At 73.4% G+C, this 56,431-nt stretch carries 48 protein-coding genes and 3 pseudogenes (2 of these 51 running past the window's edge); 23 read left to right on the top strand and 28 right to left on the bottom strand.

Translation table 11 applies throughout. The features are described 5' to 3' along the window. From ACIQWA_RS16190 to ACIQWA_RS16225, 8 genes are all read right to left on the bottom strand, one after another. Window positions 1–1,088, bottom strand: the 5' portion of a protein-coding gene (locus ACIQWA_RS16190) for an aliphatic sulfonate ABC transporter substrate-binding protein (RefSeq protein WP_402482783.1). The gene continues 82 nt to the left of window position 1, outside the view; the window shows 1,088 of its 1,170 coding nt (coding positions 1–1,088); it begins with the start codon at window positions 1,086–1,088; the stop codon falls past the left edge of the window. Window positions 1,089–1,331: 243 nt separating this feature from the next. Further along, window positions 1,332–2,660 carry a sulfate adenylyltransferase subunit 1 gene (locus ACIQWA_RS16195; RefSeq protein ID WP_402482784.1) on the bottom strand — a complete coding sequence of 443 codons (1,329 nt, stop codon included), beginning with the start codon at window positions 2,658–2,660 and terminating at the stop codon, window positions 1,332–1,334. Then, window positions 2,660–3,601, bottom strand: coding sequence for a sulfate adenylyltransferase subunit CysD (cysD, locus tag ACIQWA_RS16200; RefSeq protein WP_402482787.1), 942 nt, complete (start codon window positions 3,599–3,601; stop codon window positions 2,660–2,662). The genes ACIQWA_RS16195 and cysD overlap by 1 nt, the downstream gene beginning before the upstream one ends. Then, entirely contained in the window at window positions 3,598–4,194 is a 597-nt protein-coding gene (cysC, locus tag ACIQWA_RS16205) for an adenylyl-sulfate kinase (RefSeq protein WP_402482790.1), read from the bottom strand. The genes cysD and cysC overlap by 4 nt, the downstream gene beginning before the upstream one ends. An 88-nt stretch (window positions 4,195–4,282) precedes the next feature. Beyond that, complete coding sequence (locus ACIQWA_RS16210) at window positions 4,283–4,987, bottom strand: phosphoadenylyl-sulfate reductase (protein WP_402482791.1); 705 nt, start codon at window positions 4,985–4,987, stop codon at window positions 4,283–4,285. Further along, window positions 4,965–5,147: a hypothetical protein gene (locus ACIQWA_RS16215; protein WP_402482794.1), complete on the bottom strand. Its 183-nt coding sequence runs from the start codon at window positions 5,145–5,147 to the stop codon at window positions 4,965–4,967. Before ACIQWA_RS16215 ends, ACIQWA_RS16210 begins: the two co-directional genes overlap by 23 nt. Window positions 5,148–5,187: 40 nt before the next feature. Next, the gene (locus ACIQWA_RS16220; protein WP_402482797.1) at window positions 5,188–6,912 is read right to left on the bottom strand and encodes a nitrite/sulfite reductase; all 1,725 of its coding nucleotides are present in this window, start codon (window positions 6,910–6,912) and stop codon (window positions 5,188–5,190) included. A gap of 199 nt (window positions 6,913–7,111) precedes the next feature. After that, entirely contained in the window at window positions 7,112–7,195 is an 84-nt protein-coding gene (locus tag ACIQWA_RS16225) for a putative leader peptide (RefSeq protein ID WP_310593185.1), read from the bottom strand. A gap of 293 nt (window positions 7,196–7,488) precedes the next feature. Between ACIQWA_RS16225 and ACIQWA_RS16230 the strand changes: the two genes are divergently transcribed. After that, on the top strand, window positions 7,489–8,832 hold the full coding sequence (locus ACIQWA_RS16230) for a YihY/virulence factor BrkB family protein (protein ID WP_402482800.1): 1,344 nt from the start codon (window positions 7,489–7,491) through the stop codon (window positions 8,830–8,832). Between the two features lie 241 nt (window positions 8,833–9,073). On the opposite strand, the gene ACIQWA_RS16235 is transcribed toward ACIQWA_RS16230, so the two are convergent. Continuing rightward, on the bottom strand, window positions 9,074–10,846 hold the full coding sequence (locus ACIQWA_RS16235) for an FtsW/RodA/SpoVE family cell cycle protein (protein ID WP_402482802.1): 1,773 nt from the start codon (window positions 10,844–10,846) through the stop codon (window positions 9,074–9,076). Between the two features lie 366 nt (window positions 10,847–11,212). Here ACIQWA_RS16235 and ACIQWA_RS16240 point away from each other — a divergent pair, with 366 nt between their 5' ends. The 4 genes from ACIQWA_RS16240 to ACIQWA_RS16255 all read left to right on the top strand — a co-directional run bounded on the left by ACIQWA_RS16240 (window position 11,213) and on the right by ACIQWA_RS16255 (window position 16,276). Continuing rightward, a complete protein-coding gene (locus ACIQWA_RS16240; RefSeq protein WP_402482805.1) occupies window positions 11,213–12,232 on the top strand; it encodes a cytochrome c oxidase assembly protein in 1,020 nt (339 codons plus the stop codon). 333 nt (window positions 12,233–12,565) lie between these two features. Then, window positions 12,566–13,687, top strand: a complete 1,122-nt coding sequence (gene rsgA, locus ACIQWA_RS16245; RefSeq protein ID WP_402482808.1) for a ribosome small subunit-dependent GTPase A — start codon at window positions 12,566–12,568, stop codon at window positions 13,685–13,687. Between the two features lie 463 nt (window positions 13,688–14,150). Then, entirely contained in the window at window positions 14,151–15,770 is a 1,620-nt protein-coding gene (locus tag ACIQWA_RS16250) for a DNA-3-methyladenine glycosylase 2 family protein (RefSeq protein WP_402482810.1), read from the top strand. Next, the gene (locus ACIQWA_RS16255; RefSeq protein ID WP_402482812.1) at window positions 15,767–16,276 is read left to right on the top strand and encodes a methylated-DNA--[protein]-cysteine S-methyltransferase; all 510 of its coding nucleotides are present in this window, start codon (window positions 15,767–15,769) and stop codon (window positions 16,274–16,276) included. The genes ACIQWA_RS16250 and ACIQWA_RS16255 overlap by 4 nt, the downstream gene beginning before the upstream one ends. A gap of 94 nt (window positions 16,277–16,370) precedes the next feature. Here ACIQWA_RS16255 and ACIQWA_RS16260 read toward each other — a convergent pair whose 3' ends face one another. Both ACIQWA_RS16260 and ACIQWA_RS16265 read right to left on the bottom strand, forming a co-directional pair. Next, a complete protein-coding gene (locus ACIQWA_RS16260; RefSeq protein ID WP_402482814.1) occupies window positions 16,371–16,880 on the bottom strand; it encodes a GNAT family N-acetyltransferase in 510 nt (169 codons plus the stop codon). Between the two features lie 43 nt (window positions 16,881–16,923). Next, window positions 16,924–17,439, bottom strand: a complete 516-nt coding sequence (locus ACIQWA_RS16265; RefSeq protein WP_360234787.1) for a MarR family winged helix-turn-helix transcriptional regulator — start codon at window positions 17,437–17,439, stop codon at window positions 16,924–16,926. A 144-nt stretch (window positions 17,440–17,583) separates the two neighbouring features. Between ACIQWA_RS16265 and ACIQWA_RS16270 the strand changes: the two genes are divergently transcribed. Next, the gene (locus ACIQWA_RS16270) at window positions 17,584–19,209 is read left to right on the top strand and encodes an MFS transporter (protein ID WP_402482817.1); all 1,626 of its coding nucleotides are present in this window, start codon (window positions 17,584–17,586) and stop codon (window positions 19,207–19,209) included. Here the strand turns inward: ACIQWA_RS16270 and pth are convergent. The 4 genes from pth to ACIQWA_RS16290 form a co-directional block, all read right to left on the bottom strand. Continuing rightward, a complete protein-coding gene (gene pth / locus ACIQWA_RS16275; RefSeq protein WP_402482821.1) occupies window positions 19,196–19,780 on the bottom strand; it encodes an aminoacyl-tRNA hydrolase in 585 nt (194 codons plus the stop codon). The two genes, ACIQWA_RS16270 and pth, sit on opposite strands and share 14 nt — an antisense overlap. Before the next feature lie 164 nt (window positions 19,781–19,944). Next, a complete protein-coding gene (locus ACIQWA_RS16280; protein ID WP_402483319.1) occupies window positions 19,945–20,571 on the bottom strand; it encodes a DUF305 domain-containing protein in 627 nt (208 codons plus the stop codon). A 152-nt stretch (window positions 20,572–20,723) separates the two neighbouring features. Then, window positions 20,724–21,386, bottom strand: a complete 663-nt coding sequence (locus tag ACIQWA_RS16285) for a DUF3105 domain-containing protein (RefSeq protein ID WP_402482823.1) — start codon at window positions 21,384–21,386, stop codon at window positions 20,724–20,726. Between the two features lie 100 nt (window positions 21,387–21,486). Then, complete coding sequence (locus tag ACIQWA_RS16290) at window positions 21,487–21,918, bottom strand: hypothetical protein (protein ID WP_360234799.1); 432 nt, start codon at window positions 21,916–21,918, stop codon at window positions 21,487–21,489. Between the two features lie 399 nt (window positions 21,919–22,317). Here ACIQWA_RS16290 and ACIQWA_RS16295 point away from each other — a divergent pair, with 399 nt between their 5' ends. Both ACIQWA_RS16295 and ACIQWA_RS16300 read left to right on the top strand, forming a co-directional pair. Continuing rightward, entirely contained in the window at window positions 22,318–23,865 is a 1,548-nt protein-coding gene (locus ACIQWA_RS16295) for a hypothetical protein (RefSeq protein ID WP_402482826.1), read from the top strand. A 232-nt stretch (window positions 23,866–24,097) separates the two neighbouring features. After that, window positions 24,098–24,553: pseudogene (locus tag ACIQWA_RS16300) on the top strand (IS5 family transposase); the annotation flags it as partial. Between the two features lie 24 nt (window positions 24,554–24,577). Here the strand turns inward: ACIQWA_RS16300 and ACIQWA_RS16305 are convergent. The 5 genes from ACIQWA_RS16305 to ureA all read right to left on the bottom strand — a co-directional run bounded on the left by ACIQWA_RS16305 (window position 24,578) and on the right by ureA (window position 30,346). Further along, complete coding sequence (locus ACIQWA_RS16305) at window positions 24,578–25,228, bottom strand: dienelactone hydrolase family protein (RefSeq protein WP_402482828.1); 651 nt, start codon at window positions 25,226–25,228, stop codon at window positions 24,578–24,580. An 861-nt stretch (window positions 25,229–26,089) separates the two neighbouring features. Beyond that, on the bottom strand, window positions 26,090–26,689 hold the full coding sequence (locus ACIQWA_RS16310) for a TetR/AcrR family transcriptional regulator (protein ID WP_402482831.1): 600 nt from the start codon (window positions 26,687–26,689) through the stop codon (window positions 26,090–26,092). A 122-nt stretch (window positions 26,690–26,811) separates the two neighbouring features. Then, window positions 26,812–27,858 carry an agmatine deiminase family protein gene (locus ACIQWA_RS16315; protein WP_360234814.1) on the bottom strand — a complete coding sequence of 349 codons (1,047 nt, stop codon included), beginning with the start codon at window positions 27,856–27,858 and terminating at the stop codon, window positions 26,812–26,814. Window positions 27,859–27,917: 59 nt separating this feature from the next. Next, complete coding sequence (locus ACIQWA_RS16320; protein ID WP_402482834.1) at window positions 27,918–29,639, bottom strand: urease subunit alpha; 1,722 nt, start codon at window positions 29,637–29,639, stop codon at window positions 27,918–27,920. Continuing rightward, a complete protein-coding gene (gene ureA, locus ACIQWA_RS16325; RefSeq protein ID WP_402482837.1) occupies window positions 29,636–30,346 on the bottom strand; it encodes an urease subunit gamma in 711 nt (236 codons plus the stop codon). Before ureA ends, ACIQWA_RS16320 begins: the two co-directional genes overlap by 4 nt. A 501-nt stretch (window positions 30,347–30,847) precedes the next feature. Here ureA and ACIQWA_RS16330 point away from each other — a divergent pair. Then, window positions 30,848–31,363 carry an ATP-binding protein gene (locus tag ACIQWA_RS16330; RefSeq protein WP_402482839.1) on the top strand — a complete coding sequence of 172 codons (516 nt, stop codon included), beginning with the start codon at window positions 30,848–30,850 and terminating at the stop codon, window positions 31,361–31,363. 430 nt (window positions 31,364–31,793) lie between these two features. Beyond that, the gene (locus tag ACIQWA_RS16335; protein WP_402482842.1) at window positions 31,794–34,085 is read left to right on the top strand and encodes a SpoIIE family protein phosphatase; all 2,292 of its coding nucleotides are present in this window, start codon (window positions 31,794–31,796) and stop codon (window positions 34,083–34,085) included. Between the two features lie 16 nt (window positions 34,086–34,101). On the opposite strand, the gene ACIQWA_RS16340 is transcribed toward ACIQWA_RS16335, so the two are convergent. The 5 genes from ACIQWA_RS16340 to ACIQWA_RS16360 all read right to left on the bottom strand — a co-directional run bounded on the left by ACIQWA_RS16340 (window position 34,102) and on the right by ACIQWA_RS16360 (window position 39,501). Continuing rightward, window positions 34,102–35,238 carry a DUF2637 domain-containing protein gene (locus tag ACIQWA_RS16340; protein WP_402482845.1) on the bottom strand — a complete coding sequence of 379 codons (1,137 nt, stop codon included), beginning with the start codon at window positions 35,236–35,238 and terminating at the stop codon, window positions 34,102–34,104. 229 nt (window positions 35,239–35,467) lie between these two features. Further along, window positions 35,468–36,526, bottom strand: coding sequence for a (2Fe-2S)-binding protein (locus ACIQWA_RS16345; protein WP_402482847.1), 1,059 nt, complete (start codon window positions 36,524–36,526; stop codon window positions 35,468–35,470). A 169-nt stretch (window positions 36,527–36,695) separates the two neighbouring features. After that, the gene (locus tag ACIQWA_RS16350) at window positions 36,696–37,532 is read right to left on the bottom strand and encodes a hypothetical protein (RefSeq protein WP_402482850.1); all 837 of its coding nucleotides are present in this window, start codon (window positions 37,530–37,532) and stop codon (window positions 36,696–36,698) included. Between the two features lie 307 nt (window positions 37,533–37,839). Next, window positions 37,840–38,700 carry a hypothetical protein gene (locus tag ACIQWA_RS16355; protein WP_402482852.1) on the bottom strand — a complete coding sequence of 287 codons (861 nt, stop codon included), beginning with the start codon at window positions 38,698–38,700 and terminating at the stop codon, window positions 37,840–37,842. Window positions 38,701–38,811: 111 nt separating this feature from the next. Then, entirely contained in the window at window positions 38,812–39,501 is a 690-nt protein-coding gene (locus tag ACIQWA_RS16360; protein WP_402482853.1) for an NTP transferase domain-containing protein, read from the bottom strand. 141 nt (window positions 39,502–39,642) lie between these two features. Between ACIQWA_RS16360 and moaA the strand changes: the two genes are divergently transcribed. The 3 genes from moaA (at window position 39,643) to ACIQWA_RS16375 (ending at window position 43,288) form a co-directional block, all read left to right on the top strand. Further along, entirely contained in the window at window positions 39,643–40,638 is a 996-nt protein-coding gene (gene moaA / locus ACIQWA_RS16365; RefSeq protein ID WP_360234838.1) for a GTP 3',8-cyclase MoaA, read from the top strand. A 210-nt stretch (window positions 40,639–40,848) separates the two neighbouring features. Next, the gene (locus tag ACIQWA_RS16370) at window positions 40,849–41,565 is read left to right on the top strand and encodes an HNH endonuclease family protein (protein WP_402483321.1); all 717 of its coding nucleotides are present in this window, start codon (window positions 40,849–40,851) and stop codon (window positions 41,563–41,565) included. 139 nt (window positions 41,566–41,704) lie between these two features. Further along, the gene (locus tag ACIQWA_RS16375; RefSeq protein WP_402482858.1) at window positions 41,705–43,288 is read left to right on the top strand and encodes an alpha/beta hydrolase; all 1,584 of its coding nucleotides are present in this window, start codon (window positions 41,705–41,707) and stop codon (window positions 43,286–43,288) included. Window positions 43,289–43,416: 128 nt separating this feature from the next. Here the strand turns inward: ACIQWA_RS16375 and ACIQWA_RS16380 are convergent, their stop codons facing one another. Beyond that, a complete protein-coding gene (locus ACIQWA_RS16380; RefSeq protein WP_402482861.1) occupies window positions 43,417–45,918 on the bottom strand; it encodes a glycosyltransferase family 39 protein in 2,502 nt (833 codons plus the stop codon). A 128-nt stretch (window positions 45,919–46,046) separates the two neighbouring features. Then, on the bottom strand, window positions 46,047–47,168 hold the full coding sequence (locus ACIQWA_RS16385) for an alpha/beta hydrolase (RefSeq protein WP_402482864.1): 1,122 nt from the start codon (window positions 47,166–47,168) through the stop codon (window positions 46,047–46,049). Between the two features lie 151 nt (window positions 47,169–47,319). Between ACIQWA_RS16385 and ACIQWA_RS16390 the strand changes: the two genes are divergently transcribed. From ACIQWA_RS16390 to ACIQWA_RS16420, 7 genes and pseudogenes are all read left to right on the top strand, one after another. Next, on the top strand, window positions 47,320–48,222 hold the full coding sequence (locus ACIQWA_RS16390) for a hypothetical protein (protein WP_402482865.1): 903 nt from the start codon (window positions 47,320–47,322) through the stop codon (window positions 48,220–48,222). A gap of 366 nt (window positions 48,223–48,588) precedes the next feature. Next, window positions 48,589–49,026, top strand: a pseudogene (locus ACIQWA_RS16395) (trypsin-like peptidase domain-containing protein); the annotation flags it as partial. A 201-nt stretch (window positions 49,027–49,227) separates the two neighbouring features. After that, window positions 49,228–49,956: pseudogene (locus ACIQWA_RS16400) on the top strand (putative Ig domain-containing protein); the annotation flags it as partial. 170 nt (window positions 49,957–50,126) lie between these two features. Next, entirely contained in the window at window positions 50,127–50,582 is a 456-nt protein-coding gene (locus tag ACIQWA_RS16405) for a WXG100 family type VII secretion target (protein ID WP_402482868.1), read from the top strand. 10 nt (window positions 50,583–50,592) lie between these two features. Further along, complete coding sequence (locus tag ACIQWA_RS16410; protein WP_402482870.1) at window positions 50,593–52,821, top strand: hypothetical protein; 2,229 nt, start codon at window positions 50,593–50,595, stop codon at window positions 52,819–52,821. Then, window positions 52,814–53,464, top strand: a complete 651-nt coding sequence (locus ACIQWA_RS16415; RefSeq protein WP_402482873.1) for a hypothetical protein — start codon at window positions 52,814–52,816, stop codon at window positions 53,462–53,464. Before ACIQWA_RS16410 ends, ACIQWA_RS16415 begins: the two co-directional genes overlap by 8 nt. Before the next feature lie 29 nt (window positions 53,465–53,493). Beyond that, window positions 53,494–54,168: an HAD family hydrolase gene (locus tag ACIQWA_RS16420; protein ID WP_402482875.1), complete on the top strand. Its 675-nt coding sequence runs from the start codon at window positions 53,494–53,496 to the stop codon at window positions 54,166–54,168. On the opposite strand, the gene ACIQWA_RS16425 is transcribed toward ACIQWA_RS16420, so the two are convergent. Next, complete coding sequence (locus ACIQWA_RS16425) at window positions 54,156–54,890, bottom strand: SDR family NAD(P)-dependent oxidoreductase (protein WP_402482878.1); 735 nt, start codon at window positions 54,888–54,890, stop codon at window positions 54,156–54,158. The two genes, ACIQWA_RS16420 and ACIQWA_RS16425, sit on opposite strands and share 13 nt — an antisense overlap. 102 nt (window positions 54,891–54,992) lie before the next feature. Between ACIQWA_RS16425 and ACIQWA_RS16430 the strand changes: the two genes are divergently transcribed. The 3 genes from ACIQWA_RS16430 to ACIQWA_RS16440 all read left to right on the top strand — a co-directional run. Next, the gene (locus ACIQWA_RS16430; RefSeq protein ID WP_402482881.1) at window positions 54,993–55,847 is read left to right on the top strand and encodes a helix-turn-helix transcriptional regulator; all 855 of its coding nucleotides are present in this window, start codon (window positions 54,993–54,995) and stop codon (window positions 55,845–55,847) included. A gap of 68 nt (window positions 55,848–55,915) precedes the next feature. Further along, the gene (locus ACIQWA_RS16435; RefSeq protein WP_402482884.1) at window positions 55,916–56,137 is read left to right on the top strand and encodes a hypothetical protein; all 222 of its coding nucleotides are present in this window, start codon (window positions 55,916–55,918) and stop codon (window positions 56,135–56,137) included. Between the two features lie 205 nt (window positions 56,138–56,342). Beyond that, window positions 56,343–56,431, top strand: the 5' portion of a protein-coding gene (locus tag ACIQWA_RS16440; RefSeq protein ID WP_402482886.1) for an aminoglycoside phosphotransferase family protein. It continues 811 nt past the right edge of the window; 89 of the gene's 900 nt are visible here — the first part of the coding sequence; its start codon is at window positions 56,343–56,345; its stop codon lies off the right edge, out of view.

Here is a 56,431-nt window from a genome sequence, read left to right on the forward strand (position 1 = left end):
ATGCCGTTCAGGTTGGGCTTCTTGAGGAGCCCGGCGGTGACGGCGTGGTCGGCCTCGGCCTGCAGGGTGTTCGCCAGCGGGTCGTCCAGGAAGTCGATGTCGGACCAGGCCGGGTCGAGGACGGCCGACTCCAGGGAGTTGCCGGCCTCCTTCTTGATCGCCTCGTTGGCGTCGGCCTTGGCCTTGTCGGGGTTGGCCTTGATGAAGGCGTTGGTGTTCACCGAGCCGCGCAGCACGGCCTCCACCACGTCCGGGTGCTCCTTGAGGAACTTCTGCGAGACGATGATGTTGGTGATCACGAACTTCTTGTCCGGCCAGACGTCCTTCTCGTTGAGCAGGACCTTCGCGCCGAGGGTGACCAGCTTGGAGGCGGTGGGCTCGGGCACCCAGGCGCCGTCGATGGAGCCCTGCTTGTAGGCGTCGGGGGTGACCTTGTTGTCGGTGCGCACCACCGAGACGTCGCCCGCGCCGGACGCCGCGTCGACCTTGTAGCCCTTGCCGGCCAGGTAGTTGAGCAGCGCCACGTCCTGGGTGTTGCCCAGCTGCGGGGTGGCGATCTTCTTGCCCTTGAGGTCGTCCAGCGAGCCGACCTTGTCCGGGTTGACCACCAGCTTGACCCCGCCGGAGGCCGAACCGCCGATGATCTTCAAGGACTTGCCGTCGGACTTGGTGTAGCCGTTGATCGCCGGGGAGGGGCCGATCCAGCCGATGTCGATCGATCCGGCGTTGAGCGCCTCGATCTCCGCCGGGCCCGCGTTGAAGACCTGGGTCTTCACCTGGGTGGCGCCCAACTCCTTCTGGAATATGCCTTCCTGGAGTCCGACCAGCGGGGTGCCGTGGGTCAGGTTGGCGAAGTAGCCGATCTTCACCGTGTCCGCGGTGAGCTTGGGGCCGGACGCCGAACTCCCCACGGTGGCCGCGGTGTCGGCCTTGTTGTCGGCCTTGGAGCCGTAGCTGCAGGCCGACAGCAGGGCGACGGCGGTCAGGCCGGCGGCGGCGGCAGCCGCCGCGCGTCTGATCCGGCCGGCGTTCGGGCGGGTGGGCCGATGGGAGGGGGTGCGGTGCGAGGGTGCCTGGTGCGGTGCCATGGTGGTGGGTCCTGTTCGCGGACGGACCGTCAGGAGGCGGTCCCGGGCGGACGGTTGGAAGGTGGCGCTTGCGGCAGTGGGTGTGCCGGGCAAGCCGGGCGGCCGTGGGGAGCGGCCCGGTGACGGGGCGTTCTCAGCCCCGTCGGCCCGCACATCGGGTCAAGCCGCCCTGGCCGCTGCCGAGGACGCCGCTGCCGATGCGGCCGCCTTCCTTGTCCATGCCCGAGAACGCCTCGCTGGGCATCAGACCCAGTCCTCCTCTTCGGGCGCGCCGGGCGCGCCGTCGGTGCGTACGGTGGCGAAGGCCTCGCCCGCCATGCCGGCGGTGAGGGTGGTGCCGTCGGCCGGGTCGATCAGCAGGAACGAGCCGGTCCGGCGGTTGTCGGTGTAGTCGTCGAGGGCCAGCGGCTCGGCGGTGCGCAGCTTCACGTGGCCGATGTCGTTGACGTTCAACCCCTCGGCGCCGGAGCGCTGTTCGAGGCTGTCGATGTCGATCCGGTAGGAGATCTCCTTGACGAGGGCGCGGACGGTGCGGGTGGTGTGCTTGAGCAGCACCTTGTCCCCGGCGCGCAGCGGCCGCTCGTTGAGGTGGCTGACGGTGGCCTCGACGTCCTTGGTGGGGGCGGGGGAGCCCCCGGCGGCGATGAGGTCGCCGCGGGAGATGTCGAGGTCGTCGGCGAGCCGGACGGTGACCGACTGCGGGGCCCAGGCCAGGTCGGCCGGGCGGCCGAGCGCGTCGATGGCGGCGACGGTGGTGGTCAGGCCGGAGGGCAGCACGGTGACGGGGTCGCCGACCCGCAGCACGCCGGAGGCCAGCTGGCCCGCGTAGCCGCGGTAGTCGGGGTGTTCCTCGGTCTGCGGGCGGATCACGTACTGGACCGGGAAGCGGGCGGGCTCCGCGTCGGGGTCGCTGCCGACCGGGACGGTCTCCAGGTGCTCCAGCAGGGTCGGGCCGCCGTACCAGTCCATGTGCGCGGACGGTTCGACGACGTTGTCCCCGGCGAGGGCGGAGATCGGGACGGCGAGGACGTCGCCCACGCCGAGGGAGGCGGCGTAGGCGGTGAACTCGGCGGCGATCGCGGCGAAGACCGGCTCGGCGTAGTCGACCAGGTCCATCTTGTTGACGGCCAGGACGACGTGCGGCACCCGCAGCAGGGCGGCGACGGCGGCGTGCCGGCGGGTCTGCTCGACCACGCCGTTGCGGGCGTCGACCAGGACGACGGCGAGCTCCGCGGTGGAGGCGCCGGTCACCATGTTGCGGGTGTACTGCACGTGCCCCGGCGTGTCGGCGAGGATGAACCGCCGCCGGGGGGTGGCGAAGTAGCGGTAGGCGACGTCGATGGTGATGCCCTGCTCGCGCTCGGCCCGCAGGCCGTCGGTGAGCAGGGCGAGGTCGGGCGCCTCCTGGCCGCGGCCCAGGGAGACGCGTTCGACGGCCTCCAGCTGGTCGGCGAGCACCGACTTGGAGTCGTGCAGCAGCCGGCCGACCAGGGTGGACTTGCCGTCGTCGACGGAGCCGGCGGTGGCGAAGCGCAGCAGCGAGGTGGCGCTGGTCTCGACGGTCGTGCTCATTAGAAGTACCCCTCGCGCTTGCGGTCTTCCATCGCGGCCTCGGACAGCTTGTCGTCGGCACGGGTGGCGCCGCGCTCGGTGAGGCGGCTGGCGGCGATCTCGGCGATCACGGCCTCGATGGTGGTGGCGTCGGAGTCGACGGCGCCGGTGCAGGACATGTCGCCGACGGTGCGGTAGCGCACCAGCCGCCGCTCGACGGGCTCGCTGTCCTTGGGGCCGCCCCACTCGCCGGCGGTCAGCCACATGCCGCCCCGGGAGAAGACGTCCCGCTCGTGCGCGTAGTAGATCTCGGGGAGGTCGATGCCCTCGCGCTCGATGTACTGCCAGACGTCCAGCTCGGTCCAGTTGGACAGCGGGAAGACCCGCACGTGCTCGCCGACCGCGTGCCGTCCGTTGTAGAGCGACCACAGCTCGGGGCGCTGGCGGCGCGGGTCCCAGGCGCCGAACTCGTCGCGCAGGGAGAAGACGCGCTCCTTGGCGCGGGCCTTCTCCTCGTCCCGGCGCCCGCCGCCGAACACCGCGTCGAAACGGTTCTTCTCGATGGCGTCGAGCAGCGGGACGGTCTGCAGCGGGTTGCGGGTGCCGTCCGGGCGCTCGCGCAGCCGGCCGTCGTCGATGAAGTCCTGGACGTGGGCGACGTGCAGGCGCAAGGAGTGCTCGGCGACGACGCGGTCGCGGTAGGCCAGCACCTCGGGGAAGTTGTGGCCGGTGTCGACGTGCAGCAGGGAGAAGGGGACGGCGGCCGGCGCGAAGGCCTTGAGCGCCAGGTGCAGCATCAGGATGGAGTCCTTGCCGCCGGAGAACAGGATCACCGGGCGCTCGAACTCCCCCGCGACCTCGCGGAAGATGTGCACCGACTCGGCCTCCAGCGCGTCCAGGTGGGACAGCGCGAAGGGGGAGTCGTCGTGGGCACGGACCGGGCTGTCGGTCGCGGTGGTCATGCGAGACCCCTCTCGGTCAGGAAGGCGTGCAGCTCGGCGGCGGACTCGGCGACCGCACGGCCCTGCGTCTGCAGGCGCAGCTCGGGCTTCTCGGGGGCCTCGTACGGGTCGTCCACACCGGTCAGGCCGGAGATCTCACCGGCCGCCTGCTTCGCGTACAGGCCCTTGACGTCCCGTTCGGCGCACAGCTCGACCGGGGTGGCGACGTGGATCTCCAGGAACTCGGTGCCGGCCGCGGCGTGCCGCTCGCGCACCGCGGTGCGGGAGTCGGCGAAGGGGGCGATCACCGGGGCGAGCACCTTGACGCCGTTGGCGGCGAGCTTCTCGGCGACGAAGCCGATCCGGGTGACGTTGGTGTGCCGGTCCTCGCGGGAGAAGCCGAGGCCCTTGGAGAGGAACTCGCGGATCTCGTCGCCGTCCAGCACCTCGACCTTGTGGCCCTCGGCGCGCAGCCGCTCGGCCAGCGCGAAGGCCAGGGTGGTCTTGCCCGCGCTCGGCAGCCCGGTCAGCCACACGGTGGCGCCGCGCTCGCAGGGGGCGGCCGCGGGGGCCGCCTCTGCGGCTCCGTCGGCGGCCGGGGTGTGAGCTGTCACGGTTCTTTCCTTACGCGGTGGTTGACGAACGGTCGGGGGAGCGGGGGGCTCGGGAGCGGGGGTCCCAGGAGCGGGGCGGGGCGGGGGCTCAGAGGTGGATGCCGCACTCGGTCTTGCCGGAGCCGGACCAGCGGCCGGCCCGGGCGTCCTCGCCCTCGGCCGGCTTGCGGGTGCAGGACAGCGGCGAGCAGCCGATGGACGTGTAGCCCTCCCACAGCAGCGGGTTGAGCAGCACGCCGTTCGCGGCGACGTAGGCGTCCACGTCCTCCTGCGTCCAGCGGGCGATCGGGGCGATCTTGACCTTGCGGCGCTTCGGGTCCCAGGAGACCACCGGCGTGTTCGCCCGGGTCGGGGACTCGTCGCGGCGCAGCCCGGTGGCCCACGCGTCGTAGCCGGCGAGGCCGCGGTTGAGCGGCTCCACCTTGCGCAGCGCGCAGCACAGGTCCGGGTCGCGGTCGTGCAGCCGCGGCCCGTGCTCGGCGTCCTGCTCGGCCACCGTCCTCAGCGGGGTGAGCGTGATGACGTTGACCGGCATGGTCGCGGCGACCGCGTCCCTGGTCCCGATGGTCTCCGGGAAGTGGTAGCCGGTGTCCAGGAACACCACGTCCACCCCGGGGAACACCGAGGACGCGAGGTGGGCGACCACCGCGTCCTCCATCGAGGAGGTGACGCAGAACCGACTGCCGAAGGTGTCGGCGGCCCAGCGCAGCACCTCCTGCGGCGTGGCCTCCTCCAGCTCGCGGCCGGCCCGGGCGGCGAGCTCCGCGTGGTCAGGCGTGGTGCGGTTGGTCATGTGACGCACCCCCGTTGGTCGGTGACAGCAGGCCGAGGAACTTCAACTGGAAGGCGCGGCGGCAGCCGTGGCACTCCCAGGCGCCGTGGCCGGCCTCGGACGGGCGCAGGTCCTCGTCCCCGCAGTACGGGCAGAAGAACGGTGCGGCTCGCTCACTCATCGCCCACCTCGCTGCGCATCGCCCGTCTTGCTGTGCTCGCTCACGACAGCTGCTCCTCGGTGGCGCGGGCCGTCCACTGGGCGAAGCGCTCGCCCTCGGCGCGGTCGGCCTGGTAGCGGGTCAGCACGCGCTCGACGTAGTCGGGCAGGCCGGCGCTGGTGACCTTGAGGCCGCGGACCTTGCGGCCGAAGCCGGCCTCCAGGCCGAGCGCGCCGCCCAGGTGGACCTGGTAGCCCTCGACCTGGTTGCCGTGCTCGTCGGTGACCAGCTGGCCCTTGAGGCCGATGTCGGCGACCTGGATCCGGGCGCAGGCGTTCGGGCAGCCGTTGATGTTGATGGTCAGCGGCTCGGCGAACTCCGGCAGGCGCCGCTCCAGTTCGTCGATCAGGGTGCGGCCGCGCTCCTTGGTCTCGACGATGGCGAGCTTGCAGTACTCGATGCCGGTGCAGGCCATGGTGCCGCGGCGGAACGGCGAGGGGGTGACCCGCAGGTCGAGCTCCTCCAGGCCGGCCACCACCGCGTCGATGTGCTCCTCGGCGATGTCGAGGACCAGCATCTTCTGTTCGGCCGTGGTGCGCAGCCGGTCGCTGCCGTGGGCGGCGGCGAGGTCGGCGATCCGGCCGAGCAGCTTGCCGTCGACCCGGCCCACGCGCGGGGCGAAGCCGATGTAGTAGCGGCCGTCCTTCTGCCGGTGCACGCCGACGTGGTCGCGCCAGCGGGCGGCGGGCTCGGCGGGCGCGGGCCCGTCGACCAGCCGGTACTCGAGGTACTCCTCCTCCAGGACCTTGCGGAACTTCTCCACGCCCCAGTCGGCGACCAGGAACTTGAGCCGGGCGCGGTTGCGCAGGCGCCGGTAGCCGTAGTCGCGGAAGATGCCGATCACGCCGCCGTACACGTCGGCGACCTCGTCCAGCGGGACCCAGGCGCCCAGGCGCACGCCGAGCTTGGGGTTGGTGGACAGGCCGCCGCCGACCCACAGGTCGAAGCCGGGCCCGTGCTCGGGGTGGACCACGCCGACGAAGGCGACGTCGTTGATCTCGTGGGCGACGTCCAGCTGCGGGGAGCCGGAGACCGCGCTCTTGAACTTGCGCGGCAGGTTGGAGAAGTCCTTGTTGCCGATGAAGCGGCGCTGGATCTCCTCGATGGCCGGGGTGCCGTCGATGATCTCGTCCTCGGCGATGCCGGCCACCGGCGAGCCGAGGATGACGCGCGGGGTGTCGCCGCAGGCCTCGGTGGTGGACAGGCCGACGGCCTCCAGCTTCTGCCAGATCGCCGGGACGTCCTCGATCCGGATCCAGTGGTACTGGATGTTCTGCCGGTCGGTCAGGTCGGCGGTGCCCCGCGCGTACTGCTCGGAGACCTCGGCGATCGCGCGCAGCTGGGCGACGGTCAGCCGGCCGCCGTCGATGCGCACCCGGAGCATGAAGTACTCGGCGTCCAGCTCGTGCGGGTCCAGGATCGCGGTCTTGCCGCCGTCGATGCCCTCCTTGCGCTGGGTGTAGAGCCCCCACCAGCGCATCCGGCCGCGCAGGTCGGCGGGGTCGATCGAGTCGAAGCCCCGGTGCGCGTAGATCGTCTCAATACGTGTCCGCACATTGAGACCGTCGTCGTCCTTCTTGAACTGCTCGTTGGCGTTCAGCGGGGTGAAGTGCCCCATGCCCCACTGGCCCTCGCCGCGGTGGCGGGTCACCTTGCGAGCCGCGGCGGGGCGGGGCGCGACCGGGCGGTCGGCCGTGGGCTCGGCAGTCTCGGGAGAGGTGGCCATGGTGAAGTCCTTCTGGGCAGGTGGCGCTGGCGCCGGGTGGGTCGCGGGGCGTGCTCGGCCGTGCGATCGCTGCTGTGACCTGCGGGTTTCTCAGGGCCGGGAGAGCAGCTGACCGGGCCGGGCGGGCGCCTGCGCATCCGCTCGTGCGGGGATGGCGGGGTGGACGGCGCCGGGTGCGGTGGTGCGGCGGGGTGGGAGCTCAGGTCACCGGACAGATGGCGCTGGACACGCGAAGGAGATCGACGTGGAGTCGACCTACTAGGGTGGTTCCGGCGCTAGGCATGGCAAGAGATTCGCACGGCGCGGGACTCGCGGTCCACTAACATCCGAATGCTGGACGCTGGGGTTTCGACATCTGGGACGGCCGGGTGTTCCGGCCGCTCCGGGGCGGGCCGTCCGACGGGCTCCTGACGGGCGGTCGGGGCGCGGTCGGGGCGCGGGGCAGCAGGGGGCCCCGCGCGGCGGTCGGCGGGGCGGTCCGCACGCGCCCGTACGGCGACCCGCGCGGCCGGTCCGCACGCGCCCGTACCCCGGGGGAGATCAACCGGAGCGACCTGGCCCGATACCGTTAGCCCTGTGCAAGCAGCAGGCGATACGAGCAGACCGAACCCCGAACGGCCCTCCCGGCGCCGGGGCAAGGGCTCCCGGCGCGCGGCCAAGGAGGCCACCTGGCGCCGCACGGCGTGGGACTTGGTCAAGGACACCACCAACACCTGCGTCGAGTACCGGGTCACCGGCCTCGCCGCGGAGGCGGCCTTCTTCACCCTGCTGTCGATCCCGCCGCTGCTGCTCGGCCTGGCCGCCACCCTCGGCTACCTCGACGAGTTCCTCGGCGCGGGCACCATCGACCGGCTCAAGCACGACATCGTCTCGGCCTCCGGGACGGTGCTGTCGGACTCCTCCGTCAACGCGGTCGTCAAACCGCTGCTCAGCCAGGTCTTCGACCACACCCGGCCCGACCTCATCTCGATCGGCTTCCTGCTGTCGCTGTGGTCCGGATCCCGGGCGCTCTACATCTTCATCGACACCATCACCGTCATGTACGGGCTGGACGGCAAGCGCGGCATCGTCAAGACCCGGCTGATGTCACTCGGCCTCTACCTGGGTGCCCTGGTGATCAGCTCGCTGGTGCTGCCGCTGCTGATGGCCGGGCCCGGACTGGTCGAGAACGCCGTGCACGGCATCGCGGGGCTCGTCGGCGCCGCCTACTGGCCGGTCGCGATCCTGCTGCTGATCGTCTCCCTGACCACCCTCTACCACCTGGCCGTACCGGTCTCCACGCCCTGGCGCGAGGACATCCCCGGCGCGCTGGTCGCCCTGGTGGTGCTCGTCTTCTGCAGTGTCGGCCTGCGGCTCTACCTGGTCAGCTCGGTCGAGGGCCCCTCGGTGTACGGCTCGCTGGCCGCGCCGGTGGCCGTACTGCTGTGGATCTTCGTGGTGGCCCTCGCGGTGCTCATCGGCGCCGCCATGAACGCCGCCATAGACCGCCGCTGGCCCACCCTGGAGACCGCCGACGCCCGGGCCGAGAACGAGCGCGCCCACGAGGAGGCGGCCGCCGCGGTGGTCCGCGAGGTCGCCGCCCGCCGGGCCGTCGAACGGGCCCGGCGCGCCCGCGAACTGGGCCTGGCCGAGGGCGTCGAGGAGGAGTGGGGCGAGGAGGACGCCGACGACGTCGACGTGCCCGCCGAGTACCCCGAGCGGTGGGCCGACGTGCTGGCCGCCGACAACGTTCGCGCGCGGCTCACCGCCCGGCCGGGGCCGCACCACCGGCCGTCCCCGCCGCCGCCGGACAGCGACCGGCCGGCCGGGCCGCCGCCGGAGGCAAGGCCGGGGGCCGGGCCGGGGCCGGGGGCCGGGCCGGGGCAGCAGATGCCGGGGTACCCGCCCAGGCCGCCGCGGCCGCCGTGGGAGCAGCGGTAGCGGTGCGGTGGTGGCCGCGGTGGCGGCGGTGGTGACTTCGTACGGACAGGGCCTCCCTCGCGGGTGCGGGGGAGGCCCTCTGCGTTGTCGGGGTCCGGCCGGGTGGTGTTCGACTCGTGTGCGGTTCGTGTCGGGCCCCGGCCCGGGGTGGTCGCGGTCGGTTGACGGCCGGTCGGCGGCGGGTCGGTGGCCGGTTGACGGCGGTCGGTTGACGGCCGGTCGGCGGGGTGCGCCGGTGGGGTCAGCCGATCGTCGGGTCCTGCGGGTACCGGGACTGCTGCGGGGGGCCGTAGCCGTGGGCGGACTGGTCGTTGACGGGCGGGTAGCCGTACGACGCCTGCGGGCCACTGTGCTGCGGACCGGCGTGCTGGGGGCCGCCGGGCAGCGGTCCGTCGGGCAGCGGTCCGTCGGGCCGGGGCGTGCCGGGGGCGTGGCCGAAGGAGGGGCGCAGCTCGGTGGGGGCGCCCGGGTCCGTGTGGACGGGGCCGGACGACGCTGCTGACGGGCCCGCCGGCTCGGGCCCGGCGCCCGGCAGCGGGTCCAGGCCCGCGGCCAGCGGCTCGCCCGCCCCCAGGGTCCGGCCAGGGCCGGGGGAGGCCGGGCCGGCCTGCGCCGGGAGCGGCTCCGGGCTGGTCGGGGCCGGGTCCAGGGCGGTGCGCCCCGAGGAGTCGCTCAGCTTGATCAGCAGGGCGACCATCAGCCAGTTCGCCAGCAGGGAGGAACCACCGGCCGCCAGGAAGGGCAGCGCCTTGCCGGTCAGCGGGACCAGCCCGCTCACGCCGCCGACCACCACGAACACCTGCAGCGCGAGCGCCGCCGACAGGCCGGTGGCCAGCAGCTTGCCGAACGGGTCGGTCAGTCCGACCGCGGTGCGCAGCCCGCGCTGGATCAGCAGCACGTACACCAGCAGGATCGCGGTCACCCCGGCCAGGCCCAGTTCCTCGCCGATGGTGGTGAAGATGAAGTCGCTGCGCCCGGCGAAGCCGATCAGCCACGGCCGGCCGGAGCCCAGGCCGGTCCCGGTCATGTGTCCGGTGCCGAGGCTGAACAGGGCCTCGGCGGGCTGTGCGGAGATCGCCTGGTTGTTGACCGGAGGGAAGTAGTCGAGCGGGTGCAGCCAGGCCTCGACGCGCCCGTGCACGTGCGGCTCCACGGTGCCGACCACGGCCGCGCCGCCGACCGCCATCAGCAGGCCGAGCACCACCCAGCTGGTGCGCTCGGTCGCCACGTACAGCATCACGACGAAGACGCCGAAGAAGATCAGCGAGGTGCCCAGGTCGCGCTCGAAGATCAGCACCATCAGGCTGACCGCCCAGATCGCCAGCACCGGTCCGGCGTGCCGCCCGCGCGGGAGGGTCATCCCCCAGACCTTTCGCCCGGCCAGGGCCAGGGCGTCCCGGGAGGCCATCAGGTAGCCCGCGAAGAAGATCGTGATCGCGACCTTCACGAACTCGTCCGGCTCGAAGGAGGGCAGTCCGGGGAGCTTGATCCAGCGCTTGGCGCCGAAGCTGTCGGTCGGCGAGAAGATCGGCGCGGTCAGCAGGATCAGCGCGCCCGCCATCAGCACGTAGACGTAGCGCTGGAAGAACCGGTGGTGCTTGACGAAGACGATCAGCGCGAGCGCCGCCGCCACCGCGATGAACGTCCACATCAGCTGGCCCGGCGCGGCCGGGAGCTTCTGGTAGTCGCCCTTGGCGGCGTGCGCGGCCTTGTAGCTGAAGTCCAGCCGGTCCAGCAGCATCAGCCCGAAGCCGGTCAGGAACACGCCCAGCGGCAGGATCAGCGGGTCCGCGTACGGCGCGAACCGGCGCACTGCCAGGTGCGCCACCGCGACCAGCGCCCCGAGGGACAGGCCGTGGACGAGGAGCCCGGGCGGCAGCTTGTCGGTCATCGCCAGCGAGGCGTCGATGTGTCCGGCCAGGCAGACGGCCACCGCGAGCGCCAGCAGGCCCAGCTCGATGTTGCGGTGGCGCGCGGCCAGCCGTCGGCCTTCGCCGCGTGCAGTGCTTTGCACCTCTTGTCGTCCCCTTGCTGTCACCCACGTGGCCGGTATCGCCGACGGTGCATCCTGCCAGACGACAGCGGCCTCGCGCCGGTTGCGCCTCCGGGGGCGGCGAGGGCAGAACTTTGCCTGGGCAAAGCTTTGTTCGGCTTTGGTAAAGCTTTGTTCAGGCCCGGGTATAGAGGTGGGCCCCGGCTGGGGCGGCCCGCGTCGGGAGGGCCATCATGGCCGGGCGCCGCGGCCCCTGCGCCCGGCGGGCACAAGTGGGTACGGCGGGCACACGGCCGGTACGCCGACGCGGCCGGTACGTCGGCACAACCGGCACAACCGGTACGGCAGTACGGCCGGTACAGCGGTACGGATGAGGTGGGCGGACGGATGAGCGGCGTGGTGGACGGCGCGTTGGACGGCGCGGCCCGGGTGCTCGCGTACGGCGGACCGCCCGCGTGGCAGTGGTCCGACCTGGCCACCTCCTGGACCTTCGAACCGGTGGTGCTCGCCCTGTCGCTGCTGCTCGGCGGCTGGTACCTGACCGCGGTGCGCACCGTGAACCGCGGCGACGGCGCCCGCTGGCAGCCCACCCGCACCGCGGCCTTTCTCGGGGGGCTGCTGCTGTGGATCTGGTGCACCTGCTCCGGCCTCGGGGTGTACGAGCGCGTCCTGTTCACCGACCGGGCCGTACAGGTCGTGCTGCTGCTCATGGTCGTCCCGCTGCTGCTCGCGCTCGGCGCCCCCGTCTCGCTGCTGGTCCGGTCCTCTCCGGAGCACCGGCGGGAGCGGATCCTGCGGGCGCTGCGCAGCCGGCCCTCCAAGGTGCTGATGTTCCCCGCGGTCTCCACCGTGCTGCTGATGGCGCCGCCGTGGCTCCTCTACTTCACGCCCTGGTACGAGTGGTCGGTCTCCAGCGGTGTCGGCAACCTGGTGCTGCACTTGGCGCTGGTGCTGCTGGGCCTCGCCTACTTCTGGCCGCGGCTGCAGCTTGACCCGGTCGGGCACGAGTACCCGCACCTGGTCGGGCTGTTCATCACCTTCGCCGAGGTGATCTTCGACGCGGGGCTCGGGATCGTGCTGATCTACGGCGGGCACCTCGTCGCGGAGCACTACTACCTGGCGCTCGGGCGGCCCTGGGGGCCGAGCCTGGCGCAGGACCAGACCTGGGGCGGCAACGCCTTCTGGGTGCTGGGCGACCTCGTCGGCCTGCCGTTCCTGGCCGCGCTGGTGCGGCGGATGGTGGTGCAGGGGCGCGAGGAGATCAAGGCCGTGGACGCCGAGCTGGACGCCCGCTTCGAGGCGCAGGCCGCGGAGGCCAGGGCGGCGGGGCAGCCGGAGGAGGACGAGGGCGGGATGCGGCCGTGGTGGCTGGACGACCCGAACCTCAAGCACCGCTACGGGGGGTAGCGGCGGTTCCGTCCCCTGGCGCGGCGCGGTGAGGCGCGGCACCGCTCGGTGGGGCGGGCCAATGTTGGCCCGCCGCGCCCCCTCCCCACCGCATTTCCGCAGGTCAAAAATAGGTTGGCCCCAACCGCCCGCCCCGCTAGCGTGTGACACATCGGTTCGGGGGCCATTGGGCCGCCCGAGGAGTAGAGAGCAGGAGGTGAACCCCGTGGTCGTTGTCGCCCCGATAGCTGCCCTGGGCAGCATGCGCGTTCACCTCCTCTTCCCGGCCGCCGGCTGAGCCTTCCGCGCCAGCCGTAGCCCGCCGGGACCATCTCCTCCCGAAGGGCCACTGCGTTGTTCAACGCTGCCTCCACTTCGCTGTTCTCCTCCTCCCTCCCCACCGAGAGTTCCCCGCTGGCCCGCTACGGCTGGACGCCTGAGCTCGACGAGCTCTTCGTCCCGCTGGCCGAGGCCGGCCTGCTCCCCGCCCGTATCACCCGGGTCGACCGCGGCCAGTGCGACGCCGTCCTGGCCGACCCGGAGACGGGCGAGCTGCGCACCGTCCGGCTCGACACCCGGCCGGTGGGCGACGCCGACATGATCAACTGCCCCTGCACGGGCGACTGGGCCGCCGTTGACCTGCACGCCCAGCCCATGGCCGCCGTCTCCGCGCTGCTGCCGCGCTCCACCGCGATCATCCGCAAGGTGGCCGGCAAGCGCTCCGACGGCCAGGTGCTGGCGGCCAACGTCGACACCGTGCTGATCACCGCCTCGCTCGCGGCCGATCCCGACCTCGGGCGGATCGAGCGCTTCCTGGCCCTGGCCTGGGAGTCCGGCGCCGAACCGCTGGTCGTCCTCACCAAGGCCGACCTGGTCGACGACGCCGAGTTCATCCGGGCCGATGTCGAATCCGTCGCACCGGGCGTCACCGTGCTGGTGGTCAGCGCGGAGACGGGCGAGGGCATCGACGTGCTCCGCGCCTGCGCCCCCGGCACCACGGTGCTGATCGGCCAGTCCGGCGTGGGCAAGTCCACGCTCACCAACGCGCTGGTCGGCGCCGACGTGATGACCGTCCAGGAAGCCCGCGAGGTCGACCAGAAGGGGCGCCACACCACGACCACCCGCGAGCTGATACCGCTGCCCGGCGGGGGCGTGCTCATCGACACCCCCGGGCTGCGCGAGGTCGGCCTCTACGGTGGCGAGGGGGTGGACCTGGCCTTCGCCGACATAGCCGAGCTGGCCGAGGGTTGCCGCTTCCACGACTGCAACCACCACACCGAGCCCGGCTGCGCGGTCCGCGCGGCGCTGGAGGACGGCACCCTGCCGCAGCGCCGGATGGACAGCTATCTCAAGCTCCAGCGCGAGAACGAGTGGATCGCCTCGCGCACCGACGCCCGGGTCGCCAAGGCCCGGCTGAACAAGTGGAAGGCGATCACCAAGTCGATGCGCGCGGCAGGCGGTCCGGTGAAGCGCTGACCGGATCCGTCCTCGGCGCAAGTGGTTCAGCAACTCGATGGCCCAGTGTCTGCCCGGGGAGCCCGGGCGTGACGACCCGCACTGACCGGTCGGCCGGCGGCCGGCCAGTGCGGGGGCGGGCCGAGGCGGAGCCGGGCGGGGCCCGGTACGGAGGGAGGACATTGCGGTTCGCGGCAGGGCGGTGACGCTGGCGGCACAGGCCGAGCGAGCTCTGCACAGGCGCGGTGCGCGCGAGGCGCCCGGTGGCTGCGGTACGTGCAACAGGCGCGGTAGGTGCAGCGGGCACGGCGGGCGCAGCAGGTGCGGCGGGTGGGTGGGCGCGGCGGGTGGGTGGGCGCAGAAGGCCGCCAGGTGGGTGGGCAGGTGGTGGGTGGGTGGGTGGGCCGCGCGCGGCGGTGGGTGGGTGGTGGAGGCGGGAGGGCGGGGGGGAGGGGGAGGGGGAGGGGGAAGCCCCCCGACGGCAATGTCCGATTCCCGCCAGTCACCCCTCGTCCCATCCCGCAAACTGGACAACGTGATCGACGACGACATCCGGTACCGAGCCGTGGACAGCCGCGACGCCCGCTTCGACGGCGTCTTCTTCACGGCGGTCACCTCCACCGGCATCTACTGCCGACCGAGCTGCCCCGCCGTGACCCCCAAACGTGCCAACTGCCGCTTCTACCCCAGCGCCGCGGCCGCCCAGGGCGCCGGCTTCCGCGCCTGCCGCCGCTGCCGCCCGGACTCGGTTCCGGGCTCCCCGGAGTGGAACCACCGCGCCGACCTGGTCGGCCGCGCGATGCGCCTGATCGGCGACGGCGTGGTGGACCGCGAGGGCGTCGCGGGCCTGGCCGACCGCCTCGGCTACAGCGCCCGGCAGCTCCAGCGCCAGCTCACCGCCGAGCTCGGCGCCGGCCCGATCGCGCTGGCCCGCGCCCGCCGCGCCCAGACCGCCCGGCTGCTCCTGCAGACCACCGAACTCCCCGTCACCGACATCGCGTTCGCGGCCGGCTTCGCCTCCGTCCGCCAGTTCAACGACACCGTGCGCGAGGTCTACGACCGCACCCCCAGCGGCCTGCGCGCCGAGGTGGTGTCCGGCCGCCGCACGGCGACCCCGGCCGGCGGGCTCACCCTGCGCCTGGCCTACCGCGGCGCGCTGGACAGCGACCACCTGATCGACTTCCTGGAGCTGCGCGCCGTCCCCGGCGTGGAGGAGGTGGTGCCCGGCGCGCGCCCCGGTGTGCGCACCTACCGGCGCACCCTCGCGCTCCCGTACGGGCACGGCATCGCCGAGGTCGACGGCCTGGCGCCGCAGGACCCGCGCACCCGCGGCTGGCTCGACTGCCGCCTGCTGCTCGCCGACCTGCGCGACCTGCCGACCGCCGTCCAGCGGCTGCGCGTCCTCTTCGACCTGGACGCCGACCCGGACACCGTGGACGAGCAGCTCGGCGCCGACCCGGTGCTCGGCCCGATGGTCCGTGAGCGCCCCGGCCTGCGCTCGCCCGGCCACGTGGAGCCGCACGAGCTCGCCGTCCGCGCCGTGCTCGGCCAGCAGATCACCGTCGGCGCCGCCCGTACGCTGGCGGGCCGGCTCGCGGAGAAGTACGGAGTCCCGCTGCCCGAGCCGAGCGGCGGACTGCGGCTGCTGTTCCCCTCGGCGGCGGTGCTGGCCACCGCCGACCCGGAGGACTTCGCGATGCCCGCGGCCCGCCGCCGGGCGCTCACCGGCCTGTGCGCCGCGCTGGCGGAGGGCGTGGTGCGCCTGGACGGCGGGGTCGACCGGGAGGAGGCCGCCGCCCGGCTGCTGGCGCTGCCCGGCATCGGTCCCTGGACGGTCGGTTACCTGCGGATGCGCGCCCTCGCCGACCCTGACGTCTTCCTCCCGACCGACATCGGCGTCAAGCACGGCCTCCTCCGGCTCGGCGCCCCTGGTGACGCCAAGGCCGCCGCCCGTGCCGCCGAGGCCTGGGCCCCGTGGCGCTCCTACGCCGTCCACCGCCTCTGGGCGGGCCCCGCGAGCACCGACACCGGCGGTACCGGCAGCGCCGGCAGCACCACCCCCAGCACCAGCACGAACACCGGAACGGAGAACGACCCGGCATGAGCACCACCGTCTACACCACCATGGAGAGCCCGTTCGGCCCGCTGCTGCTCAGCGGCGTGCTGCCCGAGGACGGCGGCCCCGCGGCCCTGGCCACGGTCACCGCGCCCGGGCAGAAGTACGCGCTGGCCGAGCCCGCCGACGACTGGGAGTACGACCCCGAGGCCCTGGCCGAGCCGGTCGCCCAGTTGACCGCCTACTTCAAGGGTGACCGCACCACCTTCGACTTCCCGCTCGCTCCCGAGGGCACCGAGTTCCGCCGCCGGATCTGGGCCGCGCTGGACGAGATCCCGTACGGCACGACCGTGACCTACGGCCAACTCGCCGAACTGGCCGGGCAGTCGCCGCGGATGGTACGGGCGGTCGGCGGCGCGGTGGGCGCCAACCCGCTGCTGGTCGTGCGCCCCTGCCACCGGGTGCTCGGCGCCAACGGCGCGCTCACCGGCTTCGCCGCGGGTGTGGACCGCAAGCGCTGGCTGCTGGAGCTGGAGAGCGGCACCCTCTTCTGAGGCGCCCGTGCCCGAGGAGGCACCCCGTTCCCGAGGCGCCCGTGCCCTAGGAGGCGCCCGTGCCCGAGGCACTCGTGCCCGAAGGTCTCGGCCCTCAACTACGCAGGTCCACCCGCCAGTTGTTGCTGCGCATGAACCGCCCGGGCGGGAACTCGAACTCCGTCTCACCGAGCAGCGTGAACCCGGCCTTCGCGCAGACCGTGTTGGAGGCGGGGTTGTCCACCGAGGGGAAGGCGTGCAGGAAGCGGTGCGCCCCCTCGCGCCGGGCAGCGGCGACGGCGGCCCGGGCGGCGGCCACGGCGATGCCGCGCCCCTGGTGCTCGGGCAGCACGTTCCACCCCATCTCGTGCACCGTCCCGCCGGCCCAGTCGCGGGTGCCGTAGCCGACCGTGCCGACGGCCTCGCCCTCGGGCAGCAGCACGATCCGGTACATGCAGCCCACCCCGGACGGGACGAAGTCCAGGTACCGCCCGTGCCGGACGAGCAGCTGCTCCTCCGTCTCCGGCCCGCCGACGTGCTTCTTCATCTCCGGGGTGTTCACCCGGCGCAGCAGCGCGAGGTCGGCGTCCGTCCAGGGTTCGAGCTGTACCTCCGCGATGGTCATGCCGGGACGCTAGTGCCCGCGACACCCCGTGCTCCAGGGGTTTTCAGCCGACGGCGGGCCCTTCGGGTCCGGCTCCCGGCTGGGCGAGGGCGCGGGCGAGCCGCTCCAGCGCGGGCAGGGCGTGGACGACGGTCGCGCGGTCGGCCGGGTCGAGGGTGCCGAGGGCGGTGGCGATGCGGCGTTCGTGGGCGTGCTGCCAGTCGTCGAGCTGGCGGCGTCCGGCGGGGGTGAGGGCGATGCGGGCGGTGCGCCGGTCGCCGGGGTCGGCCTGGCGGTCGACGAAGCCGGCTTCCAGGAGCTTGCCGACCAGCCCGCTGACGGTGTTGGGGGCGAGCCGCTGGCGGGCGGCGAGTTCGCCGACCCGGAGTGGGGCGGCGGCGAGCGTCTGGAGGAGTTCGACCTGCGCCATCGGCAGGGACTCCCAGGGGTAGTCGGTGCGGATGCTGCTGCGCAGGGCGCGGCGCAGCCGGGTGACGGTGTCGGTCAGCCGCCGGGCGTGCTCGACCGCCGGGTCGGGGCTTTCGGTGGCGGAGTCGGGAACGTGTGGTGACGACGGCATGGCGGACAGCGTATCGCCTGGTACGGGGCGTTCCCGGGGCGCCGTCCGGTCCTCGGACGCGGGGTGGGCGCACCACGAGATGTTTCGTATCGCAGGGCGAGCAGCTCGTAGAAAGAACATATCTGTATCCGATATATTAGTGGCATGAACGCCACCGCCCTCACCGCGCGCCTGCTCACCGAGCGGCCCCGGCCCCGAGGCATAGCCGGCTGGCGCCACGCCCACTGGCTGGCCGTCGGCACGGTCTGCCTCGGCGCCTTCCTCGGCCAGCTCGACGCCAGCGTCATCGCCCTGGTCTTCCCCGCCCTCGGCCGCCACTTCGGCGCGGGCTTCGCCGCCGTCGAATGGGTCGCCCTCGCGTACCTGCTCGTCCTGGTCGCCCTGTTGGCCCCGATCGGCTGGCTGTCCGACCTGGTCGGCCGCAAGACCATGTACATCGGCGGTTTCGCCGTCTTCGGCCTCTCCTCCCTCGGCGCCGGACTCGCCGGCAGCCTGTGGATCCTGGTCGGCTGCCGCGCCGTGCAGGCCGTCGGCGCCGCGATGATGCAGGCCAACAGCGTCGCCCTGGTCGCCCGCGGTGTCCCCGAGTACGCGATGCGGCGCGCGCTCGGCATCCAGGCCGCCGCCCAGGGGCTCGGGCTGGCGCTGGGGCCGACGCTCGGCGGGCTGCTGGTGGAGCACGCCTCCTGGCAGTGGGTGTTCTGGGTCAACGTGCCGATCGCGGTGTTCGGCATCGTGGCCGGCTGGTACCTGCTGCCCCGCACCCGCACCCGCACCCGCGCCCGGACCGGGGCCGGGGCCGACGGGCCGACCACCGTTCCCGCCGCCGTTCCCGCACCCCGCAGCTCCGCACCCCACGGCTCCGTACCCGGCGGGCCCGAGCACCACACGCGCTCCGAGCCCCGCTTCGACCTGCCCGGCATGCTGCTGCTCACCGGGGCGACCACCTCGCTGCTGCTCGCCCTCTCCACCGCCTCCGGCCTGCCGCTGCCCGGCTGGGTCGTCGCCGTCCTGCTGGCGGCCGCCGCCCTGCTCACCCTGGCACTGGTGCGCCAGGAGCGGCGGGCGGCCCGGCCGGTCCTGGCGCCCGGGCTGGTCAACACCCCGGGCGTGCGGTCCGGGCTGACGGTCGCGCTGATCGGCTACCTGCTGCTGTTCTGCCCGCTCGTGCTGGGCCCGGTGCTGCTCACCGGCGCGGGCGTCTCGACGGCGGCCGCGGGCCTGGTGGTCACCCTGCTGCCCGCCGCGTTCGCGGTCGCCGCGACGGTCGGCGGCGGGCTGCTGCCCCGGGGCTGGTCGGACGTCGCCCGGTGCCGCTTCGGCGCCGGCCTCGCCGCCGCCGGACTGCTGCTGTTCGCCGTGCTGCCGGTCTCGGGCGCGGCGGTGGCGGTCCCGCTGCTGGTCGCCGGGTACGGGCTGGGGCTGCTGTTGCCGGCCAACAACGCCCTGGTGATGCGGGCGGTCCCGGCGGAGTGCTCGGCCGTCGGCGGCGGCATGGTGAACATGGCGCGCAGCCTCGGCACGGCGCTCGGCATGGCGCTGTCCGTCCTCGGTGTCCACCTGGCGGGCGCGGCGTCCGGTGGGCGGACGGTGCTGGTCGCCCTCGCGGCGGTCGCGGTGGCGGCCATCGCCCTGAGCCGCCCGACCGGGCGCCGGAACGGCCCCGACCGTACGGGCCCTGATCGGGCGGGCTCCGACCGACCAGGCCCCGACCGGCCAGGCCCCGACCGTACGGGCTTCGGCGGCCCGAAGGGCCTCAGGGCGCGCTGACGTTCAGGGCGTCCTGGGCCCGGCTCAGGCCGAGCCGCACCAGCGTCTCCAGGGCGTCCGCGCAGCGCTCCAACACCGCCGGCATCGCGGCCAGTTCCTCGTCCGTGAACTTCTTCAGCACGTAGTCGCCGACGCTCTGCCCCTTCGGCGGGCGACCGATGCCGAAGCGCAGCCGGATGAACTCCCGGGTGCCGAGCACGTCGCCCACCGAACGGACCCCGTTGTGCCCGCCCGGCCCGCCGCCGCGCTTCAACTTGCCGGAGCCGTAAGCGAAGTCCAGGTCGTCCTGGACGATCACCAGGCGGTCCACCGGCACCCCGTACCGGCGCATCAGGCCGGACACCGGACGGCCGGACAGGTTGATGAACCACTGCGGCTTGGCCAGCAGCACCCGCCGCCCGTCCAGCTCGATCTCCGCGACCGTGCCGCCGATCCCGCGCCGCCGGAACCGGGCGCCGTGCCGTTCGGCCAGCCGGTCCACGGCCAGGAAGCCGGCGTTGTGCCGGGTCGTCCGGAACCAGGGGCCGGGGTTGCCCAGCCCGACGATCAGCCAGGGCGCTTGAGGGGTCATCCGGGAACTCCAGGTGCGGTGGAACGGCGGACGGCCGGGGCGCGGTGCGGGTCGGTACGGGACCGCCCGCGTGCCCCGGCCGTCCGGGAGAACGGGGGAACGTGACAACGGGGGAACAGCGGGGAACAGCGGTAACAGCGGCAGAACAGCGGGAACAGCAGGTGTCAGGACGCGGGAACGCCGGGGGCGGCGCCGCGCTCCTTGAGCATGCCGGTCATCAGCTCCACCTCGGAGGTCTGGGCGACCACCATCGACTGGGCCAGCCGCTTCTCGACGTCGTTCTTCGCCATGTCGACGTACCCCTGGGCCATCTCGACGCCGCCCTTGTGGTGCTCGATCATCAGCTGCAGGTAGTACACCTCGGCGTCCCGCCCGCTGAGCGAACGCAGCTTCGCCAGCTGGGTGTTGGTGGCCATGCCGGGCATCAGCGAACCGTCGTGGGCCTGGTAGTCGTGGCCCATCCACGCCATCGGCTTGGCCGGCGAGTGCTGCGACAGCCCCCACTGGTCGATCCAGCCCATCATCATCCCGCGCTGGTTGGCCTGGGTGTTGATGATGTCGAAGGCCAGGGTGCGGGTCGGCTCGTCGCTGGTGCGGTCCCGGACGATGAACGACAGGTCGACCGCCTGCTGGTGGTGGGTCGCCATGTCGCGGGCGAACCCGGCCTCGGGTGAGTCGTCGGCCGGGACGGCCACCGAGGAGGAGCCGGAGGCCGTGGTCGAACCCGCCACCAGGGCCGGCACCCCGAGCGCCAGCGCCACCGCGGCGGCCAGCGCGGCCGGCCACCACATCCGCCGACGGCCCGGACGGGCGGCCGTATCCGCCGCCCCGGCCGGGGTCGCGTCCGCGGCCCCGTTCGCGTCCGCGGCCCCGGCCGTGTTCGCAGTCCCGGCCGGTTCGGCCCCCGCCCCCGGGACGTCCTCGGGGCGGGCCCCCTCGGCGGTCACATCTGCCCCATCGTGCAGGAGGCACCGGGCTCCTGGGTCTGCTTGCCCTGGACGTACTTGGTGAAGAACTGGCTGACCCGCGGGTCGCTGGCGCTGTCCACGACCAGCTGGGTGCTCCAGGCGTTCAGGGTGATGGTGCCCTGCTCGTCCGGGTACGGGCTCATCAGCGAGTACGGGGTGTTCTTGACCTTGTCGGACAGGGTCTTGATGTCGTCCGGGGTGGCCTTGCCGTTGTACGTCACCCAGACCGCGCCGTGCTCCAGCGAGTGGACGGCGCGCTCGTTCTCGACCGGCTGGTCGTAGACGTGGCCCATGCAGTCCAGCCAGACCGCGTTGTGGTCGCCGCCGACCGGCGGGGTCATCGGGTAGTTGACCTTGTCCTTGACGTGGTTGCGGCTCAGGTCGCCGAAGGTCTTCACGCCCGGGATGTCCGCGTTGGCGGCGGCCACGCGGTCCTTCTTCTTCTGGTTCTGGTCCATGACGAACCAGGTGGCGGTGCCGATCGCACCAACCACCAGCACACCGGCGGCCACCGAGGCGATCACCTTGTTGCGGCGGTCGCGCCGCTGCTCGGCGGCGCGCAGCTCGGCGATCCGGGTGCGGCGGTCGGCGTTGCCCTTGGCACCGGGCTTGTTGGACTGCTTGGAGGCGGAACCCATGATGGTCGTCCTTGTCCCCGCCGCGCACGGCTGTGGCGGCGGTCGGCTGTAGTGGGGGAGGGGCGGACCCGCCGGCGGGAGCGTCGGCGGTGGGTTCCGCTCAGGACCGGTGGACCTGGAGTTCGTGCAGATCCGGCGCGGGACGCGGACCGTCCAGCAGACCCGCGGGCACCGCCCGGGGCAGCGCCTCGGGCGTCGGCACCGCCAACGGCAGCACGGCGGGCTGCGGATGCGGCGGCGGGTTCGGCAACTGGGCGTCCTGCGGGCAGAACGGGTGGCTGGAGCAGCCGTTGTTGCGCGGTGGCTGGCCGTCGGCGGTGCACAGGATCCAGTGCTCCTGCGGTTCCCCGAACCGTTGGTGGTCGGACGCCCGGACGGCGTCGCGGCCGTGCGGCGCCGGTGCGACGGCGTCCGCCGCGCTCACCAGCGACACGGCGCTCACCGGGGCCGGGCCGGAGCGGACAGGGGCGTCCGCCTTCGCCAGGCCCGAACACGGCAGCGCGGACAACAGCGCGACCAGCAACAGGACCAACAGCACACCCGCCGGGCGGCCCGTCGGTGCGGCCCTCCCCGGTCGGGGTGAGCTCGGGGCCGACGCGGTCATGCGCACATTTAATCAGCCGAACGGGTGAAGCGGTGCCCCTCCTCGGCCCTCATTTTCGCCCCCCAACACCCCGCAATGTCCAGGAAACGCCCTGCTCGGGGCACAACCGGCAAGCAGGGACGGAACGGGAGCGAACGAGTCGGTGACACCCGCCCCGCCCGGCCGCCCGGACGGTCACGAACCGGCAGGTGAGCGCGGTGGCCGGGAAGATCCGATCGGTGACCGGTTGTCGCCGAAACCCGGACACGGTCGTTGCACTTGGAGACAATGACGCCAGTCCGGCCCCGCCGGGGGCGGCGCGACCACGGACCGACCAGGAGCCGCCAGATGAGCAAGCAGGGTGCACCCGCACAGCCGCCCCGGCCCGACGACGGCTGGTGGGACACCGTCTACGACGGTCCGGCGGGCACCCTCCCCGACACCCCGCACGCCGACCCGGGCGCCGGCAGCGTCGACGACTGGTTCGACACGGCGGCCGGACTGATCGGGCCGCAGCGCACCGCACCACCGGAGGCGGAACCCGGGGCAGCAGCCGTGGAGGAGCCTGCGGCCGAACGGGACAGCATCGACGACTGGTTCGACGACGCGCTCGGCGTCATCGAGGGCGCCGGCGGCATCGGGCGCCAGCGCAGCTCGACCGAGACCGAGCAGCCGCCCGCGCCCTCCGCCGCGGCCGACGAGCCCCGCGCGGCGGAGCCCGAGCGGACGCCCGAGCCGGAGCCCGAGCCGGAGCCGGAGCCGGAGCCCGAGCCCGAGCTGGAGCTGGAGCCCGAGGAGCCGCCCACCCCGGTCTCCCTGGAAAAGCCCGCCCCCGAACCCGCCCCCGCCCCAACTCCTGAACCCGAACCCGACCACGCGCCGCAGCCCGACCCCGCCCCCGAACCCGAACCCGTGGCCCCCGCCCCCGCCCCCGCCCCCGACCCGCGTCTCGCCATCCGCACCCCGCTCGCCGCCACCCCTCCCACCGTCCCCCACGTCGGCGAACGCCCCCCGACCTACGGCCCCGAGCCGACCGCCGTACCGGAGGCCGACCCCGACGCCCTCGACACCGTCGTGCCGGACACCGCGCTCGAAGGCGCCCAGTACGGGACGACCGTGCTGCGCGCGGTCTCCGTCCGCGGCGACTCCGCCCGCTACCGCGGCGAGCCGCGCCGGGACGGCCTGCTGGTCACCAGGTTCGGCGACGGGCCCGACGGGCTGCTGCTCGCCGTCCTGGCCGGCTACGAGCGCACCGGCGGCGCCGAGGACGGGTCACTCACCCCGCAGGCCGTCGCTGCCGGGGCGGGTGAGGCCTGCCGCCAGCTCGCCGCCGCCATCGGGCGCAGCCGGGCCGGCCTCGCCGCCGACCTGCGCGACGGTGCCCGCGACCGGCTTCGCTACGGCCTCCAGCGCCTGGCCACCGGCGCGGCCGCCCCACTGCGGGCCCTCGCGCCCCGGGCGGAGGGGGACGACAGCCCGTCCCCGGCCTCGCTGCACTGCCTGCTGGTGTCGCTCGACCCGGCGGCCGGCTACCGCGCCGCCTTCGGCGTCGGTCCCGGTGGGCTCTACCTGCTGCGCTCGGGCCACTGGATCGACGCCTACGCGGCCCGGCTGCTCCACCACCCGGACGGTCAGCCGCCCGTCCCGGAGGCCCCCGTGCCGGACCCGCGCCCGTTCCGCTTCCGCCTCGTCCCGGCCACCCCGGGCGACATCCTGCTCCTCTGCACCCCGGGCCTGTCCCGCCCGATCGCCGACGAACCGGCCGTCGCCCACTTCCTCTCCTCCCACTGGGCCCACCCCCACCCCCCGGGCACCGTCGACTTCCTCCGCCAGGTCCAGGTCCGCGCCAAGGGCTACGCCGACGACCGCACCGCCGCCGCCATCTGGACCGAATGACCAACCCCGACGCACCAAAAGTCGGCCCACCCGACTTCCAGTGCAGCCCCCCTACGGAGCCCGCTGCCTATCGGGGGGGCATGCTTTCTCGGCGGGCAGTCGGGCTGAGAGACCAGCCCCCGTGCACCAGAAGTCGACCCAGTCGACTTCTGGCTCAACCAGCTCCGTGCTGGGGCGCGCTTCGGAAGCGGATCTCAAGGTGAGATGATCTTGCTTCGTAGCGCGTGGAGATCTGACGGATACGCAGTGGGTCCCGCTGGAACCGTTGTTGCCCAAGGGTGCGAAGCCGGGGCGGCCGCCCATATGTACCGGGCGGCAGTTGAGCGACGGCATGAGGTTCCGGACCCGCACCGGTGTTCCTTGGCGCGATGTCCCGGAACGATACGGTCCCTGGAGTCGGGTGTACGACCTGTTCCGGCGCTGGCAGCGGGACGGCACGTGGCAGCGGATCTTCGCCGCACCGCAGGCCCAGGCCGATGACAAGGGGCTCATCACCTGGGGCATCAACGTCGATTCCACTGTCTCTCGGGCCCACCAGCATGCTGTCGGGGCACGCAAAAGGGGGGCTCTGCGAAAGGAACCGCCTGGTGGGATCGGCATCGAGCCTGACGACTACGGTCTGGGCCGTTCGCGCGGCGGTCTGACCACCAAGCCGCACCTGGCCGTCGAACAAGGGCAGAAGCCGATGGCCAGAGTGATCACCGCCGGACGATCAGCCCTGGTGAGGCAGCTGGGCCAGGGCCTTGAGGATGCGCTTCCAGGCGTCGCCGGACGCGTCCGCGTCGTAGCTCTCGGGACGGTCCTCACACAGGAAGCCATGCTGGGCAGCCGGATAGTCGATCAGCTCATGACGCACACCGGCCTGCTCAAGACGCTGCCCCAGACGCTGCCACTCGACCATGGAGATCAGGAAGTCCTGTCCACCCACGAGACCGAGCAGCATCGTGCCGTGTGCGGCCACCGATGCCGCGCCCTGGGGAGTCAGAGGCGGTTGCGGCTCGGCCAGCGGAATCCCGCCGTCCAGGGTCCAGCCGCCGTAGCAGCTGACGACCACGTCCAGCGGCAGACGCGTGGCCGCGAGGACACCGAGGTGACCACCAAGGGAGAACCCGACGAACGCGCGGCCAGCCCCGGCACCCAATTCCGCACCAGCCGCGAGGGACGCTTCGGTATCGTCCGCGACACCCTCGCGTGTCAGGTGACCGAGCAGCCGGAAACCCTCCTGGCGCCCGGCATCGTCGTAGCCGAGTTCGGCGCGGCGTGACTGACGCCAGTAGAAGTCCGGGGCGATCGCCAAGTAACCGGCTGCTGCCAGCCGCTCGCAGACCTTCCCCACCCAGGGTGTAACGCCGAACAGTTCCATGCCAACGACCACGGTCGCCCGAGGCTCCTGCGCCAGTGGCGTGGCCACATAGACGTCCGGCCCCTCGGGCAAGCGCGTCCAACGAGCAGAAACCGACGCAGGATCCGACATGGTTGTCCCCCAGACGAGTAGCAAAGAGTTCCCGCAGCCTGGCCGCAGGCGCCCTCAGGCTAGCCGAGCCGTTTGCCGACTCACCCCCACCCCAAAGCACTTCCGTAGTCCCCGGTGCATTGGATGCCGCAGCCCTCTCACATCAGGTCGGGCAGAGGCCGAGGGGTCGACGGGCCGAGGGGTCGAGGGGTCGACGGGCCGAGGGATCGACGGGCGAGCGTCGTGCCGATGGCCGCAGCTCGTTCGTCCCGGCCCTGGCGCTCTGGGCACCAGAAGTCGGCTGGGCCGACTTCTGGTGCAGGGGCGGCGAGCGCGGCCGGCGAAAATCTATAGACCGGTCGGTCTATCCCTGGGTGTGCTGCATGGGAAGTCGGCGGGGTCGACTTTTGGCGCGGGCAGGGTGGTGGCGGAGCGGAGAGGCTGGTGAATCTGTAGACCGGTCGGTCCAGTTGGCTTCGTGGGCCGTACGGGAAGTCGGCCGGGTCGACTTTTGGCGCGGGGCGGGATGGCGGCGGGGGCGAGAGGCCAGTGAGTCAGTAGACCGATCTACAGATTCACGCGGGGTGTGCTGCGCGAGAACGGGGCTTGGCAGGCCACCCAGCCAGTAGATCGGTCTGCATATTTTCCCGAAGGGGCGCGCGCCGCGCGGGGGTGCCCGGGCGGGCCGGCGAGTGCAGCACCGGAAGTCGGCCCGGCCGACTTCCGGTGCAGGGAGGCGGGTGGGCCGCAGCGGCAGGCGGGCTGGCTGCGTCAGGCGCGGAGCAGGATGGTGGCGACGGCGGTGGCCTGGGTGAGGGCGGCGGCGTGGTGGGCGCCGGGGAGGCCGATGGCGATGGGGACGGCCAGGCCGTCGAGGAGGGCGCGGAGTTGGCCGGCGCGGTCGGCGGCCGGCCCGGGGGTGAAGTGGCCGGTGCTGGTGCCCTGCTCGATGAGGGCGACCAGGTCGGCCTGCCAGGGGACCTCGATCTCCTGCTGCCCCTGGCGGAGTTCGGCGCTGGCGGGGGAGCGGCCCCAGACTTCGACCCAGAGGATCCAGCGCGGGTCGCCGGGGCCTTCGGCCAGGTAGAGCCGCAGGTAGGCGTCGAGGCGCTGCCAGGGGTCGAGGGCCGGGTCGGCGAGGGCTTCGCGGCGGCGGGCCCCCAGCTGGTCCTCGCTCCAGCGGAGGGTTTCCAGCAGCAGCTGGTCCTTGCTGCCGAAGTAGTAGAGCAGGTGCCCGGCGCTCATCTGGAGCTGTTTGCCGAGCCCGGCCATGGTGAGTTTGGCGAGTCCGTGTTCGGCGATCGCGGCCCGGGCGGTGGCGTAGACCTCCTCGCGGGGGCGCGCAGGGCGGCGCGGGCGGGGGTCGGCCATGGCGGGGCTGCTTCCTGACGGGCGGAACGGGTGGGGCGGGGGAGACAGGCGGGACGGGGTAGTGGTGGAGGTCCGAACGGTACCGGAGCGGGGGAGTCGCCCCCGCTCCGGCACCCCCGGCGTCAGGCCTTGGGCTGCTGCTGGGTGATGCAGTGGATGCCGCCCCCGTTGGCGAAGATCTCGCGGGCGTCGACGAGTTCGACGGTGCGGCCGGGGTAGGCCTTGGCGAGGATGTCGGCGGCCTCCTGGTCGCGCGGGTCGTCGAAGGCGCACAGGACGACGGCGCCGTTGGCCACGTAGTGGTTGATGTAGGAGTAGTCGACCGGCTCGCCGTCCTCGTCGAACAGCACGGTGGGGGCGGGCAGTTCGATGACCTCCAGCTGTCGGCCCTGCGCGTCGGTGGCGGCGCGCAGCACGGCGACGAGCTCCTGGCAGACCTCGTGGTCGGGGTGGGCCGGGTCGGGCTGGACGTGGGCGACCACGACGCCGGGGCGGACGAAGGAGGCGACGATGTCGATGTGGCCGCGGGTGCCGAACTCGTCGTAGTCGCGGGTGAGTCCGCGGGGCAGCCAGATGGCCTTGGTGGTGCCGAGGTGGGCGTGCAGTTCGGCCTCGACGTCCTCCTTGGTCCAGTCGGCGTTGCGGCCCTCGCCGAGCTGGACGGTCTCGGTGACGAGGACGGTGCCCTCGCCGTCGACGTGGATGCCGCCGCCTTCGTTGATCAGCCGGGAGGCGAAGCGCTGGACGCCGGTCAGTTCGCTGATGTGTTCGGCGACGTGCTGGTCCTTGTCCCAGCGGGCCCAGGACTGGGCGCCCCAGCCGTTGAAGATCCAGTCGGTGGCGGCCAGTGAGCCCTTGCCGTCGATCACGAACGAGGGGCCGATGTCGCGCATCCAGGCGTCGTCGAGCGGGCGTTCGACGATCTCGACGGCCTCGGAGACGTACCGGCGGGCGTCGGCGGTCTCACCGGTGTTGACGATCAGCGTGACCGGCTCGTACCGGACGATGGTGTCGGCGACGGCGGCCCAGGCCTGGCGGCCGGCGTGCAGCTGCTCGGGGGTCTCGAAGGTGGGGTTGGTGGTGGGGAAGGCCATCCAGGTGCGCTCGTGGGGGTGCCACTCGGCGGGCATCCGGTAGCCGAGGGAGGCGGGCGTGGGGGTGGTCATCATCGGATCCTTGAGGAAGAGGGGGGAAGAGAAAAGGAGGGGAAAGGGGCGGGGCAGGGGGGTCAGAGGAAGTAGAGGCGGCTGAGCGAGACGCTGTCCGCGGGTTCGGAGCGCAGGGGTGCGCCGTCGAGCGAGACCAGTCCGGTTTCGGTGACGTCGACGTGGCCGGTGCGGGCGTTGCGCACCAGGTCGCGCGGCCCGATGCCGCGGGTGCCGCGGACGCCGACCCGGCGTCGGCGGGTGGGGAGTCCGTCGGCGGGTCGGTCGGGGTGGGCCGCGTCGGCGGCCGCCTGGGCGACGAAGGCGACCGAGAGGTCGGCGGCGGTGGCGCCGTGGGCGCCGAACTGGGGCCCCAGGACGAGGGGTTCGCAGCGGTCGGTGGAGGCGTTGGGGTCGCCGGTGACGCCGTACGCGGGGAAGCCGGCCTTGAGGACGAGTTGCGGCTTGGCGCCGAAGTGGTCGGGGCGCCAGAGCACGATGTCGGCGAGCTTGCCGATCTCGATCGAGCCGACCTCGTGGGCGAGTCCGTGGGCGATGGCCGGGTTGATGGTCAGTTTGGCGATGTAGCGCAGCACGCGCTCGTTGTCGTCGCCGCTCTCGGTGGTCCCGTACGAGCCGTTGCCGTCCAGCGGGCCGCGTTCGGCCTTCATCTTGCCGGCCATGGCGAAGGTGCGGCGCACCGTCTCGCCGGCCCGGCCCATGCCCTGGGCGTCGGAGGAGGTGATGCCGATGACGCCGAGGTCGTGCAGCACGTCCTCGGCGCCCATGGTGCCGGCCCGGATGCGGTCGCGGGCCATGGCGGCGTCGCCGGGCAGGTCGGTCTTGAGGCCGTGCGCGGAGACGATCATGCCGAAGTGTTCGCCGAGGGCGTCCCGGCCGAAGGGCAGGGTGGGGTTGGTGGAGGAGCCGATGACGTTCGGCACGCCGGCCATCTTGAGCACGTTGGGGACGTGTCCGCCGCCGCAGCCTTCGATGTGGAAGGCGTGGACGGTGCGGCCGTCCAGGACGCGCAGGGTGTCCTCGACCGCCAGGCATTCGTTCAATCCGTCGGTGTGCAGGGCGACTTGGACGTCGTACTGTTCGGCGACGCGCAGCGCGGTGTCCAGTGCGCGGGTGTGCGCGCCCATGTCCTCGTGCACCTTGAAGCCGCAGGCGCCGCCCTCGGCCAGCGCCTCCACCAGCGGGGCCTCGTCGGAGGACGAACCGCGGCCCAGGAAGCCGATGTTGACGGGCCAGGCGTCGAAGGCGTTGAAGGCGTGGCGCAGCGCCCAGGGGGAGTTGACGCCGACGCCCCAGACCGGGCCGAACTCCTGGCCGATGACGGTGGTGACGCCGGAGGCGAGCGAGGCCTCCATGATCCGCGGCGAGAGCAGGTGCACGTGGGTGTCGATGGCGCCGGCGGTGGCGATCAGGCCTTCGCCGGAGACGATGGTGGTGCCGGTGCCGACGACCACGTCGACGCCGTCCAGGGTGTCCGGGTTGCCGGCCCGTCCGATCGAGGCGATCCGGCCGCCGATCAGGCCGATGGACGTCTTGCGGATGCCCTGGACGGCGTCGATCACCAGCACGTTGCTGATCACCACGTCGCAGGTGTCGCGGACGGCGGCGGGCTTGAGGTGGAGGCCGTCGCGGGCGGTCTTGCCGAAGCCGGCCAGGAATTCGTCGCCGGGGGCCTGGGAGTCGGATTCGACGCGGACGATCAGTCCGCTGTCGCCGAGCCGGATCCGGTCGCCGGCCCGGGGGCCGTGCACGGAGATGTAGTCGTGGGCGGAGATGGAACTCACGAGGGCACCTCCTGGTCGTCGAAGTCGGTCAGGTAGCCGGTGGCACGGGCCTTGGCGAGGGCGGCGTCCTTGGCGCCGGGGGCGTCCAGGGGGCCGTCGACGAGTCCGGCGAAGCCGATCGCGACGCGGGCGCCGCCGATCGGGACGAGGCCGACCTCGACGGTGGCGCCGGGGTCGAAGCGCACCGAGGAGCCGGCCGGGACGGCCAGGTGGGTGCCGTAGGCGGCGGCGCGGTCGAAGGCCAGGCGCGGGTTGGCCTCGAAGAAGTGGAAGTGGGAGGTGACCGAGATCGGCACCCGGGAGGTGTTGTGGACGGGGATGAGCAGGGTCTCCTCGACCGGGTCGTAGCCGGCGCCGGCGCCGATCAGCGCGCCGCCGGGGGCCTCGTCGCCGAGCGAGCCGGCGCCCTTGAAGGGGTCGTTGACGACGGCGAGCCGGGTGCCGTCCTCGAAGACGGCCTCGACCTGGACGACGGTGACCACGTCGGGCACGCCGGGCAGCACGTCGGCGGCGGTGAGGACGGAGCGGCCGGCCTCGATGGCCTCGGCGAGGCGCCGGCCGTCGCGGGCGGCTTCGCAGACGGTGTCCGCGATCAGGGCGGTCGCCTCGGGGACGTTGAGGCGCACGCCCCGGGCGCGGCGGGCGCGGGCCAGTTCGGCTGCTGTGAAGATCAGCAGCCGGTCCCGCTCGGTGGGGGTCAGTCGCACGGTTCCTCGCTCGCGGTCGCCGGGGAGGGGTGGGTTCGGGGCCCTGGGCTTCCGGATGATGTTAGAACGACGTTCAAACATCTCGGCTCATTGAACCCGCACCGGGGCTCCATGTCCAGCGTTGCCGCTTCCGGGGCCTTCGGCTTCCCGGGCGGGCGACGGGGGTGAGTGGTCGGCTGTCCCGACCCCCAGCGGGCGGCGCGCGGCGGTGGCGAGGCCGGGGGCGCGCGGCCCCGCGCACGGTCCGTACGGGCGCCGGGTGTGCGCGGGATCGGGTGGGGGCGGTCTCGAAAGCACCCTCTGCGCTTCGCAAACCTGTCCGGCGCGGGCAGTTGGATCACGTGAACCTCCCCGTGCCCCTTTCACCCCACGTGATCGGACGCACACTGTTGCAAACGCCGTCAACTGGGCATGAGGATGGTGGTTCAGTACGAGGGGGCCACCCGGCCGGCGGGGGATCCGGAGGCGGGGGCCCGGATTTGAGGGCGGGGGCATCTGTTGATGGACGGTCAGTCGCGATTCCCGCGGCAGCGGACGAGTTCGGGCGACGCCTACCGGTCCGGGCCGGCCCAGGGCCCGGTCGTCGGCGCCGGAACGGCCCTACCGGGTGCGTCGGCCCCGGGGTGCGCGCTGCACCGCCGGCTGCACCTGACGCTCGAACCGGCCGACCTGGTCGCGGTGGGCGCGGTGCGGCACCGGCTGCGCACGGCGCTGAGCCACTGGGGGGTGCCGGAGTTGTCCGACACCGCCGAGCTGCTCACGTCCGAGCTGGTCACCAACGCGTTGCAGCACACCGGCAAGGGCGCGGTTTTCGACGCGGTGCTGGATACGGACAGCCGGCTGCGGGTCGAGGTGCAGGACGGCGCGAGCCGGCTGCCCGGGCGGCGGCGCGATCCGGAGGCCGAGTACGCGACCTCGGGGCGCGGGCTGCTGCTGGTGGAGGCGCTGGCGGACTCCTGGGGCGTGCAGCTGCGCGGCGACGGCAAGGTCACCTGGTTCGAGCTCGCGATGCCGTAACCCGCGATGCCGTAGCCCGAGGCCGCAACCGACGGCCGTAGCCCGCGGCCGTAGCCCGCGGCCGTAGCCCGCGGCCGTAGCCCGCGGCCGCAACCGACGGCCGTCACCCGCGGTCCACCGGGCCCGCCGCGGCCGGTCGGCGAATCCGGACGCGACACCGGTACGATTGTTCGCCCCCGATTGATCCGTTCTCGAAGCAAGCCCTGAACACAAGGCTGAGCGCAAGATTTCCGGCCCGTTGCCATTGCCGCTCGGCCGAACATTGGACAGGATGGTGGGAATGTGTGTCCACGTGCGGGAAGCAGCGGGGAGACCGAACCTCGACTGACCACCGCCCGTCGACACCGCCCGATCCAGCACGACCCATCACACCGCCACGCGGCCCGTCCGGACGGTCGGCGCGGTCCGCCACGGCAGCGGCAGGAGCAGCATGCCCACTGAGCCCGAGTCGCCGGGGCCGGCGTTTCCTCCCGGCGCGCCCGCCGTGGAACGACCCCTGCCCGCCGTGGAGCCGCACCCGCCCGCTCCCCAGCCGCCCGCTCCCCGCCCGCCCGCGCAGGCCACCCGCCGTAACTCTGTCCGCACGCCCCCGGTGCTCGCCTCCGGGCGGCTGGCGCCCGTGCTGTCCGGCGGGCTGCCGCCCTCCTCCGCCGACTCCATGCCGGACTGGCTGGAGCCCGCGATGGCCGCCAACGGCATCGGCTCCTTCGACTGGGACATCCGCCGCGACGTCCTGGAGGGCGACCAGCGGGCCTGCACGATCATCGGACTGGACGGCGTCGAGCGGGACCGCTTCGACCGCACCGCCGCCTCCTTCCTCTCCCTGCTGCACCCGGAGGACGCGCCCGTGGTGCGCCGCCGGGTCGAGCGCGCGGTGGCCGAGCTGGGCCAGTGCGGCGCCTACTACCGCACCGTCGGGCCGAACGGCACGATGCGCGCGGTGCGCTTCCGCGGCCGGGTGCTCGCGGACGCCTTCGGCCGGGCCTCCCGGATGGTGGGCTTCGTCTGGGACGCCACCGTCGAGCTGCACAAGCGCGACCGCGCCGACCGGATGGCCCAGCTGCGCGAGGAGCGCTCCCGGTTCATCAAGGAGGCCGCGCGCGCCCTCTCCGAGGCGGTCACCGTGCGTGACGTGGCCCGGGTGTTCACCGAGCTGCCGCTGCCCGGACTGCCGCCGGACGGTCTGGTGCTGGCCTCCTTCGAAGCCGGCCGGACCCGGATCCTCGGCGCCTCCGGCTACCGCTCGCAGGCCCTCGCGGTCTGGGACCGGGCGGTGCTGCCCGCCGGGCACCCGGCCAGCGAGGCGCTCAGGCACCGCGCCCCGGTCTTCATCTCCAGCCGGGAGGACTTCCGGGACCGCCACCCCGACGCGTGGGAGCGGACCAGCCGCACCGGCCGCGGTTCCTGGGCGTACCTGCCGCTGGTGGCCAGCGGCCGGGCGATCGGCGTCTGCGTGGTCAGCTTCGACGACGAGCGCGAGCTGGACGCGGACGAGCGCACCCTGCTGTCCACTCTGGGCGGCCTGGTGGCCCAGTCGCTGGCCCGGGCCCGGCTGCACGACGCCGAGCACGAGCTGGCGGCCGGCCTGCAGCGGGTGATGCTGCCGCGCACCGTCCCGTCCGTGCCCGGGGTGACCACCGCGGTGCGCTACCTGGCGGCCGGCTCCGGACTGCAGATCGGCGGCGACTGGTACGACGTGGTGCCGCTGCCCGGCGGGCACGTCGGCCTGGTGATCGGCGACGTCCAGGGCCACGACGTGCACGCGGCCGGGATCATGGGCCAGCTGCGGATCGCGCTGCGCGCCTACGCCGCGGAGGGGCACCCGCCCGCCGCGGTGATGGCCCGCGCCTCCCGCTTTCTCGCCGACCTGGACACCGACCACTTCGCGACCTGCACCTACGCCGAGGTCAACGTGGACTACGGCGTGGTCTACGCCGTCCGGGCCGGCCACCTGGACCCGGTGGTGCGCCGCGCGGACGGCACCGCGGCCGTGCTGCCGGTGGCCGGCGGGCTGCCGCTGGGCATCGACCCGGACCAGGAGTACCGGGTGACCAGGTTCAGCCTGGACCCGGGCGAGACGGTGCTGCTCTGCACCGACGGCCTGGTCGAGGCCCGCGGCACCGACCTGGACGAGGGCATCGACCGGCTCACCCGGACCATGGCCCGTCCGCTGCCGACGGCCGGCGAGGCGGCCCGCGACCCGCTGGAGGAGCTGGCCGACCGGATCACCTCCCAGGCCGCCGACTCCAGCGAGCGCGAGGACGACATAGCGCTCCTGCTGCTGCGCTGGGACGGCCCCGAGGGAGGCCTGGCCGCCCAGCAGCTGCGCCGCCGGATCGGCCAGGCCGACCTGGCCAGGGTCGCCGAGGTGCGCGCCGAGCTGCGCGACGCGCTGCGCCGCTGGGGCGTCGCCGAGTTCATCGACACCGCCGAACTGCTCTCCTCCGAACTGGTCACCAACGCGATCCGGCACACCGACCGGGACGCCATGTTCACCGCCCGGCTCTACCGGGAGACGGTCTCGGACGGCGGCCGGGCCCGGCTGCGGGTCGAGGTGGAGGACGAGTCGGACCTCTGGCCGACCCGCCGGACCCCGGGGGAGCAGGCCTCCTCCGGGCGCGGGCTGATGCTGGTCGAGGCGCTGGCGGACGCCTGGGGCGTGGAGCCGCGCGGGTCCGGCAAGCGGATGTGGTTCGAGCTCAGCGGGACGAGCGTGGCCTGACCGGCCCGTGGACGGGTCAGCCGAACTGCTGCTCCAGGTCCTTCAGTTTGCGTTCCAGCGAGTCCAGCCGGGGCAGCGTGACGGTGTCCTCGTCGGCGGTGAGGTCGATGGTGCGCCGCTCCGGACGGGCCGGCAGGCCCGGCTGGACGACGGCGCCCCCGGCCGCCTCGGCCCCGCGCGTGCCGGCCTCGACCCCACGCGTGCCGGCCTCGACCCCGCGCGTGCCGGCCTCGACCTCGCGCGCGCCCGCCTCGGCGGAGCCGACGGCCGCGGCCTCCCGGGCGCCCGCCGGGAGTTCCGCCCCGGGCCCGCCGGTTATCGCGGACTCCGGGGCGGCCGACTCCAACTGCCGTGCGGCGCCGCCGCGTCCGCGCCAGTGGCCGCTGCTGCGGTTGATCGCCCGGATCTCGGCCCGCTCGCGGCGCCCGGCGAGCTTGCGGCGCTCCTTCTCCATGGCGCGCTCCCGCTTCTCGTCGCGGACCTCGTCCACCGCCTCGTCCAGGCTGCGCACGCCCTCCAGGAGCATCAGCGACCAGGCCGCGTAGGTCTCGCGCGGGGCGCGCAGCCAGCGGACGATGCGGATCTGCGGCAGCGGACGGGGCACCAGGCCCTGTTCGCGCAGCGCGGCCCGGCGGGTCTGCTTGAGCGCGCGGTCGAACAGGATCGCGGCGGACAGCGACATGCCGGAGAAGAACTGCGGGGCGCCGGCGTGGCCGAAGCCGCGCGGGGCGTGCACCCAGTTGAACCAGGCCGAGGCACCGGCGAAGAGCCAGACCAGCAGGCGGGAGCCGAGCGCCGCGTCGCCGTGGCTGGCCTCGCGGACGGCGAGCACCGAGCAGAACATCGCGGCGCCGTCCAGGCCGAACGGGACGAGGTACTCCCAGCCGCCGGACAGGCCGAGGTTCTGCACGCCGAAGCCGACCAGGCCGTGGAAGGAGAGTGCGGCCGCGACGCCGGCGCAGCAGAACAGCAGCGTGTAGGAGGCCGCGCCGTACAGGGATTCCTTGTTGCGGCGCCGTTCCTCGGAACGCTCCCAGGAGTCCGCGCCGGCGGCGGATCCCCGGCTTCGGGCCAGGGCCACCAGGAGGGCGCTGACCAGCAGCCCCACCACCCCGGTGACGGCCCAGCCGAGCGGTATGTCGGACAATTTCATTGCCGGAACCAGCCTCGCTTTCTGCGTCGCGTTCCTGCGCCGCCCACTGCGTTCAGCAGCGCGGCGGGGACCATCATGACGGATGCTCGGCGGGGGGAAAGCGGATTCGCCGTCAATGCGCTGAGGAGAGGGATTTCTGACCCGTCGCCAATCTCATTGTCATATGAATTGGGCGCGGGACATTCCCGGAATCACGGGCTTTTCGAATCCCGGGTCGGACGGATTTTCGTCAACGTCGCGTGACGCGGGGGCAGCCGTTGCACATTTCCGCCGATTCCACGGTGTAGACGAGGCAACAGCTGGCCCGGGCCCGGTCCGTACCCGAAGCACCGGTGCACCCGGGCGCCGGGGGTGCGAAACCGGCGCCCGGGGTGAAGGGGGCCGGGGCGGGAGCGGGGCCCCGGTCCGCGCCGGGCGTGCGCGCCGGTCCGGGGGAGGACCGCGCGGGGGGCGCCGCGGGGCCGTCGGGCTCGCCGGGGCCGGCGGGCGCCCCGGCTCCGGCGGGCTCCCCGGGGGCCAGCAGGGCGGACAGTTCGGCGCGCGCCCGCTCCTGCTCCCCGAGCAGCCCGCCCGCGTACCAGAGCCCCTCCACCACCGCGTCGGTGGCCATCGCCCACAGCACCCGGGGCCCGCGCCGCGCCTGCGGCCCGAAGGCGGCCAGCACCGGGGTCAGGAACTCGCCCAGCGCGCGCCGCAGTTCGGCCGCGAGCGCGTCCTCGTCCGGCACCGTACGGGCCCCGGCCGCGCGGACCGCCGGGTCGTCCGGCAGGCAGACGAAGGCCTCCGGGCGCACCGTCAGCTCCATCGAGGCCGGGGCGCGGTGCACCGAGACGTCGCCGGGGCCGAGCAGCGGGACGCGCCGCTCCAGGAACCACGGCACGGTGAACAGCAGCGAAACCGGCCAGACGAAGCGGTGCAGTCCGAAACCGGCCGCCACGTCCGGGCGCAGCGGCCGCCCGTAGCGGGTCAGGCCCTGCCGGGCGTCGTGGGCGACCAGTTCGCGCAGCGCCTCCGGGTCGCTGGTGAGCGCGTCGACCGGCAGCCAGCCGTCGCCGTGCCGGGGCGGGGCGCAGTGCAGGTCCAGCATTGGGGCGAGCGCGGTCAGCCGGTGGTACGAGGGGGCGCAGGGAGTGGGGGCGCCCGGCGCGTCGGTGTGGTCGTGCGCCTGGGGGTGGCCGGGCGCGTGGCCGTGCGGCTGGGTGTGGTCGTGCGCCTGCGCGTGGTCGTGTGCCTGGGTGGTGCGGGGGGCGCGCGGCGCGGGGCCGGGCCGGGTGCTGCTCGCGGTCATGGGCGGGCCCCATCGGGTCGACCGGGGCCGCCGGTGGACCGCCCGGCGGGGCCGGTCGCGGACGGTGCTGCCGCGGCCGGGCCCGGCCGGTCCGGGGCGCGGCGGTGCCCGGGGGACAGCAAGGCGACCTGCCCGAAGCGCTGCTCACCCCGGACAGGTTAGGCTCACCTTAGCTGATTGTTCCCCGGGTCTCGCTGGCGATGCGTCCGTCCGGGGGAGGCCCCGGCGCACGTCCGAGCTGGCGTGCGAGCCAGACCGGCACTCCGCCGAGGGCGTGCACCAGGCGGGTGGCCTCGGCGCGCAGCCGCACCGCCTCGGCGGGTTCGGACACCTCGGCGAGCGCGGCGAGCGCCGGCGCCACCCCCACCGTGAAGCCGAGTTGCTCGCGCAGCCGCAGCGAGGCGTCGAAGCCCTCCCGGGCGTTGCCGCGGTCGCCGCGGGAGAGCGCGAGCGCGGCCAGGTGCCGCCAGGTGTAGGAGCGGAGCAGTTCGTCCCCGCGTTCCCCGGCGCCCTCGTGCGCCCGGCGGTAGGCGATCCAGGCGGCGCCGCGGTCGCCCAGCAGGTTCTCGGCGACCAGTCCGCGCCGGAAGTCCAGCAGGGGGCGGCCAGGTGCGTCCGGCGGCAGCAGCGCCGAGGTGCGGCCGAGGGCGGCCTGGGCCTCGTCGAGGCGGTCGCGCGGGCCGAGCACGCTGGCCAGGTAGGCGAGGAAGCCGCGGGCGCAGCCGGCGGCCGCGCGTTGCTCGGTGCCCTCCGCCAGGGCCTCGGCCAGTCGTAACGCCTGTTCCGCCTGGGTCCAGTGCGCGGCGGTGAACAGGCACTGTTCGATGAGGAGTTCGGCCCGTGCGAGGGCCGCGGCCGGGTCGTGTTCGGCGGCGGGTCGCAGTAGTTCGGCGGCCTCCTGCCAGCACCCCCGGGACCGCAGCCGCCACACGGTGTCGCCCGGTTCCTCCGCTGCCGCCCGCCCCCGTTCGTCCGGGCCGCTCGGGCTCCATCCGTGCTCCGACAACGCCACCTCCTTGTGTGCGCCATCCAGCAAGGGCGCGGACCTGCCTTGGAGCCCTGCCGCCACGACCCGTTCGCATGGCGACGGCAGGGTCGACGGCACGGCGAAAGACCCGCGCTGTGGCGGCAATTCAACACGGGGGTGAGCTTGTGCACCAGATCACGAGCGGAGGTTGTTGCTTTTGTCGAGGAGATGATCTAGAGGGGCGCCGGTGCCGGGAGTGCCAGGGGTGCCGGGAGCTCCGGGGCACCGGGGCACCAGGGCACCAAGGTTCCGGGGTTCCGGGGTTCCGGAGCAGGGCCGGGTCGGGTCAGGAGGTCCAGCCGGTCTCCATCAGGGCCTCGGCGGCGCCGTTGGCGGGTTGGGGCACGCCGGCCAGGTCCAGGCTGAACAGGGCGACCAGCAGTTGCTCGCCGCGCACGGTGGCCTGGTGGGAGTAGCCGGCCAGGGTGAACATGGCGGCGGCCATCTCCTCGGCGTGCAGGGTCTGCAGCCACAGGCACTCGACCGACTTCACATCGGCGGGCTCGGTCCAGGTGTCGACCTGGGCGACCATCCGGCCGCCCAGCAGGGTGACCCCGTCGCGCTCCTGGGCCTCGGTCAGTTCCAGGTCGTCGAAGCCGAGCCACTCCAGGTAGCGGGCGGCGGTGAACACCGCGTCCTGGGAGGTGCGCACCGGGTGGGGGCGGAACGGCGCGCGGTGGCGGAACGGGCGGGGGCGGCCGGCGGAGCCGCCGCTCGGCGCGGGCGGGGCCGGCACCGGGGCGTTCACCGGGTGCGCCGGGTGCGGGCGGACGGCCTGCGGGCCGGGGGCGGCGAGCGGGCCGGCGGTGCCGCTGCCCAGCCGGGTGGTGCGGTCCACCGGGAGGCGGACGGTGGCGCCGCAGTTGCAGGTGAACTCGGGCTGCGGCCACTGGTCGGAGCGGCCGCAGTGCGGGCAGCGCATGCTCAGCCAGGAGTCCTCCCAGGAGCGGAACCGCACCTGTACCGGCACGCCGCCGCGCAGCAGCGGGACCTTCAGCGAGGCGCCGCACGGACACGGCAGCGACGGCGGCTCGTACAGGTGCTCGCGGCGGCAGGCGGGGCAGCGGATCGCCCGGGCGCCACCGCCCGCCCCCGGCCCCGACCGCGCGGGGTCGTGTCCGGTGAAGTCGTCGGGCAGTCCTGCCATCGCGGGCTCCGTCCGTCGGTGTCGGGTCGGGGTGGATGGTTCCCATGCTCCCCGAAACGTCCGGCTCCGGGCGCGGAATGGGGCAATCCTTAGGGACGGATCAGGGACGGATCAGGGACGGTTGAGGGGGCGGTCGCCGCCAGGGGCGAGGCCCGGCCCCTCCTCGGGGAGGATGCGCGGCCGGTGTCCGTGGGGTGGTCGGTCCGCGGACCAGCGGGCCAGGTCGGCGGGGGTGTCCAGGTCGTCGGGGACGGCGATGTCCGCGCACTCGACCAGGACGAGTTCCCCGGCGTGCGCCGCCAGCAGGGCACGGGCCCCGGCGTCCCCGGCCGCGCCCTCGGCGGCCTCGGTGAAGTGCCGCGCGCCGATCAGCACCGGGTGTCCGCGCCGCCCGCCGTACGCCGCGGCGGCCAGCTCGGCGCCGGCCCGGTGCGCGGCCAGCAGCCGGGCGACCGCGGCCGGGGTGACGCCCGGGGTGTCCACCAGCATCACCAGCACCGCCGGGGCCCGCGGCGGCAGCGCGGCCAGCCCGGCCCGCAGCGAGGAGCCCATGCCCTCGGCCCAGTCCGGGTTGGCGACCAGCCGGCAGCCCGGCAGGTGCGCGGTGGAGCGCACCCGCTCGCGGTCCGCGCCCAGTACCACGGTGACGTCCGGGCAGCCGCCGGCCCGGACGGTGGCCACCGCGTGCTCCACCAGCGGTCGGCCCGCGTACCGGATGAGCGCCTTGGGCCGCCCGCCGAGCCGGCGCCCGCCCCCGGCGGCGAGGACGAGGGCCGGGACGGCGGGCGGTGTGGTCTGCATGCGCCCAGCCTGCCCGGTCCGGGCCCGCTCGCGCAGCGGTTCGGCGCTTGTACGAATCCACAAGGCGAAGGCGCAGGTCGTGGGCGGTCCCCGGCGGTTCGGCCGCTGGTCCCGCGGCCCGCTTGCCCCTGTACTGGGGCGATGAACACCGCACCGCGCCCGCTGGTGGACCGCTTCGGGCGGGTCCACACCGATCTGCGGGTCTCCCTGACCGATCGCTGCAACCTGCGCTGCACGTACTGCATGCCGGCGGAGGGGCTGGACTGGCTGCCCCGGGCGGACGCGCTCGGGGACGACGAGGTGGTGCGGCTGGTGCGGATCGCGGCGCAGCGCCTGGGGGTGCGCTCGGTGCGGCTGACCGGCGGGGAGCCGCTGCTGCGGCGGGGGCTGCCGGGCCTGGTCGGGCGGTTGGCCGCGCTGGGCGTGGAGCTGTCGCTGACCACCAACGGGATCGGCCTGGCGCGGACCGCGGTCGCGCTGCGGGAGGCAGGGCTGGGGCGGGTGAACGTCAGCCTGGACACGCTGCGTGCGGACCGGTTCGCGGCGCTCACCCGGCGGGACCGGATCGCCGACGTGTTCGCGGGCCTGGCGGCGGCGAAGGCGGCCGGGCTGGACCCGGTGAAGGTCAACGCCGTGCCGGTGCGCGGCGTGAACGACGACGAGATACCGGAGTTGGCGGCCTTCGCCGTCGAGCACGGTTACCGGATGCGCTTCATCGAGTCCATGCCCCTTGACGCGCAGGGGAGTTGGGACCGCGCCGCGATGGTGACGGCCGAGGAGGTGCTGGCCCGGCTCGGCGAGCGCTTCGACCTGGTGCCGGTGGGGCGCAGCGGCAACGCCCCGGCGGAGGAGTGGCGGGTCGCCGGGACGGACACGGTGATCGGGGTGATCGCCTCCGTCACCAGGCCGTTCTGCGGGGGCTGTGACCGGGTCCGGCTGACGGCTGACGGGCAGTTGCGCAACTGCCTGTTCGCGACCGAGGAGTCGGACCTGCGCGCGCTGCTGCGCGGGGGCGCGGACGACGGGCGGATCGAGGAGGCCTGGCGGGCCTCGGTGGCGGGCAAGGGGCCCGGACACGCCATCGGGAGCGCCGGGTTCGTCCGGCCGGACCGGCCGATGTCGGCGATCGGCGGCTGAACTCCCGGGCCGGGCTGCGGGCGGGAGGGGGGAGGAGCTGCCGGAGTCGACGGAGTGTGAGCTTCGACATGCTCTTGGGCTCCCCGTGGCGTCGGCTTGACCTCCTCTTGGGGCGGCTGGTCTGCTGGTGCGCCGTCAACCCGCCCCTGACCACCGGAGTTCTCCGTGCCCGCCCGCCGTGCCTGGCTGTCCGCCGCCACCGTGTTCCTGATATGCCTGCTCGCCCTGGTCGGCTGGCTGGTCGAGGGCCGCGGCGGGAAGTCGCCGGGCGGGGCCGGACCGTCCGCCGCCGGGACCGGCACCAGTCCGCTGGAGAACCCGGACGGCACCAAGCCCGGCCTGGCACCGCTGACCACCCCGGAGCAGCGGAAGGCGGGCCGGGAGCTGATCGCCAAGGTGGCCACCGCCCGTACCGGACCCAAGGACGGCTACGACCGCAACGAGTTCGGCCCGGCCTGGACGGACAGCGTCGAGGGCGTCCCGTACGGCGGCAACAAGTGCGACACCCGCAACGACCTGCTGGCCCGCGACGGCAGCGGTGTCGAGCGCAAGGACGGCTCGGACTGCGTGGTCACCGCGATGACCATCCACGACCCGTACACCGGCCGGACCGTCGAGTGGACCAAGCAGCAGGCGTCGAAGATCCAGATCGACCACGTGATGCCGCTCTCCTACGACTGGCAGATGGGCGCCGCCACGTGGGACAAGGCCAAGCGGGTCCGGATCGCCAACGACCCGCTCAACCTGATCCCCGCCGACGGCTCGCAGAACGCCTCCAAGGGCGACTCCGGCCCGGCCGACTGGCTGCCCGCCGCCGCCGAGATCCGCTGCTCGTACGCGGTGCGCTTCGCCCAGGTCTCGCTCAAGTGCCAGCTGCCGGTCACCGAGGCGGACAAGAAGGCGATGCTCCAGCAGTGCGGTGGGTGAGGAAACGATTCCTCCGCGCGGCCCGTACCGAGTGGCCGCGCTGCGCGGCCGCGCTAGGGAAGCGACAAGGAGACGGCGGGGAGCGGAGGGCGAGGTGCCCCGGCAGTGCGCCGGATGATATTCGTGGGCAGTGCCCCCGATGACCCCCCGCCTGCGGCGACGCGCCCTGCCCGTCCTCGCCGCCCTGCTCCTCACCCTGGCCGCCGGCTGCTCCGGCCCCGGCGGTGCACGCCCCGCGGGCTCGCCGACCGGCCGCCCGCCGCTCGCCGAGCAGGTGCCCGCCGGCGCCTCCCCGGCCCTGCGGGCGTACTACGACCAGCGGCTCACCTGGGCACCCTGCGACGGCGGGGACGGCGACGCGGGCGCCGACGGCGCGGAGGCGGCCGCACCGGTCGTCCAGTGCGCAACCCTCAAGGCCCCGCTCGACTACGCCGACCCCGGCGGCCGCGGCATCGACGTCGCCGTCGTCCGGGTGCCCGCCGCCGACCCCGCCCACCGGATCGGCGCCCTGCTGGTCAACCCCGGCGGGCCCGGCAACTCCGGTGCCAACATGGCCCGGGGCTGGAAGGACGGCGAGGGCCCGCTCCGCGACCGCTTCGACGTGGTCGGCTTCGACCCGCGCGGCTCCGGCGCCACCCTGCCCGTCGACTGCCTGGACGACCGCACCCGCGAGCAGTGGATGCGCACCGACGACCCGGCCTACGACCGCGGCCGGGTCCTCGCCGACGCCTGCCGGGCCAAGTACGCCGACGTCCTGCCGTTCCTCGGCACCCGCGACAGCGCCCGCGACATGGACGTGCTGCGCAGCGCCCTCGGCGAGCGCAAGCTCGACTTCCTCGGCCTCTCCTACGGCACCTACCTCGGCGTCCTCTATGCCGAGGAGTTCCCCGACCGCACCGGCCGGCTCGTCCTCGACGGCGCCGTCGAACGCAGCACCGACCTGATGCACCTCGACCTCGAACAGGCCGCCGCCACCGAGGCCGGCTTCCGCGCCTTCGCCGCCGCCTGCACCGCCGAGGGCGCCGACTGCCCGCTCGGTACCGACCCGGGCGCGGCGCCGGGGCGGCTCGCCGACTTCCTCGACGGCCTCAAGGACCACCCGCTGCCCACCCGCGACGGCCGCACCGTCACCGCCTCCCTCGGCTGGGGCGTCGTCATCGACACGCTCGCCGACGGCCACGGCAGCTGGTCCCGGCTGCGCTCCGCCCTCGACCCCGCCCTCACCCGCGGCGAGGGCGACGAACTGCTCCGCTTCGCCGACGGCAACGCCGGCCGCGACGACGACGGCCACTACGAGAACTCCGCGGACGCCTTCGCGGCCATCCACTGCGCCGACGCCCCGCTCGCCCCCACCGACGCCGACCTGCGCACCGCGCTCGCCGACCTCGCCGCCCGGGCCCCGCTGACCAGCCGCCATGACACCCGGCTCGCCCTGCTCGAACCCGACTGCCGCGCCTGGCCGTACCGCTCCACCGAGCGGCCGCACACCGTGACGGCGCCCGGCAGCGCCCCGATCCTGGTGATCGGCGGGACGGAGGACCCGATCACCCCGTACGTCTGGGCGCAGCGGATGGCGGCCGGGCTGCAGCACGGCGTGCTGCTCACCCGCGACGGCGACGGGCACATGTCCTGGTACCACAGCTCCTGCGCGCGCGACGCCGCCGAGGCCTACCTGGTGGACGGGGTGCTGCCGGCCGCCGGCGCGCGCTGCGGCTCCGACTGACGGGGTGCGGGACGAGGCCTGCGAAAGGGGCCTGCGTACAGGGGGCGTGCCGCGCGAACGCGGCACGCCCCCTCGGGAGTTCGGGCTCCGGGATCAGGGTTCCCGGAGCCCGGGTCGGGCCGACCGGATCAGGCCTTCGGGGCCGTCAGGTCGTAGAAGGTGGCGCCGCCGACCGTCCTGGCGGTGAAGTGGCCGGTCACCCAGGCCTCGATCTGCGCCGCCTCGGTCTGCTGGCCGTCCTCGGCGCCCTCGCCGACCGCCCCGCCCGCGCCGCCGAAGCCGCGGTGCGAGCCGCCGCCGATGAACCAGTGCACCTTGCCCTCCTGGACGTACTTCTGGAAGCCCGCCAGGCTGAGCGAGGGGTCCGTGCCGTTGAAGCCGCCGAGCGCCATCACCGGCTTGCCGGTGGCGAGTTGGTAGCTCGCGGCGTTCTGCGAGCCGGTGGTGGCGGCCATCCAGGTGTACTGGCCGGCGTCCTGCGAGAGCAGGGACTTCGCCTCCTCGCTCACCTTGGTGCCGCCGAGCAGGCCGCCCATGCCGCCCATGCCGCCACCGAAGCCGCCGGGGCCGCCCGCGCCCTCGGGGTCCTGGCCGCCGCCCGGGAACCCGGGGAAGCCGGGCGCGCCGGAGGTGCCGCCGGAGCCGGTGGACCCGCCCGCGCCGCGCTCGTGGCGGCCGCCGGGGGCGGTGCCGTCGGCGCCCCGGCCGGAGCCGCCGTTGAAGCCGCCGTTGAAGCCGCCCTGGCCGTTCTGGCCGTTCTGACCGCCCGGGAAGCCGTGGCCGCCCTGACCACCCCGCCCGCCGAAGCCGCCCTGGCCGCCGCCGAAGCCGCCCTGGCCGGGCTGGCCACCCTGACCGCCCTGGCTACCCTGACCGCCGCCGAAGCCGCCCGGGAAGCCCCGGCCGCCCTTGCCCCCCTTGCCGAAGGAGCCCGGCCCGAAGCCCGCGCCCTTCACGGACGGACCGGCCGTGATGATCGAGCCGTTGTGCGCGGTGCCCACGGTGTCCACCGCGTACGCGGCCGGACCGCCCAGCGCCGCCGCCAGGCCCACCAGGCCCGCCACCGAGGCGATCCGCGCGCCCGTCCGTCCGGAGACCCGGCCCGCCACCTGCCCGGCGACCAGCGCCCCCGCGGCCGCCAGCCCGCCGACCAGCACCGCCCAGCGCAGCCAGGGCAGGAAGTCGGAGCTGCGCCCGAGCAGGACGAACGCCCACCCGGCCGTCACCGCGAGCACGCCGGCCAGCAGCAGCGCGTACGGCAGCCGGTGCCGGGCCCGCCACAGGCCGTCCACGCCCATGCCGAACAGGGCCGCGACGGCGGGGGCCAGCGCCACCGTGTAGTACTGGTGGAAGATCCCGGACATGAAGCTGAAGATCAGCGCGGTCGAGACCAGCCAGCCGCCCCAGACCAGGAAGGCCGCCCGGGCCGTGTCCGGACGGGCGTAGCGGCGGGTCGCCCACAGGCCGACCACCAGCAGGATCAGCGCGGCCGGCAGCAGCCAGGCGATCTGCCCGCCGATGTCGCTGCCGAACAGCCGGGTGATGCCGGTCTGGCCCCAGCCCCGGTTGTGTCCGGCGCCGCCCGGCAGGTCGAGCCCGGCGGGCATCCGGCCGCCGCCGCCCACGCTGCCGCGCTCGTTGCCGTCGACCCGGCCGAGGCCGTTGTAGCCGAAGGTCAGCGACAGGAAGTCGTTGTCCTGCGAGCCGCCGACGTACGGGCGGGCCGAGGCGGGCAGCAGCTCCACGATCGCCACCCACCAGCCGCCGGAGACCACCACGGCCACGCCCGCGAGCAGGGTCTGCCACAGCCGCCGCCGGAAGCCGGTGGGCGCCACGACCAGGTAGATCACCGCGAAGGCGGGCAGGATCAGGAAGGCCGCCAGCGTCTTGGTGAGGAAGGCGAAGCCGAACATCGCGCCGGTGAACAGCAGCCACCTGGTGCTCGCCGTCTCGACCGCTCGCACCGTCCCGTACGCGGCCAGGGTCAGCAGCAGCACCAGCAGCGCGTCCGGGTTGTTGAAGCGGAACATCAGCGCCGCGACCGGGGTGAGCGCCAGCGCCGCGCCCGCCAGCAGGCCGCCGAGCGGGGAGAAGCGGCGGCGCACCGTCGCGTACAGCGCGCCCACGGTGGCCGCGCCCATCAGCGCCTGCGGGGCCAGGATCGACCAGGAGGAGAGACCGAACAGCCGTACCGACAGCGCCATCGGCCACAGGGACGCCGGGGGCTTGTCGACGGTGATGAAGTTGCCGGCGTCGGAGGAGCCGAAGAAGAAGGCCTTCCAGCTCTGGCTGCCGGCCTGCACGGCCGCCGAGTAGAAGGCGTTGGCCCAGCCGGAGGCGCCCAGGCCCCACAGGTAGAGCACCACCGTCGCGGCCAGCAGCGCCAGCAGGGCCGGGCGCACCCAGTGCGGGTCGTCCGCGCGCCCGCGCCAGGCGCGGGCCGGGAGGGTGCGCAGCCGTCCGGACCAGGAGGCCGGGCCCTTGGGGCCGGTCGGCGGCAGGGGCTGCTCGGGGAAGAGCGGCGCCGGGTCCGGCCGTCCGGCCTCAGGGTGCGGCACCTCCGGCGGCGGGTAGTTCGCGTCCTCGGGCCACGGATCGCCGGCCGGAGGGGAGTAGCTGCTCGTGGTCATGCGCCATACCGTGCGTGGCGCGGCTGAGAGAACCGTGAGACGAGGCTGTGAGACGGGTGTGATCTGCCCGGGCTCGGGCTTGGGCCTGGGCTTGGGCCTGGGCCTGGGCTCGGGCCCAGGGCGTCGGCTCAGGCGGCGGCCGGCATGGTGATGTGCTTGCCCAGCCACTCCAGGGCCGGGGGGATCTCCCGGGTCCAGGTGTGGAAGTTGTGCCCGGCCGTGTCCAGGGTGATCGTGGACATCTTGGTGGGCGCCTTGAAGGCGGCGACCATGGCCTTGGTCTCGTCGTAGTTGTTCTCGTCGAACGCGGTGGTCAGCAGCAGCGAGACCGGGGCGGGCGGCTGGTTCTTGAGCCGCCACAGCAGGTCGTTCTCCTGCTTGAGCTTGTCGTTGCCGCCGAACAGGTCGCCGGTGGTCGGGTCGTGGGCGGCGCTGTAGTAGCCGGAGAGCGCGACCGCGGCCTGGTAGGAGTCGGGCTTGCGCAGGGCGAACTTGAGCGCGCAGTAGCCGCCGGTGGAGTTGCCGATCACGGCCCGGTTGGCCGGGTCGGTGCCGATCCGGTAGGTGGTGGCGAGGGCCTTGGGCAGGTCGCTGGTGAAGAAGGTCTCGACCTGGGGGCCGTTCGGCACGTCGACGCACTCGGTGTCCCGGTTGTCGACGAGGGTGGGGCGGGTCATCACCAGGATGGTCGGCGGCAGCTTCTTCTGCTCGATGGCGTCGAGGGTGGACGCCGGGTACTGCATCAGCGAGATCAGCTTCTCCGGGGTGCCCGGGTAGCCGGTCAGCACCACGGCCATCGGGAAGCGCTGCTTGGCGAAGCCCGGCTGGAAGTACTGCGGAGGGAGGTAGACGTACGCCTCGGTGCTCAGGCCGGTGCCGGCCCCTTTGACGTCGACCTTCTGGATCAGCCCGGAGCGGTCCGGCTCCGAACCCTGGGACGAGTAGAACCTCTGCTCGCCGGTGACGGACACCCCGGAGGCGTTCGGCTGGTGGTCGACCACCGTGCCGAGGCCGCCGCTGGTGCCGAGCAGGTCGGTCCAGGAGCTGTAGAACCCGAAGTAGCTGTTGGCGATCAGGCCCATCGCGGCCAGCACCGACAGCTGGGTGGCCAGGAAGGCGCCGATCCGGCCCAGCCAGGACTTCCAGCCCTTGCCGCCGAACTTGGGCCAGAACCACATGGTGGCGGCGAAGACGACGATCGCGATGACCGACGTGATGATCTGGAGGGGGAGTCCGGTGAGGCTGAGCACGTGCCCGATCGTAGTTGACCCCGACGGGCGGACCGGGGCGGCCCCTGGGGGTGATCGTCCGAAACGGGTTGACCGGGGTGGTTCGTGATCGGCAGCATGTCGCCCCGGATGTGCACGGGGTGTGCGCACGGGCGTCATCGGGGGTGGGGACGTGAAGTTCTCGGGGTCCATGGGCAGGTCCGCTCTTGTCGTCGGCGCGGTGCTGCTGCTCGCGGCGTGCTCCGGTGGAGGTGGCACGGCCACCTCGCCGTCCGCCGCGGCGACGCCGTTCGGCACGGCGCTCGACCAGGCCCTCTCGCCGGTCGGAGTGGATTTCGGCAAGGCGACCTCCGCCAAGAGCGCCTTCGACCTCGACGACGTGCTCTCCCGCCTGGCCTCCGACGCCAACCGGGCCGCGCGGAACGTGAACGCCGCCGCCGCGCCCGCCGGGGCAACGGCCGCGCGGGCCGACCTGGCGACCGCTCTGACCACGCTCGCCACGGACACCGAGGCCGTCCAGAAGGACATCTCGGTTCACAAGGTGTGCTCCGCCGCCGCCGGCCTGGCCCAGTTCGGCGGTGGCCAGGGGGTGACCGGAGTCTCGGCCGCACTCGCCAAGCTGTCGGCGGCCGGCTACCGCACCGCCTTCGCCGTCCCGGACCTGCCCAAGCCGCAGGCGCAGCCGCGGAGCCTGGACAACGGCACCGTGGTCCGCGACGGCGGCAAGGGCGGCAAGGGCGTGGTGAAGGTCGACAACAGCGGGTCGACGGACGCGGTCTTCACGATCGCCGCCAACGGCGCCGCCGTGGCCTCGGTGTACGTGGCCAAGGGGCAGCAGGCCACTGTCGAGGGCGTCGCGGACGGCGTGTACGACTTCTACTTCACCGTCGGGGCGGACTGGGACCCCGTGGCCAAGGTGTTCGCCCAGGGCTGTGCCTTCGCCAAGTTCACCGGCACGCACGACTTCACGCCGGACCACGGCGGCACGATCTGGACCCTCACCGTCGTCACGCCGGACGGCACGGAGCGGCGCGACATCGACTGGTCGGTCGAGAAGTCCTTTCCGCAGCCGTAGCGTTCACCGTCGCCGCACGTAACGGGCATACCAGGACGGGTTGTTGCCATTCGGTGGCACAACCCGTCCTGCACAGTGGCGAGTTGTGCGGGAACTGTTGACCGTTTGAAGTGACCATGGCACTTTCGTGCGGGCGTGGGCCTCGGCGACCAGCCGGGCGGCCCGCGATCCCCCACAAGGAGAGCCATGTTCAAGAGACTTGTCGCGATGGCCGGTGCGAGCGCCGTCGTCGCCGGAGGGCTGGTCCTCGCCGCCGCCCCCGCCCACGCCGTCCAGGCCGCCGACCTGACGTCGACCATCGCCCTGGACGACTGCTCCGCCTCGCTGGTCCGGTTCCCCACCTCGGCCTCCGGCGACCGGGCCATGATGCTCACCAACGGGCACTGCCTGCCGACCATGCCCCCCTACGGCCAGGTCATCCAGAACGTCAGCGCCAGCCGCAGCGGCACCCTGCTGGACGGCGCGGGCAACAGCCTCGGCACCGTCCAGGCCGACAAGGTGATCTACGCGACGATGACCGGCACGGACGTCGCCCTCTACGAACTCACCGACACCTTCGCCTCGATCAGCTCCCAGTACGGCGCCACCGCCCTCACCATCAACGACGCCCACCCGGTCGACGGCTCCTCGATGTACATCCCGTCCTCGTACTGGAAGCAGGTGTGGAACTGCTCCGTCAACGGGTTCGTGCCCACCCTGCGCGAGGACGAGTGGACCTGGCACGACTCGCTGCGCTACAGCTCCGGCTGCAACACCACCCACGGCACCTCCGGTTCGCCGATCATCGACTCCGCGAGCGGGCGGATCGTCGGCATCAACAACACCGGCAACGACGACGGTGCGATGTGCACCCTCAACAACCCCTGCGAGGTCGCCGCCGACGGCTCCACCAAGGCCTTCAAGGGCCAGAGTTACGGCGAGGAGACCTACTGGTTCACCACCTGCGTCAACTCCGCCCGGACCGTCGACCTCACCGTGCCCGGCTGCCTGCTCACCAAGCCGGCCGGCGCCGCCGTCTCGGTGGCCAACCCGGGCAACCAGTCCACCGCGGTGGGCGGCTCGGTCAACCTGCAGATCAACGCCTCGGGCGGCACCGCGCCGCTGTCCTACTCGGCGAGCGGGCTGCCGGCCGGCCTGGCCATCAACGCCTCGACCGGCGTGATCACCGGCTCGCCGACCGCCGCGGGCAGCTCCAACGTGACGGTGACGGTGAAGGACTCGGCCGGCAAGACCGCCTCCGCCAGCTTCACCTGGACGGTCACCGGTGGTGGCGGCGGCTCGTGCACCCCGGCCCAGCTGCTCGGCAACCCGGGCTTCGAGACCGGCACGGCCTCGCCGTGGACGGCGTCCAGCGGTGTGATCGACAACGGCTCCTCGGAGCCGTCCCACGGCGGTAGCTGGAAGGCGTACCTGGACGGCTACGGCAGCACCCACACCGACACGCTGTCCCAGACGGTGAGCATCCCGGCCGGCTGCAAGGCGACGCTGAGCTTCTGGCTGCACATCGACACCGCGGAGAGCGGCAGCACCGCGTACGACAAGCTGACCGTGTCGGTCAACGGCACCACGCTCAAGACCTACTCGAACGTGGACGCCGCGGCGGGCTACCAGCAGCGCACCTTCGACCTCTCGGCCTACGCGGGCCAGAGCGTCACCGTGAAGTTCACCGGCACCGAGGACTCCTCGCTGCAGACGAGCTTCGTGATCGACGACACCTCCGTCCAGACCAGCTGACGCACAGTCGGACGACGGGCCCGGCGGCCACGGCCGCCGGGCCCTCACAGTTCCTCATGTTTCGCTCAACTTCCCTACGCCGCAAGGGTAGATGGTTAGGATGCCGACGGGCGCCGAGGGCCGGGGGGTTCGTCGGCACGACTGACCACATGCTTTGAGGGCGGGGACGAGTGACTGATCTGGATTTCGAACGCAAAGTCAATCCGTGGCTCTTTGACAAGTCGGGGAACCTGACGGAGGACGCGAAGAAGCAGTTCCCGGACCTCGCCGCCGCTGCCGCCGGTGCGGCGGCCCCGGGATGGCAGCCGCCGCACGTGTCGGCCGCCGGCGCGACGGTGAGGGTGAGCCCGGACGCGCTGCGGAAGGCGTCGGGTAACGCGAGCACCCTCCACACCAACTTCGACAAAGCATGCAAGGACGCCTGGAAGGACCAGCCGGGCGCCACCCAGGGCATGTCCAAGAGCTGGAAGATCGTCGGAGCCCTGGCCACCGCGCAGGAGGTGTGGACCGCGCAGGCGCAGGCCACGGGGGGACTGCTGGGGCGCATCTCCAGTGTGCTGTCCACCAACGCCGAGCAGTACGCCCAGACCGACCAGGCGAACGCCGGCAAGTTCCCGACTCCCTGAGGCAGGTGGCATGAGTACCTATTCCGATCTGCGTCAGGAGTCGTTCCAGGGCCTTGAGACCCTGGCCACGGCTTTCGAGGGGCTGGTTCGCAACTGGAAGTTCTCCTCGGAGCTCACCGGTGACGTGATCACGCCGTTGCAGGGCTCCAACTGGAGCGGAGACGCAGCCGAATCGGCCGCCACGGCGGTCACGACGGCACGCAACGAGCTGGATGCGGCGTTCGAGGAGGCCAGTGCCATCGGCAAGGCGCTGCGTGAGGCACACACCGAGCTGGCCGCCGCCCGAGCCGACCTGGACGCGGCCTTGAAGAAGGCCGCGGACCACTCCCTCACCGTGGACGCGAACGGCGTGAACGTCAGTTGGCCCGCGCCGACCAACGAGGCGGACAAGCACGACCCGAGCTACGAGCAGACGTACCGGAGGCTGGCGCAGGAGGTCGGCACCGACATCTCGAAGGCCGTGGCCCGGGCCGAGGCCGCGGACGCCGCGGCCGCCACCGCGCTCGGAGGCGCGACCGGGGCGGACCGGACGGCCTTCCGGCCGTCGTCGGGCCCGGAAGAGCAGGGCAAGCAGGCAGCCGACCTGTTGAAGCTCGCCGGGAACATCAGCGACGCCCAACTGGACCAGCTCAACAGGCTCTTGAAGGACCACGCCAACGACCCGCAGTTCACCACCGCCTTCTACAACCGGCTGGGGCCGGACGGATTTCTCAAGTACTACGGGTCGATGGCCACGGTCTCCGCCGGAAAGGACGGCCGCAGGCCGCAGGCCATCTCGGACCTGCAGAAGAACCTCGGCCTGGCCCTGGCCACCGCCACCGACACCCACAACCTCCCGCACCTGTCGGACGAGTGGGAGGCGGGCCTTCGAAAGGCCGGAGCCACCCGGGTGGAGGTCCTGCCAGGCGGTAACAACCGGGCCGGCGGCAGCGTCCAGCCGTACGGCTACCAGATCCTGTCGAACATCCTGCAGGCCGGGAAGTACGACCCGCACTTCCTCAACCCCGTCGCCGAACACGTCACCCAGCTCGCCGAGATGCCCGGGTTCTTCACCTCGACACCCTGGATCGGCTCGGACCTGGACCAGATGAAGCTGCTACGAGGTCCGGAGGGCGGCTTCAACCCGATGGTGGGCGTGCTGGACGCACTCGGGCGCAATCCCGAGGCCGCGACCAAGTTCTTCCACGATCAGAAGACGGAGTACAACCTCGACGGGTCGGTGAAGTCCTACAACCAGGCGAACGACTACCTCAAGAACCTGACTGCGGGGGGTGGCCAATCGCCGCTCCAGGACATCCTGCCGGGGAACGGCTTCATCCCCGGTGGTCACGCGGAGGCGCCCGGCGTCCACGCGCTCGGCCTCGCCCTGGAGGCGGCCACCACCGGACGTGCCTCCGACGCGTCTCCGGACGCACCGCTGCCGCAGCACACCCGGGCGATGGCGGAGGTGATGCACGACGTGGTCGACCGGTTCGGGAACGGTGACGGACCCAAGCTGCTCCGCAAGGGGGCTGACTTCGCGGACCTGGCGCCCGGGCTGGGGAGTCTGACCGCCGCTTACATGGGAGATGTCCAGTCGGCGATGGGCGGCTACGACAAGACTCTGCCGACCTACGGCGAGCCGGCGACGCTCAACCACAACAACACCGTGAAACTGCTCGGGGCGCTGGGCCGCAACCCCGAGGCCTACGGCACCATCGCCCAGGCCCAGCAGGCCTACACGACGGCGCACATCCAGGACGTCATCCTGCACCGGGATTCCCACGGCGCCCAGTTCGACACGGCCGTCTTCAACGCGGCGCACCCCGGCGGTGAGGTCGCCGGGATCCTCACCTCGGCCCGGACCGACGCGTTGGTGAATGGGATGAAGGACGACGCGAAGGCGTACAACGATTCCATCGACAGGAACGTCAAGTGGGGCAGGAAGGTGTGGGACATGACCGGCGGCAAGCTGCTGGCACCGGTTCCCGGTGCCGTCCCGGTGGTGAACTACCTCATCGACCACGCGACGTCGAGCTACTACATCAAGGACCTGAACACCATGGACACTGCCGTGTCGTCGACTGGCACAGGGTCCGATGCTGTCCAGAGCTCCGTGAAGATGGCGGTGGAACGGGCGGCACAGGGAACGGGGCTGACTCAAACTCAGGTCGATGACCTGTCCCAGGGGGCCGTGTACGCGGCGGAGGCCGGTGAAAGCCACAGCCAGGCGCTGTTCACCCTTGCCCTCAATGGCTGAGGGCAAGTGGCTCCGGCAGCGGTGGCTCGCTGCCGGGGGCGCGGCGGTGCTCCTCGCCGGAGCCGGGTTCGGGTTGTGGTGGAGGTCGGCTCACGCACCGGCGGAGCTGCCCGTCGGCGCCTGCTGGTCGGTGCTCACCCGGGCGGATCTCAAGCCCCTGGCGGAGGGCGAGCACGGGACGTTCGTCGAGCACTATGGGCTTGACTACGGCGAGCGGCTCCGTCCGACCGGGAATGGCCAGAGCTGCGAGGTCCGCCGGGGCCTGGAGGCTCCCCTCGTGCAGATCAATGTGTGGTTGATGGACGAGTTCGCCATGAACGCCGTCTACGGCGCGGGCGCGAAGGAGTCCAAGAGTCGGCTCGATTTCGGCGTGGACGTGCAAGGGTGGGTCGGGCCGGTTGATGTGGGCCTCGGGCTCCGGTGCGACAATCCGGAGACCACGCGGCTGGGCGAGCCGTACGTGGGGGTCCAGGTCTTCACGCGCGACAACACTCCGAAGTCGGCCCGGAGCCACCGGGCGGTCCTGGACATCGCGTTGAAGACCGCCAAGGCCGTCGTGGCGAGTTACCCGTGCTCGAACCCGGTGCACCTGCCGGACAGCGTCCCGGAGACCGCGGCGAACATTCCCTCGCACGCCCCCTGACACCCGCGAAGCCGCCTTAGGATCATCGGATGATCGAGCCGATAGACCTGGTGATATTCGACTGCGACGGCGTCCTGGTGGACAGCGAGGTGATCGCCGTGCGCGTGGTCGGGCGGCTGACCGCCGAACTCGGGTGGCCGCTCGGCGAGGCCGAGGTGGTCGAGAGGTTCGTCGGGCGGTCGGAGGCGGCCAACCACGCGATGGTGGCGGAGCGGCTCGGGGAGGAGGCCGCGACGCTGTTCGACAAGCGGTTCCGCGAGCTGCACGCCGAGGCCGTGGACGCCGGGCTGACGCCGGTGGACGGGTTGCCGGAGGCGCTGGACGCCCTGGCGGGGCTCGGGCTGCCGATGTGCGTGGCGTCCAGCGGTACGCACGAGAAGATGCGGCACACCCTGGGCCGGACCGGGCTGTACGGGCGCTTCGAGGGCCGGATCTACAGTGCCACCGAGGTCGGGCGCGGCAAGCCCGCGCCCGACCTGTTCCTGCACGCCGCGCGCAGCATGGGCGTCGACCCGGCCCGCTGCGTGGTGGTCGAGGACAGCGGCCCCGGGGTGACGGCCGCCCGCGCCGCCGGGATGCGGGCGCTCGGCTACGCGGGCGGCGTCACGGCGGCGGCGCGGCTGGCCGGGCCGGGCACGGTGGTGTTCCGGGACATGCGGGAGCTGCCCGCGCTGATCGCCGCCGGGGCGGTTCACCAGGGGTAGAAGCCGCCGTCGGGGTGGAAGAACCGGCCGGTCGGCCCGGTCAGGGCCGCGCCGAGCTGGTGGGCGATCCGGCGGCCGCCCTCCTGGACGTCGGACGGGCCGGAGTGGTGGTTGAGGTCGGTCGCGCAGTGGCCCGGTTCCAGGGCGCTGACCTTGATCCCCTCGGCGCGCAGGGTGCGGGCGTAGACCAGGGTGACGGCGTTCAGCGCGGCCTTGGAGGTGTTGTAGCCGAGCAGCGCCGCGACCTGGCCGGCCGGGGTGTCCGGGTCGGCGAGGACGGAGGAACTGCCGAGGCCGCTGGAGACGTTGCCGATCAGCGCGGCCGGGGAGCGGCGCAGCAGCGGCAGCATCGCGTTGATGACGGTGACGGCGCCGAAGACGTTGGTCTCGTAGGTCGCGCGCAGGTCGTCCAGGGGCAGGCTCTCCGGGGTGGTGCCGAGGTCCCGGGTGATGCCGGCGTTGTTGACGAGGGTGTCCAGTCGGCCGTACTCGGCGTCGACCAGTGCGGCCGCGGCGGTGACGGTTGCCGGGTCGGTGACGTCCAGGCGGACGGCGCGGGCGGTCAGGCCCTCGGCGGTGAGGGTGGCGGCGGCCGCGGCGCCGCGCTCAAGGTCGCGGGCGCCGAGCAGCAGGGTGTGCCCGGCGCGGGCGAGTTCGGTGGCGGTGGCGAGGCCGATGCCCTTGTTGGCGCCGGTGATCAGGACGATGCGGTTGGTGGTCATGCCTCGACCCTGGCCGGGCGGCGGCCGGGCCGGGAGAGCACTGTCGAGGGTGGTACCGGGAGTGCCATGGTCGGCGTGCGGGGGCGGGGCCAGACTGGGGGCGTGGAACACGTGGACCGGGCGGAGCTGGCCGCCTTCCTGCGGCGCTGGCGCGCCCGCATCCAGCCCGCCGACGTCGGCCTGCCGGCCGGCGGGCGGCGCCGTATCCCGGGCCTGCGCCGCCAGGAGGTCGCGCAGCTGGCGGGCATGTCGGTGGAGTACTACATCCGGCTCGAACAGGGCCGGGGGCCGCGCCCGTCCCGGCAGATGATCGGGGCGATCAGTCGGGCGCTGCGGCTGTCCGACGACGAGACGGCCCACCTGCACCACCTGGTCGGCGAACCGCCGTTGCCGCCCAGCGGCATGTCCCGCGACGTGCGGCCCGGCATCCTGCACCTGCTCGACCGGCTGGACGACACCCCGGCCATGGTCTGCAGCGCCGCCCGCGACGTCCTCGCCTGGAACGCCATGGCGGCCGCGTTGCTCGGCGACTTCTCCGCCCAGCCGCCCGGCGAGCGCAACCTTATCTGGCGCTTCTTCACCGACCCGGAGTCCCGTGCCCGCCACGAACCGGACGGCGCGGCCCGGTTCGCCCGCCGGGTGGTCGCCGACCTGCGGGCCGCCGCCGCCCGCTACCCCGCCGACAGCGGCCTGCGCCGCCTGGTCGAGCGGCTGCTCGCGGCCAGCGCCGAGTTCCGCGAGCTGTGGGCGCAGCAGGACGTCGAGATCCGCAGCTCGACCCACAAGCGCATCCTGCACCCGGTGGTCGGTCCGCTCGACCTCGACTGCGAGGCGCTGCACGACCCGCACCGGGACCAGTGGACGATCTTCTTCACCGCCGCGCCCGGCACGCCCTCGCACTCGGCGCTGCGGCTGCTCAAGGTGCTGGGCGGTCAGGATCTCGCGGTGCGGGGTTGAGCGGGCGCGTCCTCGGCTATATTGAACGCGTTCAAATGAAGTCGGAGGGGGCAAGGAGGCACGGGCGCATGGACGTCGTGGCGCGCGCGGTGATCGTCTGGATGGCGACCTGGGGGGCGCTCGTCACGTCGCTCCTGCTGCCGGTGCTGCTTCCGAATCAGTGGCACTACTACATCTACTCGCCCGCCAGCGTGGGGCTGTGGATGCTGTCCATGCTGGTCGGCCCCTTCGTGGCCGGCGGCGTCAGCCGGCGGTGGATCCGTACCGGCGTCTGGCGCGGCGGGGTCTGAGGCGGGGTGGGGCCTGAGGCCGGGCGGGGCCTGAGCTGGGCGGGGCGGGGCCGACTTGAGCGTGGAGGAGAGCGCCCCCGGGGTGGCGGAGACCATCGAGCGGCACCGGGGCAAGGGCGGCCTGCACGTCGTGGCCCACTTGGGGCAGGTCGTGTCCTGGTAATTCGCTTGCCGGGGGCTCGCGGCGCTGGCAGGGTCGGGCGCCATGCCCCAGAAGATGCACGCGGACGAAGTGGACCTCGACGAGGCGCTGGTCCGCCGGATGGTGGCCGTACGGTTCCCGCAGTGGGCCGG

The organism is Kitasatospora sp. NPDC098652, assembly GCF_044760155.1.
In the GTDB taxonomy this organism is placed as follows: domain Bacteria; phylum Actinomycetota; class Actinomycetes; order Streptomycetales; family Streptomycetaceae; genus Kitasatospora.

Bases quoted from the DNA above. Each gene is read 5' to 3' on its own strand.
- ACIQWA_RS16195 (WP_402482784.1), bottom strand. From the start codon at position 2,660: ATGAGCACGACCGTCGAGACCAGCGCCACCTCGCTGCTGCGCTTCGCC.
- cysD (WP_402482787.1), bottom strand. From the start codon at position 3,601: ATGACCACCGCGACCGACAGCCCGGTCCGTGCCCACGACGACTCCCCC.
- ACIQWA_RS16210 (WP_402482791.1), bottom strand. From the start codon at position 4,987: ATGACCAACCGCACCACGCCTGACCACGCGGAGCTCGCCGCCCGGGCC.
- ACIQWA_RS16215 (WP_402482794.1), bottom strand. From the start codon at position 5,147: ATGAGTGAGCGAGCCGCACCGTTCTTCTGCCCGTACTGCGGGGACGAG.
- ACIQWA_RS16220 (WP_402482797.1), bottom strand. From the start codon at position 6,912: ATGGCCACCTCTCCCGAGACTGCCGAGCCCACGGCCGACCGCCCGGTC.
- ACIQWA_RS16225 (WP_310593185.1), bottom strand. From the start codon at position 7,195: ATGCCTAGCGCCGGAACCACCCTAGTAGGTCGACTCCACGTCGATCTC.
- ACIQWA_RS16240 (WP_402482805.1), top strand. From the start codon at position 11,213: ATGAGCGGCGTGGTGGACGGCGCGTTGGACGGCGCGGCCCGGGTGCTC.
- ACIQWA_RS16250 (WP_402482810.1), top strand. From the start codon at position 14,151: ATGTCCGATTCCCGCCAGTCACCCCTCGTCCCATCCCGCAAACTGGAC.
- ACIQWA_RS16255 (WP_402482812.1), top strand. From the start codon at position 15,767: ATGAGCACCACCGTCTACACCACCATGGAGAGCCCGTTCGGCCCGCTG.
- ACIQWA_RS16260 (WP_402482814.1), bottom strand. From the start codon at position 16,880: ATGACCATCGCGGAGGTACAGCTCGAACCCTGGACGGACGCCGACCTC.
- ACIQWA_RS16265 (WP_360234787.1), bottom strand. From the start codon at position 17,439: ATGCCGTCGTCACCACACGTTCCCGACTCCGCCACCGAAAGCCCCGAC.
- ACIQWA_RS16270 (WP_402482817.1), top strand. From the start codon at position 17,584: ATGAACGCCACCGCCCTCACCGCGCGCCTGCTCACCGAGCGGCCCCGG.
- pth (WP_402482821.1), bottom strand. From the start codon at position 19,780: ATGACCCCTCAAGCGCCCTGGCTGATCGTCGGGCTGGGCAACCCCGGC.
- ACIQWA_RS16280 (WP_402483319.1), bottom strand. From the start codon at position 20,571: ATGTGGTGGCCGGCCGCGCTGGCCGCCGCGGTGGCGCTGGCGCTCGGG.
- ACIQWA_RS16285 (WP_402482823.1), bottom strand. From the start codon at position 21,386: ATGGGTTCCGCCTCCAAGCAGTCCAACAAGCCCGGTGCCAAGGGCAAC.
- ACIQWA_RS16295 (WP_402482826.1), top strand. From the start codon at position 22,318: ATGAGCAAGCAGGGTGCACCCGCACAGCCGCCCCGGCCCGACGACGGC.
- ACIQWA_RS16305 (WP_402482828.1), bottom strand. From the start codon at position 25,228: ATGGAACTGTTCGGCGTTACACCCTGGGTGGGGAAGGTCTGCGAGCGG.
- ACIQWA_RS16310 (WP_402482831.1), bottom strand. From the start codon at position 26,689: ATGGCCGACCCCCGCCCGCGCCGCCCTGCGCGCCCCCGCGAGGAGGTC.
- ACIQWA_RS16315 (WP_360234814.1), bottom strand. From the start codon at position 27,858: ATGATGACCACCCCCACGCCCGCCTCCCTCGGCTACCGGATGCCCGCC.
- ACIQWA_RS16330 (WP_402482839.1), top strand. From the start codon at position 30,848: ATGGACGGTCAGTCGCGATTCCCGCGGCAGCGGACGAGTTCGGGCGAC.
- ACIQWA_RS16335 (WP_402482842.1), top strand. From the start codon at position 31,794: ATGCCCACTGAGCCCGAGTCGCCGGGGCCGGCGTTTCCTCCCGGCGCG.
- ACIQWA_RS16340 (WP_402482845.1), bottom strand. From the start codon at position 35,238: ATGAAATTGTCCGACATACCGCTCGGCTGGGCCGTCACCGGGGTGGTG.
- ACIQWA_RS16345 (WP_402482847.1), bottom strand. From the start codon at position 36,526: ATGACCGCGAGCAGCACCCGGCCCGGCCCCGCGCCGCGCGCCCCCCGC.
- ACIQWA_RS16355 (WP_402482852.1), bottom strand. From the start codon at position 38,700: ATGGCAGGACTGCCCGACGACTTCACCGGACACGACCCCGCGCGGTCG.
- ACIQWA_RS16360 (WP_402482853.1), bottom strand. From the start codon at position 39,501: ATGCAGACCACACCGCCCGCCGTCCCGGCCCTCGTCCTCGCCGCCGGG.
- moaA (WP_360234838.1), top strand. From the start codon at position 39,643: ATGAACACCGCACCGCGCCCGCTGGTGGACCGCTTCGGGCGGGTCCAC.
- ACIQWA_RS16375 (WP_402482858.1), top strand. From the start codon at position 41,705: ATGACCCCCCGCCTGCGGCGACGCGCCCTGCCCGTCCTCGCCGCCCTG.
- ACIQWA_RS16380 (WP_402482861.1), bottom strand. From the start codon at position 45,918: ATGACCACGAGCAGCTACTCCCCTCCGGCCGGCGATCCGTGGCCCGAG.
- ACIQWA_RS16410 (WP_402482870.1), top strand. From the start codon at position 50,593: ATGAGTACCTATTCCGATCTGCGTCAGGAGTCGTTCCAGGGCCTTGAG.
- ACIQWA_RS16415 (WP_402482873.1), top strand. From the start codon at position 52,814: ATGGCTGAGGGCAAGTGGCTCCGGCAGCGGTGGCTCGCTGCCGGGGGC.
- ACIQWA_RS16420 (WP_402482875.1), top strand. From the start codon at position 53,494: ATGATCGAGCCGATAGACCTGGTGATATTCGACTGCGACGGCGTCCTG.
- ACIQWA_RS16425 (WP_402482878.1), bottom strand. From the start codon at position 54,890: ATGACCACCAACCGCATCGTCCTGATCACCGGCGCCAACAAGGGCATC.
- ACIQWA_RS16435 (WP_402482884.1), top strand. From the start codon at position 55,916: ATGGACGTCGTGGCGCGCGCGGTGATCGTCTGGATGGCGACCTGGGGG.